The sequence below is a fragment of the Mixta mediterraneensis genome, from assembly GCF_014946725.1.
Classification (GTDB): domain Bacteria; phylum Pseudomonadota; class Gammaproteobacteria; order Enterobacterales; family Enterobacteriaceae; genus Pantoea; species Pantoea mediterraneensis.
The window spans coordinates 1-57,671 of sequence record NZ_JACFXY010000005.1; the positions used below are offsets into that span (position 1 = coordinate 1).

The following is a 57,671-nucleotide window of genomic DNA, read 5'->3' on the forward strand; positions in this document are numbered from 1 at the left end:
GCTGGAAAGGCTGGGGCATATCCCACCGGCAGAAGCCGAACGGGCATATTATGCTTCCATCGGGAATAAGGATCTGGCAGCCTGAGTTCCCAACTAAAATACTCTCCCGGAAAACCGGGGCGGTTCATACCCCCAAAGATACCCCCAAATGTTTTTGTGACACCTCACTTTGGCTGTTTTTCATCCATCGCAGACCCGTTCAACTAACTGCATAACGCGATAAGCTGAAATCCTTATTGTATGATAGATCTCTCCTACATTAAGGATTCCACCAGCCATGAGAATGACCAGCCGTAAAAAAGAGATACTGAGCTTCTTTGAGCCTGAACACCGCGAATGGGTGACGGGCGAGATTGGTGCGCCGCCGTTCGATGTATCCGGGGTCGCATATCTGCTCAGTGGCATGGACTCATTCAAATCACGACATCATTTGGAATCAGCCAGGCGAACGCTGGAGGCGATGGTTAATGATGGGCTGCTGGAAAAGATCACCAGCTATGAGCAGCGACAGGACAACACACAGTCAGGGGCAGGCAAAGGCGTCTGGTGTAATTGCTCCCGGCATGGCCTTCCCGGATCATGCCTAGTGATGCGTGACGATGGTGGCAAGGTGAACGCGATTGATGGGGAAGCGATTCGGATAGGTTAGAGGAATGCGCAGTAGCGAGAGCGCATTATTAGTTTTGCTAATGACGTTTTCTTATTGTAGGAGGGATGCGAAGTTTTTCTCTCTATATAATTAAGCAAAAACGTGTCGTTCAGTTGGTTCAGTTGGTTCAATTTGTAAAGACTCTTGTTTTAAAAGGATTAATTTCAAAAAAGTGAACCAACACAACCCCGATTTGAACCAACAACTGTGCGTTCTGAACCAACGCATTTTAATGTCTTACACTGTCTTACAGTGATAAAATAGCCGCCTGTTCCCCTCAATCTGGTGCGTTATGAGCAAATCTCTGTCCGTTACCTTCCGTGTACCTGCTGAATTAAGCGAGGCCTTCACTGGCGCTGTGAGTGCTGCTGGTGGAGATAAGACCGCCTGGCTGGTCGATGCCATCCGGCAGAAACTGAACCTTCCAGAAACTAATGCTGACGCTCGCTTAATGTCGCTGGTGGAGCGGATGGAAGTGGCCGCTGCTGCTCTTATTGTCGGTAAACAAGGCGTGCCTGGTTTACCATATGATGAACAGGCCGTGATCCGCATCGTTGCGGAGACTATCAAACAGGGTTTTGACAATGTGCGCATCATCTCTGACCGATTAAACGATGCAGGCTATCAGACAAAAGCCGGTAAGGCGTGGACTAAGGACATTTACAGCGCATGGAAGAAGCAGGGGAACCATGCTCAAAAGTTGCAAATATCAATCAGAGATTATTGCGCTCAATAAATCGAAGAACTTTGAAGGGGGTATGTAAAGATGCGTTGAATCCGCTCATTATCTTTTGCATCACCGCTTCGCTGACATCAACGTGAGTACGATACTCTCCGGAGCCTACTTTGTTGATTAATGTGGGGCAGCGCCATAAAACTGCATGGCTGTATACCATGTAACTGTGGTGCCTGATAAAGGGGTGTTCCCCTGCATTTAGTGAGCACGCACTATCGTATGTACCAGAGGTTGGTACACTTGAAATATTCACGATCAGGACCACATCGCAGCCATGTTCGGCTGAATAAATCGGGTTGGAGCAGACAATGTGCAGGTGATCTACTGGACCAGATGGTGCCAGCACTGTGCCTTTTCTGTAGGGTGCATATGCTAGTGTCATCTCAAATCAGATGTAAGTAATTCGAGTTGGTTTTTGGTCATGAGATCACGCGCTAATGCTTCTGACTCTTCAGCCGATCTACCTAGTGCCTTAAAAATGTCCTCAACTCGAATCGGTATGGATGACCCATGAGGATCTTGCCATTCTGGACAAATGCGATGTGTTTCATCGCAAAGGTCAAACCGATTCCAGTGACCGTACTGCTCGTATACATCATCCATAGTCCGAACATCGGCGCGGCTAAGTTCAGTTAGTTCGTAAATATCATCGAATTGCTGACGTAAAACCACAGTATGGTCAGCTCCATCTCGAATCCACTTTTCCCACTTATTGCCAGGCTCACTTCCATCTGCGATAAGAGAATAGACATTAGAAAGGACTGGGCCATAGTTCATTGATACGTAGCGGTCACCACTTATCGGCTCACCATACAACTCAAGTGATTTCCGATCTGACAGGTACAGCAACTTCATGAGCTTTAAAAAACTCATCTGCCCACCTCGTTTGTGAAGTAGGTATGCTGCCATCTGTGCGGATTTTTCTACGCTAAACATGTGAACCTCAATTCTATAAGCACAACCGTTTCGCAACGGTACAATGACATTGTGACATAAAACCAGGCAGATTGTCATTTGAACAAAGCGCCGTTATGAGTCTTTCAACGTATTCTGTAATCTGCTTACGGCTACTTAGAATGAAACATTATGAGCTTAGCGGTGCGGTGCTGGCTTCTGCCATTTGAACTCTGGTGCGGTCATGCGTTGCCGGTGCCGCTCTTTAGCCTGTAGAGCCTGAGCCACTCCGTTTCGTATAGTGTAGAGCGTATGCCTGTCCAGTGGCTCACCGTTCTGGCGGGCAATCTGTAGCAGCGTCATCTCAATCGTCTGTCGGTCAATCATTTCTCACCCGCCTGTTTACCAATCATTCTTTATGCTAAATGCTGCTGGTTGCGTCAAATCATTCCCGTTTACCACTGGTCATCTATCAGGATGGGCTGAACATCAAAGCTAGGTTAGGATGTTTCTTAATTAAATCACCTCTTGTTCTACTAAGGATACAGAATTGATAAGGATCGGAAGACTCCTTCCGGGTGGGGAAAGAGTTAGTGAAGGCCAACACAGACCACTTAAAGGTTTTGCTGAAATAAGCAATGGTAGGCTTTGTTGAATAAATCGAACTTTTGCTGAGTTGAAGGATCAGATCACGCATCCTCCCGACAACACAGACCGTTCCGTGGCAAAGCAAAAGTTCAAAATCACCAACTGGCCCACCTACAACAAAGCCCTCATCAACCGTGGCTCCCTCACTTTCTGGCTGGACGATGAAGCGACTCATGCCTGGTATGAGTCGGCAACGCCTTCATCACGGGGAAGACCTCAGCGCTATTCTGACCTTGCCATCACCACCGTCCTGATGATTAAACGCCTGTTCCGGCTGACCCTGCGGGCTGCGCAGGGTTTTATTGATTCCATTTTTGCCCTGATGAACGTTCCGTTGCGCTGCCCGGATTACAGCAGTGTCAGCAAGCGGGCAAAGTCGGTTAATGTCTGTTTCAAAACACCCACCCGGGGTGAAATCGCACACCTGGTGATTGATTCCACCGGGCTGAAGGTTTTTGGTGAAGGCGAATGGAAAGTCAAAAATCACGGCAAAGAGCGCCGTCGTACCTGGCGGAAGCTGCATCTGGCCGTTGACAGCAGAACACATGAAGTCATCGGCGCGGACCTGTCTCTGAACACCGTCCCGGACTCAGAAGCTTTCCCGGGTCTTATCCGGCAGACACACAGAAAAATCAGGGCAGCCGCAGCAGACGGCGCTTACGCCCCCCGACTCTGTCACGGTGAACTGCGGCGCAAGAAAATCAGTGCCCTCATCCCGCCCCGAAAAGGAGCGGGTTACTGGCCCGTAGAGTACGCAGACCGTAACCGTGCAGTAGCGAATCAGCGGCTGACCGGGAGTAATGCCCGGTGGAAATGGACAACAGATTACAACCGTCGCTCGATAGCGGAGACGGCCATGTACAGGGTAAAGCAACTGTTCGGAGGTTCACTGACGCTGCGTGATTACGATGGTCAGGTAGCAGAGGCTTTGGGCATGGTGCGTGCGCTGAATAAAATAACGAAGGCTGGTATGCCAGAAAGCGTGCGTATTGCCTGAAAACCCGGTCAGCTACAGAGTCACTCGTCCTGAAGCTGATTTATTCAACAAAGCCCACCATTTTTACTGAACACAGCGAAACGACTTATCATGCTGGCGAAACTTTTCATCTTCCGCCTGACGTGCCGCATCGCGATGAATTTGGCGCTCAGGGCGTAACTTATCTTTCAGGACGTAAACACAGCGCGTGTTACTGACAGAACAGGCGGCATTTTACGCTTTCGTGAGATGCCGCACGCCTTGCATAGTAAGGTGAACTACAGTTAAAAGCGGTCAACAGCGCTATTGGAGGTCACTATGTCTGAACGTCCTGATTATGAAGAACCGGTACCTGACGATGCCGAATACCCGGCTTACGATGACGATGATGAAGCGTTACCAGAAGGTTCGGATGAAGGAATTGATCCGCTGGAAGATGAAGATGGAAATGATTTCCCCGAGCCAGCAAAAGACATCTGAAAAGCTAAACTGCCTTCGTGAAGGCGGTTTTTACTTCACAGAAGCCCGCTTTGTTTGCTGCAACTAAAAATCTCGAAAAATATCCCTTATAATTTACCCTCAGTTAGCCATTCAGCACCGTTTTACCGAGGTTTTATGTCTCAACTCGATGATCTTTTTCAGCGTTTGTCGCGCTCTCCCTTCAGGCAACGCTTTGCATTAGGCAGAGCGGAATATGATTATTGTCTCAGCAAAGGGGAAACGCAGGTGCGGGATCACGCGGCTGACTTTATCAGGCAAAGGCTGGCAGCGGCAGTACCGGTCAATGACGGTAAACAAACGCCGATGCGCGGCCACCCGGTATTTATCGCCCAACATGCCACCGCGACCTGCTGCCGCGGTTGTCTGAGTAAATGGCACAACCTCCCTCAACGACAGGCACTGACGGCTGAGCAACAGGCGTATATTGCGGACGTGATTTTGCACTGGCTCCATCTTCAAATGCAAAAGCCCGCTCCCGCAGCTAAAACGCGCGTAAGAAGCCAACCCGACGATAACCGGCAACTGGACTTACTATAAAGTTGAATTGCCCTTTTTATGATTATTTTTTCGCCGTTAACACCACTTTTTGCATTCCTGGTTTATTCTTAAATCTTTCGGGCATGGCATAGTCCAGAATAAATACCTGACACGGCACTTTTGACAAAAGAGGGAATTATGAAGAAAACAATGATTGTACTGTCTGCACTTTTACTGGCGTCTCCTGTTTTCGCCGCAACGACCACTGACGACACGGTTGCTGAAGCGCATAAAGGCGCAGATACGGCAAAAGAAAAACTGCATCAGTCTCAGCATAAAGGTGAAGAGCTAAAACTCAAATCCAAACATGCAGCGGAAGGCAAAAGCAATGCCACCAGCAGCAAGATTGAGGAAGGCAGCCAGAAAACCTGGAATAAAACCAAAGAAGGTACTGAAAAAGGCTGGGATAAAACCAAGCAGGGTGCAGAAAATCTGAAGAATAAAGCGACTGACTAACTAATAAGTATGTTGTTGAAAAGGAAACCCACCATCAGGTGGGTTTTGTATTTTTGGCCTGTTTTGTACGAGGAAAAATTACTCTTCCGTGGCGGTATCGGAATGTTTTTTGCCTTCCTCAATAAACTCTTCATCAATCTCTACAATGTTCTCGCGGTTATCGCGCCCGGACAGTAAATTCCAGCAGGCGATAAATAGCGCGGCGATGACCGGACCAATCACAAAGCCGTTGATGCCATAAATTTCCATGCCGCCCAGCGTAGCAATCAGCACCATGTAATCTGGCATTTTGGTATCTTTGCCAACCAGTAACGGACGCAGGATATTGTCTACCAGCCCCACCACAATCACGAAAAAGCCAACCAGGAATAACCCTTTCCCTATTGCGTGCGTGGCAAAGAAGAAGATGGCGGCAGGCACCCAAATAATCGCGGAACCCACGGCCGGGATCAGAGATAAAAATGCCATCAGCGCACCCCATAGCAGGCTGCCGTCAATGTCGATAAACCAGAATGCCAGCCCACCCAAAATTCCCTGAACAATGCCAACTACCACAGTGCCTTTAACTGTCGCACGTGAAACGGCGGCGAACTTCATAAGCAGGTGATGTTTGACAAAGTTCGACAGGGGTAGCGCTTCCATAATCAGATGCACCAGATGAGAACCATCTTTCAACAGGAAGAACAGCAGGTACAGCATCACACCAAAACCAACGGTAAAACTGAAGGTACTTTTACCGATGATAAACACGCTGCCTGCGGCATACCGACCGCCTTTCAAGGCAAATTCGGACAGTTTTTGTTGGATCTGCGTGGCGCTGTCCAGGTTATGCTCAGCCAGGTAATGCTTCGCCCAATCCGGCAGATGCTGCATTAACTCAGCAAAAACTAGCGGGAACTGCGTCGAATTAGTCTGCAATTTGAGGTAAACCGTGTTGATCTCTACCGCCAGCGAAGAGGCAATAATCATTAACGGCGTGAAAACAATCAAACAGATACACAACAAGGTCAGCAGCGAAGCCAGCCCGTTGCGGTCGCCCAACTTGTTGCGCAGTATCGATTTTAGCGGATGGAAGATAACGGCTAACACAGCAGCCCACAAAATGGGCGAAAAGTAAGGACCTAACACGTCAAAAAAGGCGATCGTTACGATCGCTAAGATCAGCAGAAAAAAACCGATATTCAGTCCTTTAAAACGCATTGAGCAACCTCATGTAAAACATCTCCTGGTCAGTGTGGATAGTTTTCAGTCTCTGCATTAACAGCCAATAAAGCCATCAATACGTCACCGAAAAGTAAATAGGTAGTTTTTACCGCAGCCTGTATCAGCACGGCCTCGCCGACCCCTGCAAAATCAAGCGGAAAAAGTGAGCATCAACTCGCGTCTGGACAGGGCCTGCTTTGAGTGGCGGCGACACAAATGCAGCAAGCCATATTAGCCTAGCGGTTTCCCTCGCAAATGAGTAGGTAAACAATATCTACAGGCGGGGGTGGCCTGCTGATAAACGTTTCCAGCGTCATAAAAGATCAACCCATGAAGTCACCGCTACTGGCACTGCGCGCAGTCGCGCTTATGGCGGAAAGAACGGAACGAAGAGAGTCGATATCTGACTGGTTCAGGTATCGGTCAGTGTGATTTTTGTCTGAGAGGAAAAGGCCAGCCCAACTGAACTGGCCCGGTAGGCTACACAGACGTGTTTTGAGAAGGCAGCTGCGTCTTAACATTTTCCGCTGCTCGTTTTCCGGCAAGGAAAGCATGGTCGGAATTGTAATATTCCCATTCGCTGTAACGTCCCGACAGATGAATATCCTGTGTTAACAACCATTGGCGAATCAGCGCGACATTTGCCTGACGTGCATGATCGTACACAACATAGGCATACGGCATATCAACCTGAGTGGCTGAAAGAATCGTATCTTCAGAACGGATCATACCCACTTTAATGCAATCTTCACGGCAGCGCTCAATCAGCGCATCACCTTGCAGCGGTAGCGGTTTGTCTTCGCTGTAAGTCATTTCGCAGGTGAGTCCAAACCCTCCGGGTGGGTTGCAGTGTGGGCTGGCATTACCCTGGACAAAGATGCGGTGAAATAGCGTATCGCCGGGATAATAAATCCAGTGTTTTTCTGTCAGATTGGCCCGATCGATGCCCAGATTTACACAGCGTACCGAGACGTAGCGCAGTTTTTTTGCGGCAAGTTGTACATTCTCAGGCACCTCGTCGCCCATCAGTTTGATCAATTCCGGGAGCGGCATCGTGCTAATCAGTTGTTCATAACGATAGTGACGGCCATCAGCCAGCATGGCGATATGCGCCTGTGGCATGATTTTTATCAGCGTAGCATCCGTTTCCAGCGTGCATTTCAGGTGCGGTAAAAAACCTGACATCAAAGCCTGAAAACCGCCACGCAGCGGATAGCCAAAGCGAGCGTTCGGGCCAACGGGCTTCGCTAACGGCTGGAGGGCACCATCGATAATTTGCGCCAGATCGGGTAACGGCACGCGCCCACCAAGCCAGGAGGTTTCCATCTCGGATAGTGGCACTTTCCACAGCTTTTTGTTGTAGGGCAGGGCGAAGTGCTGAGCTATACCTTCTCCCCATGTACGCATGATAAATTGCTCAAAATTCTCTGATACGGCATCGCCTTCAGGCGCACAGGTTTCGCCATCCGGCACCGCACCATCGGCACAGCAATCGCGACGCTGGCGAGCCACTTCCAGCGGCACGGTGCGCGCTTGTGTTTCACCGTACCGTGCATTAATGGCACCCAGAATGCATTCCTTCACCACTTCGGCGGGCAAACCATACAGCGCCGACTGAAATGGATACCGCGTGTAAATGCCATCGTTATAAATCCAGGCTTCGCGCTCTTGCCAGTGCAGGTTATCCCCCAGCAGCATGTCATAAAGCTGCAATACATAGGGGTCCTGCGAAAACATAATGTGTCCGGCGTAATCAAAGGTAAAACCGTGATCTTCAACAGAGCGGCACCAGCCGCCGGGAGTCGCATTTTTTTCCAGTATGATTGCGCCTTCGCCGTAGTGGTAGCCTGCACTCAGGCCGGTCGGCCCCGCACCGATAATCAGACAGGAGACTTTTTCAGCCCCTTCGGTTGGCGGAGTTAGCCAGGTCACAGCGGTGGGGCTTTTTGCCGTTTCATCACTGTGCTGCGTGACTTCGCTGCCGTGGGATAAGGCCCGCTGCATTAGTGTATGGATTTGCCCAACGGTGCGATCCCAGGACGTAGCCGCTACTTTTGTCTGCATCTTTTCTGCCAGCGCCAGCCGCTCGACCGGAGTCAGTTTCAGCGCCGTTTCACAAGCCTGGATAAAGGCGTCATGGCTGTATGCCACTGAGACCAGATCGGTATAGTGCCGTTCAACATCGACAATTGCCGTGCTGACAATGGGCAGCTGCGCCGCCATATACTCCAGCACTTTGGTGGGCGAGATATAACGGGTGGAGGCATTAAGGGCGAAGGGCATCAGGCAAACATCCCAACCGGCGAGAAATTGCGGTAATGCCTGATAAGGTTGCTGTCCGAACCAGTGAATATTGCTGCGCTGCGGCAAACTGGCGGGATCGATTTTGACGACCGGACCCACCATAACGATTTGCCATTCAGGATGGCTGTCGGCCAGCGCAGCGATCAGCGGCAAATCGATACGTTCATCAATCACACCATAGTAGCCAAGCCGCAGTGGCGGAAGCGCATCCTGCAAAGGATGGCGATTGCTGCGATCCAGCGCCTGCTCAAAATGGATGGCGTCAACGCTGCTGGGAAAGCAATGGACTTGTGGATGTTTATCTTTTTTCGCTTCATACAGACTGGTTCCGCCGGTAAACACTAAATCGGCGCGCGTTAACAGGGCTGATTCACGCTGCTGCAATTGGCGTGGCGCCTGATGAAATGCAGACAATTCATCCATGCAGTCATAAATCACCAAGCGCGGCTGGAAGGGGGTCAGTAACGGCAATGCCATCGGTGTATAAAACCATACCAGCGGATGTTCATCTTCTTCTACCAGGCTTGCCAGCAATAATTGTAAAGCGGCAATCTGGCTGTCGTGAAAACCGGGTGCATTTATGTCGGTATGCGGCTGGATGACGGTGATGTTTGTCGCAGGTGAGTTTTGTATCAAACCTGGCGGCCCCGCCTGATAAACCGGTTCCTCAATAAATAACACACGATAATGTTTTGCCAGACGCGTCAGTAAATGCTGTGGACGTTGGAACACAAACCCCCAGCGTAAATGGCTAAAGACGATTAAGGTAGGTTGTTTCATATTGTTCTCCTGAACATGCCGGGTAGCGAGGATAATGTTCTGAAAGTCATGCAGGCACTGCTGCGCCTGGCGTAAGGCACGGGCATACGGCTGTTGTAACTGGCGGGCGCAGGGATCCGGCCCTGTCCGATCGAGATCCCAAAGTCCGCTGCAGGTCCAGAAGTCAGGGGCCTCCCACAAGGGGCGATCAATCACGGGATAAAGGCAAATGCCCAGCACGTCAACGCCCGCCAGTTGTGCCTGGGCAACCTGAGCGCTAACCTGTGAGATCCACGCACCGCGCCCGCTGCCTACGTGGCTGGTTTCTGCCAGCAGAAGCGGCCGCTGGTAGCGCTGATATACGTCCAGCAGCATTTCATGCATCGGTTTTCGCCGCGCATCACCCAGATGCCAAAACAACCGTTGATTACTGATATTTTCCCATTGGTTGTCATGGTAATAATTCACCCCGATCAGATCGAGGTAACGCGGATCGCCGCCCAGCCCCGGATCGCGCCGACCCGTCAGCATGTCCCAGGCCTGATATTGCGACTCGCACGCCAGCGTCGCCGCCTGCTGGCCAGATTCGCTGTCATCATGGGGTACGATATGAATCAGCGGATCGCAATGGAGAAAACGGGCGCGTGGATCGGCTTGCCAGATCGCATCGCAAGCGGCCAGCGTGGCGCGCACCAGTTGGCGTTTGATCGCATCGTCGCGATCCTGTTCCGGCGCATCAGGGCAGGCAAACAGACCGACAGCGATCCCCCAACTCAGAAAAGAAATTTCGTTCATGGGCGAATAGACTGGCGCATCGTCATACCAGGGCGCGAGAAAGCGCGCCAGCTCGCCACAGAAGGCAGCGAAACGAGGGACGAAGTCAGTGGAGAACAGGCTGACATCCTCAGGCCAGCCGTAATGGCAGAGGGTCCAGCTCAGCTGAATACCCTGCTGACGCGCCGCCTGCATACGCTGCGTCACAGAAGAAAAATCATAATTGTCACCACGCTCACACAGGCGCCAGCCAGCACTTTCGCGTGCCGTGCGCATAGAAAACGCTTTGAGCGCGGCATAATCTTCTGAACAGCGTAGCTGGTGGGCATTGATATTATTCATTGCCAGCGCTTCGCCGTGCGGATTAATGTGATCGGCACCTTCATAGCCGGCCTGCCAAAAGCTGCGAAATGGCGTCATTGCGCCTCCTGTACGAAAACAGAGCAAAAACGTCCTTCTAACGTATCGTCCACAGACGAGTCAGATTAAAAGGCGATACGGTGCAGACTGGCTGGTCTGGCCATTCTGGGCAGTCAGCAATCCATGCAAAAGCAACGAGTTCACACTCAGGGAAGAATGAACCCAAGTAGCAGGTGATAGCGTGGCGAGGGGGTGGCGCTATCGAGATAGTATTTATTCCAGGTTTCTCTTACATCACAGCGGCGATATGGAAACCTTACGGAAAGTATAGGTAAGGCAATATTTTATGCAAATGGTTGAAGTAAAAAGAAAAAGCAAAGCGGCAGAGTGTTTGTAGCAATAACGGGAAAACCCATTGTAAACCTTCAGCTTTATGGCAGAAAGCGAAACGCCGGTTCGCGGTGGAGAGGATCTTTCGTCAGTTTTATTGTTATCAGCTGACGAATGAGAGCGATATTCGCTTTAACTTATTGCTTCGATTATACTTTTTCCACTCCCGGCGGCTTTACCACGCTCTGATCAGAATTCCTCCGGCGCTAAAGGGAATGTGACGGCTAAGCCGGTATATTTCATATGACCCAGGACGTTTTTAATGTTTTCATTCGACTGGCATCGATTTTTACTTAATGACCAACCGGCTACTTTCCTGTTTGAAGTGGTCGTCCGCGTTTTGCTGGCTTATCTGGTGGTGTTTACCTTTCTGAAAGTTTCAGGACGAAGGGGGATCCGCCAGCTTTCTCTGTTTGAGCTGGTGGTAATTTTAACCCTGGGATCGGCATCCGGTGATGTCACTTTTTATGATGATGTACCGGTGTTGCCTGTGATCCTGGTGTTTGTGGTACTGCTGTGCTTATACCGCTTCACGACTTATCTCACCGCTCACAGCGCACGTTTTTCAAAATGGATCCAGGGAGAGGTTATCACGCTGATTAAAGATGGGCTGTATGTGCTGGAAAGCCTGGACAGCCTCAATATATCTGAAGATGAGTTCTTTATGGAGCTTCGGCAGGATGGCGTCGAACATCTCGGACAAGTACGTCTGGCACTGATTGAGCTGGATGGTCAGTTGAGTATTTACTTTTTTGACGAAGATGAAAGACGTGCGGGCTTAAGCGTGTTACCCCCTGAACATCGACAGGATTTCACCCTTATGCCGACAACCGGCTTGTACGCCTGCACCCATTGCGGTCAGACAGCTGAGATAGCAGCACAGCAGGGTAAAAACTGCCCTCGCTGCAACGAAACGCTGTGGTCAGTTGCGCTTAAATCACGCTATTTGCGTTAATTTTTAAGCGCATCGCGGGCAGCTTTTGCCGCTGTGTTTTCAGGCAAGCGCACTCCATCGCGTTACTGACCAGAGCGGTCGAAAGCGCCTGCGGTAGCAATAGCGTGCCGGGCAGAACGTTGAGCGCTACCCGTTATTTTATACGTTCAAAGCCGGAGCTGATCAGCGGGCGGCCTATGTTTGCCTCCCCTTACGGCTTACAGCGTGGCTTGTGTCGCCCCCATGCCCGGCACCAGAATAACCTTGCGGCAATCCTCCTTACGCTTCTCAAAGATTTCATAACCGCGTGCAGCATCTTCCAGCGGCATATGATGAGTAACGATCTCTTCCGGGGTCAAATGACCTTGCTCAATCAGATTCAACAGATCCGGCAGATAAGCGTGAACATGGGTCTGGCCCATTTTGAAGGTCAGTCCCTTATCGAATGCATCGCCAAACATGAAGCCATGAATAAAGCCAGCATAAACTCCCGGTACGCTGACAATACCGCCACGGCGTACGGCTGCGATACACTGACGTAGCGCTTTGCCACTGCTGCCCTCCAGCTTTAACGTGCTAAGTACGGTTTCGGTCAGGCTACCTTTGGCTTCAAAGCCAACCGCGTCAATCACGGCATCAACGCCACGATGTCCGGCGCTGTTTTCAATAATCCATGCTGCAGGATCGTCATTTTTATCGAAGTTAATGGGGATGACGCCGTAGCGCTCGCGCGCGAATTCCAGCCGATAATCATTGTGATCGATCATAAAAATCTGTTCGGCCCCCGCCAGACGCGCGCAGGCAGCGCTCAGCAGGCCGACCGGCCCGGCACCAAATATGGCTACACTTGACCCCTGTTTTATTTCAGCATTCTTCACCGCCTGCCATGCTGTGGGCAGAATATCAGAGAGAAACAGTACTTTTTCATCCGCTAACGTCATGGGCACTTTGAATGGGCCGGTGTTGGCTTTCGGCACCCGCACATATTCAGCCTGGCCGCCTGGCACACCGCCGTACAGCTTGCTGTAACCAAACAATGCGGCGGGGGGCGTAATATTTTTCCGGTTTAGTGCCGCACCTTTGCCGCTATTGGTATTTTCGCAGGCTGCATACTGATGCAGATGACAAAAGAAACAGTCGCCACAGGCGATGACGAATGGAATGACGACACGATCGCCTTTTGCAACAGCAGTGACCGCGCTGCCGGTTTCCACCACTTCGCCCATAAATTCATGACCAAAAATATCGCCGTGGCCGGTGCCAGGAATTTTGCCATGATAAAGATGCAGATCAGAACCGCAAATAGCGGTGGCGGTAACGCGCAGAATAATATCGTCAGCGGCTTCAAGGCCGGGATCGGGGACGTTATCGACGCTGACTTTATATGGACCGTGATAGGTTAATGCTTTCATCTGTTCGACTCCTTTGCTCAGTAAATTGCCGTCAGCTAAGGCGAATAAAATCGGTACGGTAATGGCGGCAATGTTCATCATGGGAAATGGGAGCCATTTGCCCAGATTAGTCATTCTGAACAGAAGTGTAGCCAGAGCCGTTAGATTAAGCCGAACGGCCCGGTGAGATAATCTGCTGTTTTAGCTGGTCTGGTCGGGTTTGTCGTCAGTGAGCGGGTGGTATGGCTAAAAGCGGTGATGCGCTGGCTATCGGCCAGGCATACCGGCGATAGCACAGCGAAAAGGTGAGCTGCGTCGGGTCCTGTTCAGGGTAATAGCATCCATGTGCCGGTTTGTCACCGCAAAGCCTGTCGAACTAATGCATGACTTCTCCAGGCTGGACTTCTACCTCAACAATTGCCAATTGAGACGAGTTATTTTCATTGTTTTAACATCTGAACAGGCAGGGCACATTTGATGTGCGGATATAAGACAGCTACCGCTACCTGACAGTGGGCTTATTCGCAAGGTTGATGTGATTTTATTAAAAGAGAATTTTTAGGACAGGACGCTATTTTTAGCATTAATTTATAATAAACAGGGGTTGATTAGCGGGCTGAAGTATTAACCTGTTTTGATAGCCGCTCTGAATGCTATTTTTTATTTCAGTTTTTTCCTGTTAAGTAAAAACAACTTTTATGCGTAAGGATATATTGAAAAATATTTTATTCAACATGATATTTTTTCAACCAACCGGTTTAAAAGAGATGCTATTCTTATCGCGCAGCACTCGTGATGTGGTGTTGTGTGCTTCAGTTTTCCCTTAATGGAGATTAAGGGTTTTACCCCGTTTTGTTGATAAAGATATTTATTCCCCGATCGTCTTCGATCGGGTTTTTATTTTTCCTTTACTGGCTTCCTGGCGCATTTTTATATATTTCCCCGTCGCTTTTATTACGTTCCTTTAGTCTTTAAACTATTCTCTCAATTAAATTACATTTTTCTCGTTGTAATTAAACGCTGCTTGCTGAGCGGATTATTATTCATACCAATCTATGTCAGAAATGATGACAATCGTTAAGAAATAGATAAGGCAGTGTAATTGAGTGTAAGTTACCGATCTTTAAGACTTTTGGTGATGCTGATTCACCTCCATATGGTTAATGTAATCTCAACGGCGCTTCATTAGCCGTTATCATTGGAGGCAGTACCATGAAAAAAACAACATTAAGTCTTATCGCTTCACTTTTAGCATGCAGCACTTTGTTTTCCGGTACGATCTGGGCTGACGGGCCAGGCGGCCATCATGAGGATCGCGGGCGCGGTCCGGGTCCAGCAAACCAGAGGCACGATAACCGCCATGATCAGGGCGGCCGCTCTCCTGAACATCGCAACAATCGCGATCATTTTGCATGGAACGGTCATGACTTCCGTCGCGGTCATGTGGTGCCGCACGAATATCGGGATAATATCTATCGCGTGAATGACTGGCACGAACGTGGCCTGCGCGAACCGCCTCGTGGTGAATACTGGGCTTATATCGACGGTAATTATGTGTTAATTGCGGCCGCGACCGGCATCATTACTTCGCTGATCCTGAGTAACGCATTTCATTAATTTCATCACGGATGGCTCAGGTCATCCGTGTTTCTCTCCGCTTTTCTTCTTCACCAGGCTATTCTGACAGTCAAATTTGTGTATCCCTTCCTGTTTAAGGAGTCATGATGACGACGGTTAAAATGGTTGCGGTTGATATGGACGGCACCTTTCTTGATGATAAAAAACAGTACAACCAGGCTCGCTTTCTCGCTCTTTATCAACAATTAACTGCCCGTGGTATCAAATTTGTCGTTGCCAGCGGTAATCAGTATTACCAGCTCACCTCTTTCTTTCCTGAAATTACGCATGAAATTGCTTATGTCGCTGAAAATGGTGCATGGATACTCGACCGCGATGAAAAGCTGTTTTGTGGATCATTTTCTCGTAGCGATATTGATGCCGTGATCGACACGTTGCAGAATGGCCATTATCCCGGCTTGCGCTATCTACTGTGTGGGCGCAACAGTGCCTATTATTTCGACGAAACCGATGAAAAATGGCTGGCGAAGATGCGCCATTATTGCCATCGCCTGAAAAAAATTGGCAGCATTGATGAAGCAAAAGATGACCGGTTATTTAAATTTGCGCTCAATCTTTCCGATGATTACGTCGAACCGTTGATGGCTGATATTGCGCGTTTGCATCAGGGCGCAGCGGCAGCAACCTCCTGCGGGCATGGTTCGGTGGATTTAATCGTTCCGGGTAATCATAAAGCGCATGGTTTAGGCCTGCTGGCGCAGCGCTGGGGCATTTCTCATGATGAAGTCCTGGCGTTTGGCGACGGAGGCAACGACCTCGAAATGCTGAAGCAGTCCGGTTTTAGTTTTGCCATGGGCAATGCGCCGCAGCGGGTAAAAGATGCCGCACGTTTTCTCGCCCCCAATAACAATGACCAGGGCGTATTGCAGGTTATTGAAGAGATGCTGGCGGGTGAGGGGCCTTTTGCGGAAAGTGCGCGCTGATTCTGGCTATAGGCTGGACATTAATGAACGCAATTATTCAGGCCGCAGGGCAGTGCTTCACTTCTTCATTGCCGCGGTAAATAAGGATAAAACTTCTGCATTTTGACTTTAATACTGACAGGCAGTGAGGCCGGGCAGCGTGCTGCCCGGTACTCCTTTAATTAATCGGCCATGCCTGCACGATCATTTCACGCATTTGCTCCTGGCTGTAGTTCACCCATGAATTTTTGCTGTTGGCACGAGCCAGAATCCAGTCAACCTCGGTTAATGTCAACGAAGGTCCTTCCTGCCAGAATGGGCTAATTGACTGATGTTGCAGCCAGTTTTTTAAATGCCGCGCCGGAGAAGCCGCCGTTTCACTAAACAGCTGCTGGTGTAATTCGGACATCAATTTTTGTTGTTCAGGCTGCTGGCTCTCTGCTAATTGCTCAAGGAAGGGAAATAGTAATCGTCCACACACTTCGCCATGATGGAAAGGTTTAATCGCGCCCAGCTCACCAGCGATGCCGTGAATCACCCCCAGCCCGGCACTGCTCAGGCTAACGCCTCCCAGCCATGACGCCATCATCATCGCTTCACGCGCATCGTCGCCCTCAGCATCTTTCCGATTCAACGCCGGCCACGCCTGAACAAATTGCTTCAGGCCGGTCAGGGCCAGCTGGCGGGTAAATAAATTTCCCTTAGTTGATAAATAGGCTTCGAAAAGGTGGGTAAAGGCATCGATAGCGCAGCTTGCCAGCACGTTATCGGGCGCGCCCTTGAGCAGATCGGGATCGAGAATGGCCACCCGCGGCACGAATACCGGATGGCGCAGCGAGGCTTTGACCTGAATGTCATGTTGATCGGTAACTACTGCGTTCTGGGTGACTTCGCTACCGGTTCCGGCCGTGGTCGGCACGGCAATCAAGGGCAGCGTCACAGCCTGAACGGCGCTGTCACCCACTTTTTCCAGATAGCGTGCTGTTGGTAGCGGATGCTGGATCATCGCGCTAAATGCTTTTGCCGCGTCCAGCACGCTGCCGCCGCCTATCGCCACGACTCGATCAACGTGACCACGCCAGCGGGCGACCCAGCCGTCAATATCAGCAGGCGAGGCTTCATTACGCACTATTTCATAGCCAATAATGTGATCGTTTAAAGAGGTTTTTAAGCGTGCGTAAGCCGGGCCTTGCAGAAAAGATTGTCCGCAAAATAACAGGGTTGGTTGCTGCTGTGACGCTAATAACGGCACCAGCTTATCAAGGCTTCCGCGTCCAAACAGGGTTCGTTGATTACAGTGCAGCTCACTCAGATTCTCACTCACCAGCGCATCCTTTTAAGTTTTCGCTAAAATTTGAGTGTAACTAAAAGCGCGCCGCTGGCCTCTGCAAACTTTCTGATAACGCGTTGGCAAAAAGTTGATCACCTTCGCAAAACAGAAATTCATCATTGAGAGGATGATGCTTTCACCGGAATGTTACCCTTAACATGTTATCGGTAACAGCAACTATCAGCCTGTTAACCTTTTTACCAATGCAAAGTTTTGTAGCCCTCTGGGGATCCGATAACAAACCGGCACGGCGTTTTATCGTCAGTGCGCAAGGTGGAGAAAAATTATGCCATTACTTTATGTGGCGATCGGCGTTGCGTTACTGCTGCTGCTCATGATCCGTTTCAAACTCAATGGTTTTATTGCGCTCATTCTGGTGGCTCTGGCGGTTGGGGTAATGCAGGGCATGCCGGTCAATAAAGTCATTACTTCGATTAAAAGCGGGGTGGGCGGTACGCTTGGCAGCCTGGCGCTGATTATGGGCTTTGGTGCCATGCTCGGAAAACTGTTGGCTGATTGCGGCGGCGCTCAGCGCATTGCCACCACGCTAATTAAAAAATTTGGTACGCAGTATATTCAGTGGGCTCTGGTGCTGACTGGTTTTACCGTAGGTTTCGCACTGTTTTATGAAGTTGGATTTGTTCTGATGTTGCCGCTGGTGTTCAGCGTAGCGGCATCGGCGCGCGTACCTCTGCTGTACGTGGGCGTGCCAATGGCCGCCGCGCTTTCTGTTACGCATGGTTTTCTGCCGCCGCATCCCGGTCCAACAGCAATCGCCACGCTGTTTAATGCCGATATGGGAAAAACATTGCTGTTCGGTATTTTACTGGGTATTCCAACGGTTATTCTGGCCGGACCGGTTTATGCGCGCTTTCTGAAAAAAATCGATAAACCGATCCCGGAAGGATTATATAACCCGAAAACGTTTACCGAAGCTGAAATGCCGGGCTTTGGCGTTAGCGTCTGGACGTCGCTAGTGCCGGTAGTGTTGATGGCGCTTCGTGCCATAGCGGAAATGCTGCTGCCAAAAGGACACGCGCTGCTTCCCTATGCTGAATTTTTTGGCGATCCGATCATGGCGACACTGATTGCGGTGTTGATTGCCATTTTTACCTTTGGTCTGAACCGTGGCCGCAGTATGGCAGAGGTAATGGATACATTGACGGATTCGATCAAAATTATCGCGATGATGCTGCTGATTATTGGCGGCGGTGGCGCATTTAAGCAGGTGTTAGTTGACAGCGGTGTGGATAAATACATTGCCAGCCTGATGCAGGAAACCCATGTTTCACCAATTTTAATGGCCTGGTCGATTGCTGCGGTACTGCGTATTGCATTGGGTTCCGCAACCGTGGCGGCGATCACCGCAGGCGGTATTGTGGCACCCCTCATTGCGACCAGTGGTGCCAGTCCGGAACTGATGGTGATCGCGGTAGGGTCGGGAAGCGTGATTTTCTCACACGTTAACGATCCGGGATTCTGGCTGTTTAAGGAGTATTTCAACCTGACAATTGGCGAAACGATCCGGTCATGGTCAGCGCTGGAAACCATTATTTCCGTATGTGGTTTAGTCGGCTGTCTGCTGCTTTCCTACGCGATTTAAAGAGTGTCCGCCGGGAGACGCTTTTCTGGCGGCTCAACAAATTTTTTTCACAGGATCGCCAGCGCATCACCTTTAGGCCAGAGGCAAGACAGTCATGCTCTGAATCCAGCCGATAGCCCGGTGCGAGGCAATAGGTTCAGGCTGTACGCTTTTCAGGCTATGGATAAAAATTTCAGCAAAGGTAGGGGCCGCAACGTGCGGCCCAGACGCGCAGGGATTAGTGAGGTTGTTCGAAACCGGCTTTTACCATTTGTTCGCGCAGGGCACGAGTAATTTCACGGTTACCGCCAGTGACAGGATAAATCACATTGTTAACCACATCATCAAGGTAGTGTTCCTCAAACTCTTGCATGGTGAGCTGCGTGCCACCTTCATCATTGATGGCGAAAGAGCCTTGAATGTGATCGCCGCTATTTTTTGCCTTCAGGCTGTAGCGGCCCATGCTGGTATTAATCGAGCTCATAAGATCTCCTTATTACTGATTTCAAATTCATCACAATTTGGCCTGCCCTTGCCGCTTAAATTTTAGTCGGTGTCTGGAATAAAAACGAAACGGTGCAAGGTAAAAATCATCTTCTTGCGACCGTTCTCGCAGAAAATAGTGAGGCGAAATTGAGAGGCGTTTTACAGCCGACAGGAGCAGATGAAACCGGCAAAGGTAAAATTCTCACCTATACTATTTACAACAAAGGCTTTTTTATGGGTAAGGGAGAAGGAAATGAAAATAATTTTGTGGATCATCGCCATCATTTTTATTGTTGGGCTGCTAACCCTGACCGGAGTATTTAAACTCATCTTCTAATAACACGGGCACCTGAGAAGGTGCCCGCATTCTTTTAAGCATTTAAAACACGCCATCCCCGTGACGCGACATTTAACCAGCACGCCTGTTGCAAAGCCTGCCTGATGCAGAAACGTTTTTAGGCTGGTTGATCAAACAGCGTCGTTCTGCCGCATCATTCCCGCTTCGTTTTCACACCCGATACCTGCTGCGGTAGTGAAGAAAAACAGGCTGATAGCTTCTTCTGGCCGGGTATTATTGCTGGCGGGGCAGGACTAACGGCTGAATTCAATGATGAAAGCGTCCTGAGGCCGCAGTGGTTGTTTGTCTGCTCAGCCAGGGTTTTAATCGGAAACAGGTTTTTCTGGGGGTTTTGTGAACATGCTAGCGGGAATTATCTAGCTTTTTGCGGCTGTTACCCTTTATTTCAATAAGTTATCAAATGACGAAACTTCAAACTATTGATATTACAAATAGTTACAGCAATGAAAAGCCTGTATTTATGGGACGGCGTTGGCGATCTTAAGCCAGAAAAAAAGGCATAAAGTGTGATAAGAATAAAGAATGTCGATATTTATCACTTTTCCATAAATTCATGCTGGACAAATCACGCTGCAATTGCTGTACTAGACACCGACACAGTTTAGTGTCCATTTTTCATGTAAAGGTAATATAGATGTCTAAGATCAAAGGTAACGTTAAGTGGTTTAATGAATCTAAAGGATTCGGTTTCATTACTCCTGAAGATGGCAGCAAAGATGTATTCGTACACTTCTCTGCGATCCAGAGCAACGGCTTCAAAACTCTGGCTGAAGGTCAGCGCGTTGAGTTTGAAATCACCGACGGCGCAAAAGGCCCATCTGCTGCTAACGTTATCAGCCTGTAAGTTAACAGTAAGAATTCAAAAAACCCGCCAGCTGGCGGGTTTTTTTATTCCTCCCTCTCCGCCTCTACATTCGCCTGCCACAGAATTTCCCTGTTAGCGTCATACCTTCACCTCAGCCGCCGGGCTTCTTTACTGTCATCGTCGTTTCTTTTTAAACCGGCACTAGTGACATGAAAAGCGACGGACTAATGGCGCAGGATGACCCCGTTAATCTGCGGAGCCAGTCACATATCATTCCTGTAACATAATAATAACAGGCATTACCTGCAGCTTTTTTATTGCCAACGCTATATAACAGAATGACAGTAATGACGACGTACAGGGGACAGAATGCATATACGGCAGGCACAGGCAAAAGACAGTTTTGCGTTAAGCGCGTTGCTGGCAGAGTTGGGTTATGGTGGTACTGAACATTTTATTGAACAGCGGCTGGCCCAACTCAGCAGCGACCCTGGCGACATACTGTTGGTCGCGGAACATGATATGCAGGTGCTCGGTTTTTTATCGATGCACTTTATTCCGCAACTGGCGCTGGCGGGTGATTTTGCCCGTATCAGTTATTTCTGCATTGCGGAAGGTGAACGCAGCAAAGGCGTTGGACAACAGCTTATTCAGCATGCAGAAGCGATAGCATCACAGCGTGGTTGCGATCGTATGGAAGTTCACTGTCATGCTTCACGTTTGAAAGCCAATCAGTTTTATGCGCGTGAAGGTTATGTGGAATCGCCGAGTTACCACATTAAAGATCTGCACCCAAACTAATTTCACGACCAGAAGCAATCACCAGCGCGTTAGCGATCATATCCAGTTGCTGCTCGTTCATGCTGGCAATGCTGACGCGAATAAATTGCGTCGGACCTAAGCGGCAGCGCTCGCCGGGCAGTACAGCAATACCGCGCGCGGCTAATGTGATCATTGCAAATTGCTCTGAGACAACCGGTATATAGATGCTTAATCCATCGCGTGCTTCAAGTTCTAACCCGCGGCTTGCTAAAGCTCGCAATAATTTTTCACGGCGCTGACGGTAAGTTTCACGGGCGACGGCAATGTCTTGCTGAACGCTCGCGCTTTCCAGCATCCACGCCACGGCGTCCTGCAAAATACGACTGGTCCAGCTAACGCCAAAATTTCGCCAGGCCTGAATGCGTTTAACCATTTCTGAGGTGGCAGAAAGCACCGCCAGACGTAAATCTGGCCCATAGGCTTTGGAAAATGAGCGTACGTGGATGGTACGTTCCGGATAAATCGCCCCCAGGCTCCAGCCAGCCTCCACAGAAAGATCGCCAATACCATCATCTTCAACAATCAGGGTAGAACTGTTCGCTAAAACCTGAGCTAATGCCCGACGTCGCTCGCGACTGATATTGTGTCCTGTTGCCGAATGGGTGCGTGGCTGGTAAATCACCATCACCGGCGCTTTCTCCAGTAATGTTGCCAGCGCATCGGGTTGAGGGCCTTCGTGGTCGCAGGAAAGGGGAAGTATTTCTGCGCCGACATTATCAAGCATATCCAGCAAGCGAGTCGCGGTGGGATCTTCAATGATGACCCGATCGCCCGGTGAAATCAGTGTTTGCACGACTAAATTCATGGCGTCAAAGCCGCCATCAGTCGCTAAAAAGGCTTCTGCCGAATAGGGCCAGCGAGGTTTTACTGCGTTTAGCAGTTGCAGCGAAATCGCTTCGCGATAATAGCTATTAAGCTGCGGAGATTGTATCGCTGCCTGCAGCGCCAGCTGTAAATCGGGCAACAACGCGGGATCGGGAGAAGCCATTGCAAGGTCAGCCCGGATGTTATCGCCGTAGTTACCAATCTTTTCAAAGCGAATCGGACGGGGCATTACGGTATTTCCGCTAACCCAAACCCCGCTACGGCCCTTACCCGCCAGCACTTTCTGCTTCTTTAATTGCCCCCAGGCAGCTGAAACGGTTGCCGGGCTGACACCCAGCACTTCTGCCAGTTCGCGTACGGCGGGCATCTGCATCCCAACGGCGATATGGCCCTCACGAATTAACGTCGAGGCGGCCTGCGCAATGCCTTTCACCGAAGCATCGTTTATTTGGCTGCTTAGCCAGAGTAAATCTACCGTTTTCGTCATAAGTAAAATGTTTGTTCAGTAACAAAGAAATGATTGTTCAGATTAGTATTCCGGATCTAGTATCAAATTCAAGCACTATTTGATGATTAAATAATCGCAGCTTAGCTACACTGGCGGGAGACGAGAAAATGGCAAAGCTTACCATCAGACTGGCGGTACGTGACTGGGACTATTTTACGCCGCTAGCGCTCGGTGACATCAAGCCTGAAAGGTTTGAACTGAAAATCGACCGCGTCGGTACGTTAGTTAATGACATTGCTACCAGCAATGAATATGACGCAGGTGAAGTCTCTTTCAGCCGTTACGCACAGAGCCGGGCGAAGGGGGATGAGTCGCTGCTTGGTTTGCCACATTTTCTGATGCGTGGCTTTCGCCAGCGCTGCATTTTCACTACCCTCGACAGCCCTTTGTCCTCGCCTGCACAGCTAAAAGGAAAAAAGATTGGCGTGACCGGCTGGCAGGATTCGGGCAACACCTGGACACGAACCGTGTTACGCGAAGCCGGTGTAGAAATTGATGATGCTTACTGGTTTGCAGGCCGTCTGACAGCCGATCATCCGATAGTTGATCGGCTGGCGGGTTTTGGTCGCCCTGGCCGTATTGAACCAGCGCCGGATGAGCGTCCGCTCATTGACTTACTGAAAGCGGGCGAACTGGATGCTGTTTTTACGCCGTTTATGCCAGAAGGTTTTTTCCTGCCGGAATCCGGCTTACGCCAGCTGCAAACGGATTTCTATCAGGCTGAGCTGGATTACTTTAAACGCGTGGGATATGTGCCGGGCATTCATATTTTGGCGATGAAACCCGCGCTGGCTGAAAAACATCCCGGACTGCCACACGCGTTAAGCAAAATCATCGATCGGTCTTATCAGCTCTGGATGCAAAAACGTGAGAAATATGCCGATACCACCCCATGGTTACTGGACGATTTGCGACGCACCGCGCAGGAATTACCGGCCAACTGGAATGAAAACGGTTTTAACGTTAACAAGAAGATGATTGCAGACTTTGCTAATGAGCTGTTTCAACAAGGTTTAACCAAAACATTACTGACGCCGGAAGCAATTTTTCCGCTGGCAGGACAGGGGGAATGATGATGAAAGTTGCGATGGGACAATTTGCGGTCAGCCGTGAATGGCAGGAAAACGCCACTATTTGTCTGGATTTAATGGCGCGGGCCCAGGCAGGCGGCGCGCACCTGCTGGTGTTGCCAGAAGGTGTACTGGCGCGTGATATTGCCGATCCTGATCTGGTTCTGAAAGCGGCGCAGCCGCTGGATGGTCCGTTTTTAACGCAGCTGCTGGCGGCCAGCAAAGGTAACGATCTCACCACGATGATGAGCGTCCATGTGCCGACTGAAGCGCAGAAGGCGCTGAACGTTCTGATCGCCATCCGTAACGGTGAAATTATTGCCGCTTACGAAAAACTGCATCTTTATGATGCTTTTGCCATGCAAGAGTCCCAGCGGGTGAATCCCGGTCATGTTGTTCCCCCCCTGGTCGATGTGGCAGGAATGAAAGTGGGTTTGATGACATGTTACGACGTGCGTTTTCCGGAACTGGCGCGTCGACTGGTGCTGGATGGCGCCGATGTGCTGGTTTTGCCTGCTGCCTGGGTTAAAGGACCATTAAAAGAGAGCCACTGGGAGCTGTTAACCACCGCACGTGCGCTGGAAAACACCTGCTACATGGTGGCTGTCGGTGAATGTGGCCCGCGCAATATTGGCAACAGTCTGGTGATTGATCCGCTCGGCGTAGCGATAGCAAAAGCGCCGGAATCGGGTGCATTAGTGTTTGCCGATCTCGATCCACAACGGATTGCTTATGCTCGTCGCGTTTTACCGGTTCTTGAAAACCGCCGTTTTGCTCGACCTGAATTGAAATCACACTGACAGCATTGGGGAAAATACATAATGAAGATAGCGACTGCAATTACGCTGGCTTTGGGGCTGACTGCAACTTTAGCCCACGCTGCTGATGTCATCCCGACGCAGAAGGTTGATCAGGCGCTGCACGATCGCCTGCCTGACGATATTAAGAAAGCAGGAAAAATGATTTCGGTGAACAACGGATCGTTTCCGCCTTATGAAATCGTTAATGGTCCGCATTCAATGGATGGGGCATCCGCTGACCTAACCCTCGCCCTGAGCCAGCTGCTGGGCGTGAAAATCGAGCATGCGACGGTGAGCGGTTTGTCGGGCGTATTGGCGGGCATCAATTCGGGTCGCTATCAGTTAGCCATTGGCCCGGTGGGCGATTATCCCGATCGCCAGAAGAAGGTCGACTTTGTCGATTTCGTCCAGGAATTTGTGGTTTTTGGCGTGCAAAAAGGCAATCCGGCTAAAATTAATGGACTGAAAGATACCTGCGGCAAGCGTATTGCGGTGATGGCAGCAGGCTCCGCCGAGCAGGTTATTCGTAAGCAGTCCGCCGCCTGTACCGCCGCCGGTAAACCCGCAGTAACGGTGCAGTCGTTTACCGATCAGCCTTCTTCTATTCTGGCGGTGCGTTCTAAACGTTCAGACGCTTTCTTCTCCTCACAGGCGCCGCTTACCTATTTTGTTGAACAAGCGCATGGTCAGCTTGAACTCGCTGGCAAAGGCCAAAAAAACGGTTTCGGCGATATTTTTCAGGGTACGGTCGTGCCGAAAAATTCACAGCTGGGCAAAGTGGTACTGGATGGCTACAAGGAGCTGTATCAAAACGGCACATATGCAGCGATCATGAAAAAGTGGAAACTGGACGGCAATATGATTGACGCGCCAGGCTTCAATCTGGCGAAAGGGGCGGCTCAATGAGTTTACACACCAACGATTCGCGAGCCACGGACAAGGCCGACGTGCAACAGCGCGACGTGGCTTTCGCCCACAGCGCGCCCTCTTATGGACGCTGGGTTTCATGGATTGTGGTGCAGGTTATTGCCGCTAACCTGTTGTGGTTGGTGGCAACCAATCCTAATTTTGGATGGAAAGTGGTGCTGCAGTGGTTCACTGAAGCCTCGGTATTGAAAGGGTTGCGGGTAACGCTGGGGCTGACCGTGGTGTCAATGATCCTCGGCACGCTATTGGGCTTGCTGCTGGCGGTCTGGCGTTTATCTGAGAACAGGTTACTGAGTGGTATTTCAGCTTTATATATTTGGTTTTTCCGGGGCACACCGCTGCTGGTACAGCTGATTTTCTGGTACAACCTGTCGACGCTTTTTCCAACCCTGTCGATTACCGTGCCGTGGACCGACATCACGTTTGCCAGCTGGAATACTAACGATCTTATTACCCCACTGACCGCAGCGATTGCTGGTTTGGCGCTGAACGAAGCGGCATATATGGCGGAAGTTATTCGTGCCGGTTTGCTATCGGTAGACAATGGCCAGATAGAAACGACTCAGGCCTTTGGTATGAGCAGAACGCGTGCGTTACGCCGCATTATTATTCCGCAGGCAATGCGTGCAATCATTCCGCCAACGGGTAACCAGTTAATTAGTATGATCAAAGCCACCTCGCTGGTGAGCGTGATTGCGATGGGCGATCTGCTTTATTCCGTGCAGGCAGTCTATAACCGTACCTTTGAAATCATCCCAATGTTAATGGTGGCGGTTATCTGGTATCTGCTTATTACTTCGATACTGAATGTCGGCCAGTCAGCAATCGAACGTTATTATGCGCGTGGTACAAAGCGTGTGGTGGTGGCTGCCAAACGTACTGCCACGCCAATGTCAAATGCGTCGCTGGTGCAAAAGGAGGATGTATGAGTTCTGATGCTGTTCAGCCTTTGGTACGCGCGCGTAACGTGCAGAAAAGCTATGGCGATAATGAAGTGCTCAAAGGCATTGATCTTGACGTTTATCCGGGCGAAGTGGTGGTTATCCTCGGGCCATCAGGCTCGGGGAAGTCAACTTTTTTGCGCTGTATCAACCACCTTGAAGATATGAATGCCGGCTCAATAATGGTGGATGATCAGCAGATTGGTTATGAGCTTAAGCGCAACGTACTGCATCGCTTGTCGCCTCGTAAAATCGCTCATCAGCGACAGAAAATTGGCATGGTGTTTCAGCAATTCAACCTTTATCCGCATATGACGGTACTGCAAAACATTATTGAAGCGCCGATTGGCGTGCATAAGTTCTCGCGTCAGGCCGCGCTGGCGCATGCTAAAGCCTTGCTGGCCACCGTTGGGTTAAGCGATAAAGCCGATGCCTGGCCGCGCCATCTTTCGGGTGGGCAGCAGCAGCGCGTCGCGATTGCCCGTGCCTTAGCCATCAAGCCTACGTTAATGTTATTTGACGAGCCGACATCAGCTCTGGACCCGGAATTAATCGGTGAAGTACTGGCCACCATGCGTACGCTAGCCGATCAGGGCTTAACCATGATTGTCGTGACGCATGAAATTAGTTTTGCCCGCGAAGCGGCAGATCGCGTGGTGTTTATGGATGGTGGTGTGGTAGTGGAGCAGGGGACACCTGAAGAGGTCATTGTAAATCCACAACACCCGCGAACACAGGCGTTTCTGAGTCGTTTTATCTGAATTGTAGAGAGCAGCGCGTGGCTCAGCGATCTTACCCTGTTACAGATTGTAGTTGAGGCCAGTACAAAACTGCGCGTAAATAATACTCACCGTTTTTTGTTAAGGTTGAAAAATTAATTATGGAAGGTATCAGTATTGCCAAATTGCTGATTATCGGTGCGCTCATCGTACTGCTCTTTGGCACCAATAAGTTACGTTCACTGGGTGGCGATCTGGGCTCCGCAATCAAAGGCTTCAAAAAAGCCATGAAAGATGATGAATCCAGCGCAACCAGGAATACGGCTGAAGAGAGTCCAGCAGAACGCGTATCACATAAAGAATAATTTATTGTCAGCTGACAATAAATGTTACTTTTTGTTTCTGTAAGAATGATAAAAAACCAGGCTGCAAGCAGTCTGGTTTTTGTTTATATGCCGACTGCCAGCCTGGCGTTTTTCCACCCATAATGTCGTTACTGGCAGCCCCTCTATATATCTCTGACAGATTTCTCCAGCTCTGTTTTTATGCTGTTAACCTGCGGGTGATGCGCTCCACCAAGGAGGTGGATGGGCTGTTAAAGGTGATGTTGCCGATTAACCGGGGTGAATTAAGGTCGCGTTGGACGACACGACCTGGACAGCGTTATTTGACTTCCAGACCTTTGGCCTGCATATCTGCGTGATAAGACGAGCGAACAAAAGGACCGCATGCGGCATGGGTAAAGCCCATGGCCAATGCTTCTTCTTTCATCTCATCAAATTCAGCCGGACTGACGTAGCGCTGAACCGGCAAGTGATGGCGGCTCGGCTGTAAATACTGACCCAGGGTCAGCATAGTGACACCATGACGGCGTAAATCACGCATCACTTCAATAATTTCGGCATTCGTTTCACCTAAGCCGACCATCAAACCCGATTTAGTCGGCACGCCTGGATGCGCTTCTTTAAAACGTTCCAGCAGTTTTAATGACCAGTCGTAATTTGCACCAGGACGAACCTGACGGTAAACGCGCGGTACGTTTTCCAGATTATGGTTGAACACGTCCGGTGGTGTAGCGGTGAGGATCTCCAGGGCCCGATCCATACGGCCACGGAAGTCGGGCACCAGCGTTTCAATTTTAATGGTTGGATTCTTTTCACGAATTGCTGCAATGCAATCAGCAAAATGCTGAGCGCCGCCATCACGCAGATCGTCGCGGTCAACCGACGTAATCACGACATAGCGCAGCGCCATATCAGCAATAGTTTGCGCCAGTTTGCCTGGTTCATTTGCATCTGGTGCATTTGGGCGGCCATGAGCAACATCGCAGAATGGACAGCGGCGAGTACAGATTGCACCCAGGATCATAAAGGTTGCAGTACCGTGGTTAAAACATTCGGCAAGATTAGGACAGGACGCCTCTTCACAGACCGAGTGCAACCCGTTTTTACGCATTGCCGCTTTGATGCCCTGGATACGACTGGAATCCGCAGGCAACTTGATTTTCATCCATTCCGGCTTACGCAACATCTCTTGCCGTTCGGTGGTCACGGTTTTCACCGGGATCAACGCCATCTTATCTGCGTCACGATATTTGACGCCGCGTTCCATCTGAATTGGTTTACTCATAAAATCTGCAGGTTCCGGTCGGATTGCGATTTGAAAGCGCTTTCATAAAACGTAAAAGGGAAGCTTTCAACTTTATTTGAAAAAAGTGCAAAAATTATATCATTTCATTGGCAATGAAGCAGCCATCCTGAAGGCAGAAACGTTACATATTTGTAAAGTCGCATTCACAGTTAACTCAGCGCAGGGTCTTTTTGCGCCAGCCACTCCACATTTTGATAGTTCAGCTGACGTGCAAATGCCGCGACCAGCAAAGGCTGGACATCATTAACGCTGATCGCATGCTGGAAATGTTGTAGCTGCGTCATGCGCATGCCAGCATAACCACAGGGATTGATACGCAGGAAAGGGGATAAGTCCATTGCGACATTAAGCGCCAGACCGTGAAACGAACAGCCTTTACGAATTCGCAGCCCAAGTGAGCAAATTTTATCGTCACCCACATAGACACCCGGCGCGTCTGCGCGCGCGCGCGCTTCAACGCCAAAGTGAGCCAGCGTTGTCATTACCGTTTCTTCTAAAGCTGTGACCAACTGCCGCACGCCAAGCTTACGTCGCTTCACATCAATAAGCACATACATCACTTGCTGGCCGGGGCCGTGATAAGTGACCTGACCGCCGCGATCGCTTTGCACCACTGGAATATCGCCAGGCAACAAAACGTGTTCAGCTTTGCCTGCCTGACCCTGGGTAAATACCGGATAATGCTCCACCAGCCAAATCTCGTCGCGACTGTTGCCGTCACGGTGATCGGTATAATGGTGCATAGCTTCTGATGTGAATTGCCAGTTGCGTAAACCTAACTGGCGAACAAGAAGAGTTTCAACTGACACAACAGGGGTCCGTTAAAGGGTGAGAAGCAGATTATAACGTCGGCAAAGCGTAAGACCAACTCCCTTTACCGACGCTGGTAGTTACAGCACCATACGCACGATCTCGATTTTGCCCAGCTCTTCGTACAGGGTTTCAACCTGCTCGATATGGGTAGCGGTAATCGTAATATTAACGGAGTGATAATTGCCCTTGCTGCTCGGCTTCACTTCTGGCGAGTAGTCGCCGGGCGCATGACGTTGCACCACTTCAACCACTTGATCAACCAGCTCCGGTTGTGCCAGACCCATTACTTTGTAGGTAAACGGGGTAGGAAATTCGAGCAGTTCATTCAGTTTGGTTTTCATATTAACTCCGGTGCATAAAAAACGGGCTCCCGCCTGAGCGGGAGCATCATAATAACGTGTTATGGGGGCGCTGTGGCGATTTTTCAATCGCCCGCAGGGATTAGCCGAACCAGTGATGGAACATCAGCTTGATGTAGTCAACGATGCGGCTAAAGAAGCCCCCTTCAGAAACTTCGTTCAGTACCACCAGCGGTCGTTGATCGATGGTTTTGCCGTCCAGCTGGAAATTAATGCTGCCGACAACCTGATTTTTCTTCAGCGGGGCATGCAATTCCGTATTGTTCAAAACATAGCTGGCTTTTAAATCTTTCATCCGTCCGCGCGGTATCGTCAGATAAGCATCTTTATCGACGCCTAGCTGTACGCGATCGCTGTTACCAAACCAGACCGGCTCAGAGGCAAATTCTTTACCGGCTTTCAGCGGTGCCACAGTTTCAAAGAAGCGGAAACCCCAGGTCAGCAATTTTTTGCTTTCGGTTTCGCGGCCTTTATAGGTATGCCCCCCCATCACGGCTGATATCAAACGCATCTGACCTTCGGTGGCAGACGCCACCAGATTATAGCCCGCGGCGTTAGTATGACCGGTTTTGATACCGTCAACGTTCAGGTTGGTATCCCAAAGCAGCCCATTACGGTTCATCTGACGAATATTATTAAAGGTGAACTCTTTTTCTTTATAAACCGCGTATTCATCCGGCACGTCGCGGATCAGCGCCTGGCCAATCAGCGCCATATCACGCGCAGAGCTGTATTGACCTTCGGCATCCAGGCCGTGAACCGTCTGGAAATGAGTGTTTTTCAGGCCAATGGCTTTCACATAGTTATTCATCAGATTGACGAATGCATCCTGGCTGCCAGCAACGTAATCGGCCATCGCTACACAGGCGTCGTTACCTGATTGCAGTACGATACCGCGCGTCAGCTGTGAAACCGGTACGCGATCGCCGGGCTTCAGGAACATCAGGGAAGAGCCTTTAAATACGGGGTTGCCGGTTGCCCAGGCATCCTGTCCCACCGTAACAATATCGTCCTGATGGATTTTTCCGGCTTTGACCGCTTGTCCAATCACATAGCTGGTCATCATTTTGGTCAGGCTGGCGGGATCGCGACGAGCATCCGCATTCTTCTCCGCCAGCACCTTACCTGAATGGTAATCGATAAGCACATAAGCTTCGGCATCAATGTCCGGCACGCCCGGAATCATGGTTTTAAGATTAACATCATCAGCAATAGCAGCATGGCTGAGAGAAAAAGCGATCAGTGAGCCCACTGTCAGGCGTTTCAGCAAACGAGATGTTTTCAGCGTGTTCATGTGTAGGACTACAACATCCATGGGTTTAAGGTTTAAAAAGGTAACTCATCATAACAAATGCCTGATTTACAGGCATCTGGCTTAATGAATGGGTTGTTAGCAGACGTAACGTCCAATGTGACTTACATCACATTTCATGCCGTGCGCTGGTAATAAAAGACGCAATCTGGCCTTCATTATTCAGGCGCTGTTGCAGTGCAACAGCTTCAGCGCGAGTTTTATAACCGCCAAGCTGGACGCGATAAACGTTACCCGCGGCTTCAACGGCACCCGGCACGCCAAAGCGCTGGCTTAAACTTTTTTGCATTTGTTGCGCTCGTCCCGGATCGTTCAGTGCGCCGACCTGCACGACATAACCTGCCACTGAATGTGTGCTGTTACTGGACGAAGCAGGTGCGCTGACAGCAGGAGAGGCGGCAACCATCGCTGGAGCAGGTTGTGGTTCGCTGCTTTCCAGTACGCCGTTCGCTAATGGCTGCGGCGCACCAAGAAATCCGCTGCTTTTTATCGGTGCGCCCATCGTGTCGCTGCTTTGCAGCGTGTTGTTGCTGATGGCATCCACATTCTGCGATGCGGGAGCGGTTTGCGCTGCGCTACTGCCGTTCATCACTGCCCCTCCGCTTAGGTCTGGGCGTGGTGGCAGCGAGTAGCTTTGCTTCGCGACAACGGTTCCAATGGTGCCGGGACCAGAAAGCGTGCCATCTGGGGCAACATTAATAAAATCGACACGTACCCGGCTATTGTTAGAAATATTAAGGCGATCGCCCGTAGCACGCGACAGGTCAATAATTCGACCCGGCGTATAAGGGCCACGATCGTTAACCCGAACGACAATCTGGCGACCGTTTGCCAGATTTGTGACGCGTACATAGCATGGCAGCGGCAGTGTGGGGTGCGCGGCGGTTAATGCATCGGGATCATAACTTTCACCGGTTGCGGTACGATTGCCAGCTTCGTCGCCATACCAGGCGGCCAGACCGACTTCACTGTAATTCGACGGATCTTTATTAATGTGATACGTCTTGCCATTCACGCTGTAATCCTGACTGGTTCCCGGATTAACAGGTTCGTAACGCGGCTCAACGCCAGGGATTTCCACTACCGGGCCAGTATAAGCCGGTTGCGGCGGCGCGGTATTTTGCGGTTCCGGGGTGGAACAGGCAGCCAGAATGAGTGATGCCAGTGCAACGCCAAGCCAGTCCTTACGCATGAGCAGCCTCTTAAACACTTTTAGATAACATTTTTCGGTGAGTGTGGATCGACATCACAATGCCGAATCCCGCCATAAGCACAATCAGCGCTGAACCGCCATAACTGACCAGCGGCAACGGAACGCCAACCACCGGTAAGATCCCACTAACCATGCCAATATTAACGAAAACATAAACGAAAAAAATCAGCATTAAACCGCCCGCCATTACGCGACCAAACGTGGTTTGCGCGCGCGCTGCCACAATCAAACCGCGCATGATTAACAGCAAATAAAGTACCAGTAATACCAGCACGCCGACCAGGCCAAGCTCCTCTGCCAGTACCGCAAAGATAAAGTCGGTATGCCGCTCAGGTAAGAACTCCAGTTGTGACTGCGTACCTTGCAGCCAGCCTTTACCGCGCAGGCCACCGGAACCAATGGCAATCTTGGACTGGATGATGTGGTAGCCCGCACCGAGCGGATCGCTTTCAGGATCAAGCAGCATCATGACACGGTCACGCTGATAATCGTGCATCAGAAAAAACCACAACACCGGAATAAACGCCGCCACCAAGAGCACCGCCACGCCGATCAGTTTCCAGCTCATCCCCGACAAAAACAGGACAAACAAGCCAGAGGCGGCAATCAGGATTGAGGTCCCGAGGTCAGGCTGGGCCGCCACTAACAGCGTGGGCACAAAAATCAGGATCAGAGCAATGCCGGTATTTTTCAGCGTTGGCGGACAAACATCACGATTGATAAAGCGCGCCACCATCAGCGGCACGGCAATCTTTGCGATCTCCGAAGGCTGGAAGCGTACAATGCCTAAATCCAGCCAGCGTTGCGCGCCTTTACTGATTTGGCCAAAGGCATCGACCGCAATCAATAAGATGACGCAGATAATATAAAGATAGGGCGCCCAGCCTTCATAAACGCGTGGCGGCACCTGTGCCATGACGATCATGATCACCAGACCCATCAAAATCTGGCCGATTTTACGCTCCATCATGCCAGGGTCCTGGCCGCTGGCGCTCCATATCACAATGGCACTGTAGGCCAGCAGACCTAAAATGATGAGCATAAACAGCGGATCAATATGGATTCGGGTCCAGATCGATCTTTTCTGTGGGCTATCGTTCATGGACATGAATTATTCACCTTCATAGCCGGGCGGCGTTGATGCCGCATCCGGCAGGACAGTATTGTTATCGCCTAACATAATATGATCCAGAATCTGGCGCATCACGGTACCGACGGCCGGGCCGGCGCCACCGTTTTCCAGAATCATTGTGACGGCAACACGCGGTTTGTCGTAAGGAGCAAACGCAGTCATCAGTTTATGGTCACGCAGGCGCTCGGCAATTTTATGCGCATTATAGGTTTCGTTCTCTTTCAAGCCGAACACCTGGGCAGTACCGGATTTAGCCGCGATTTTATAGGGTGCATCGGCGAAGCTTTTGTGTGCAGTGCCGTTCGGGCGATTTGCCACGCCGTACATGCCATCTTTGGCAATTTCCCAGTAACCAGAATGAATATCGCCAACCGGGGCCGACGGCGGCTGGCGATAGGGAATAAGCGTGCGTCCTTCGCGCGTTGCGCGCAGCAGATGCGGCACCTTGATTACGCCATCGTTAATCAGAATCATCATCGCTTTGTTCATCTGCAGCGGCGTCGCTGTCCAGTAACCCTGACCGATACCGACCGGAATGGTATCACCCTGATACCACGGTTTTTTAAAGCGCTTAAGTTTCCATTCGCGTGTCGGCATATTACCGGCGCTTTCCTGTGGCAGATCGATGCCGGTGCGATGACCGTAACCAAACTTGTTCATCCATTCGGAAAGGCGGTCAATGCCCATGTCATAGGCGACCTGATAGAAAAAGGTATCAGCAGATTCCTCCAGCGATTTGGTGACATTGAGACGGCCATGCCCCCATTTTTTCCAGTCACGATAGCGTTTTTCGGAGCCGGGAAGCTGCCACCAGCCGGGATCAAACAGACTGGTATTGCGATTAATCACGCCAGCACTTAAGGCTGAAACGGCGACATAGGGCTTAACCGTTGATGCCGGAGGATAAGAAGCCTGAATTGCACGGTTATAAAGCGGACGGTTTTCATTGCTTAATAAGCCACGATAATCTTTGCTGGAAATCCCCTCGACAAACAAATTAGGGTCATAACTTGGCGTGGACACCATGGCCAGAATTTCACCGGTACGGGGATCGCTAACGACTACCGCCGCGCGGCTGCCAGTCAGCAGCGTTTCGATATATTGTTGCAGCTTGAGATCGATAGTGAGATAGATGTCGCGGCCGGCCTGCGGAGACTGTTCATGCAGCTGACGAATGACCCGGCCGCGGTTATTTACCTCGACCTCTTCATAACCGGTTTTACCGTGCAGCAGGTCTTCGTAGAAATTCTCGATGCCAAGTTTGCCAATATCGTGTGTCGCCGCATAGTTTGGCCATTTTTCTTCTTTATCAAGGCGCGCCACGTCGCGATCGTTAATTTTCGACACGTAACCCACCACGTGAGTCAGGGTCTGGCCGAACGGGTAATAGCGCCGCTGATAACCTTTTACTTCAACGCCAGGAAAACGGTATTGATTCACGGCGAAACGTGCAACCTGAATGTCATTCAGGCCGGTTTTCACCGGAATGGACGTGAAGCGACGCGAACGCTTGCGCTCTTTTTCAAAGGCATCGAGATCTTCATCACTGAGATCGAGTATCGGACGTAAATTCTGTAACGTCTGTTTGAGGTCATCGACTTTTTCTGGCACCAGCTCGGCCTGATAAATGGTGCGATTGAGCGCCAGCGGCGTGCCGTTACGGTCATAGATAATGCCGCGGCTCGGCGCAACGGGCACCAGCTTGATACGGTTCTGGTTAGATCGCGTGCTGTAATCATCGAAACGTAAAATTTGCAGATGGTAAAGGTTGACCACCAGCACGGAGGAGAGCACTAAAATACCGACGAAAGCGATTAACGCCCGGCGGACAAAGAGTTTTTGTTCGGCGCTGTAATCGCGAAAGGCGTTGCTTTGTAATTTCATCCGCTACTTGTAATGTCTGATGTGGGCTTATCGGTCATTCACGATGATAAGGATGATTTGCCGTAATGCTCCATGCACGATAAAGACTCTCCGCAACCAGCACGCGCACCAGCGGATGGGGGAGCGTTAATGCTGAAAGCGACCAACGCTGTTCTGCCGCAGCTTTACAGGCCGGAGCCAGGCCTTCAGGGCCGCCAATCAGCAGGCTGACATCACGCCCGTCCTGCTTCCAGCGCTCCAGCTGCTGTGCCAGTTGCGGCGTTTCCCAGGAATGGCCGGGAATATCCAGCGTAACAATACGGTTGCCTTTGCCAACAGCCGCTAACATTGCTTCGCCTTCCTTTTCGAGGATGCGTTTGATGTCGGCATTTTTCCCACGTTTACCCGCCTGAACTTCAGTCAGTTCCAGCGGCATATCTTTGGGAAAACGACGCAGGTATTCCAGAAAACCGGACTGCACCCAGTCGGGCATTTTGGTGCCAACGGCAACGAGCTGCAGTTTCACTCGTTAGCTCCAGAGTTTTTCCAGTTCATATAACTGACGACTCTCTTCCTGCATCACATGCACGATAACTTCACCGAGATCAACGATAACCCAGTCGGCCGCATTTTTGCCTTCTACTGCCAGCGGCATCAGGCCCGCAGACTTAGATTCCTGCGCAACGTGATCGGCAATCGACGATACGTGGCGCGTCGATGTACCGGTGCAGATAATCATACAATCGGTGATGCTGGACTTGCCCTGCACGTCAAGTGCGACAATATCCTGGCCTTTAAGATCATCAATCTTATCAATAACGAACTCTTGGAGTGCTTTACCTTGCAAAAGGTTCCCCTTAAAACTGGTGATGGTGGGCTGACTAAAAGCCCGAATAGTGCACTGATTAACTGGTTCACTGACGAAATTGTGCGCAGAAAAAGTGCAGCCAAAAATCAAGCGGCGCAGTATAGCATGACGAGATCAGTCGCGATATAAGCCAGCGTGGTCGATATAGGCGATAACGGCAGCAGGTAATAAATCATCGCAGGGCTGATTCTGATGGCGCCGTTGGCGAATCTCAGTAGCAGAAATATCATACAAAGGCGTTTCTGCCAGCCAGATGCAGCCCGCGCTCCGCTGATGCAATTGCCGCACGTCATGGGTGAGGTGCTGCTCCAGCCAGCGCTGCATTTCTGGAGAATCCATGTTCGCTGCGTAGCCGGGACGTTTGCATACCAGCAGATGACATAACGATAACAACGCCTGCCAGCGGTGCCATTTCGCTACGGTCAGCAAAGAGTCCTGGCCGATAATAAATCCCAGCGGCTGCTGGTTGCCACGTTCGGCACGCAGGGCTTCCAGCGTCGTCACGGTCCACGATGGCGTGTCGCGTTGCAGTTCACGGGTATCAATCTCAAACAGCGGCTGCTGTTTGATCGCGCAGCGCAGCATATCCACGCGTTGCGCGGCACTGGCTTCTGGCTGAGGCCGGTGCGGCGGAACATTATTAGGTAATAAAGTAACGCGCTTTAATTCCACCTGCTGTGCCAGCGCTTCGACCGGACGGAGATGACCATAATGGATCGGATCGAAAGTGCCGCCAAACAGCGCGTGTAACTCAGACATACGCAAAACTCGCTGGAAAAGCACGGTGACAAATCAGCAACGACAGGGTCTCCAGCTGTGGCCAAACCGGTTGGCCGTAATCCTGTTTTAAGGTTAGCTCAATCTGCGTCAGCAGATGAATGGCGCGCTGTAAACGGGCCGCATCCAGCCGTTGTAATGCCTCGGTAAAAAGAGCCCGGCGGTTTTGCCAGATGCGTTGTTGATCCATCAGGCTACGCAGCGACTGTTGCGCCTGGTGGCGTTGCAGGTGCAGCAGAGTCAGTAAGTCGCGTTGCAGCGTGCGTAATAAAATCACGACTTCGCTGCCCTCTTTTTCCAGCTGATGCAGGATATGCAGCGCACGGCGACTTTTGCCCGCAAGCAAGGCATCCACCCAATGAAAAGGCGTAAAGTGAGCGGCATCGCTCACCGCTTCTTCCACACGTGGCAAGGTTAATTTACCGTCCGGCCACTGAAGTGATAAACGCTCCAGCGCTTGTACCAGTGCCAGTAAATTCCCTTCATAACAATAACAGAGTAGTTGGACGGCAGCGTCATCAATGCTGAGCTGCATGGCTTTCGCGCGACTGGCTACCCAACGCGGCAGCTGTGCCTGCTCGGGCGTCTGGCAAGGAACCAACACGCCATGCGCTGACAACGCCTTAAACCAGGCGCTGTTTTCCTGAGCTTTAGTCAGTTTTGCCAGACGACAAATAAGTAAAATATCGGCATGCAGCAGACCGGAAAGCTTAAGCAACTGCTCAGCCATTGCTGCGTTTGGGCCGTTTTCGGAAAACTGCAACGTGAGGGTTTGCCGTTGTGCAAACAGACTGAGCGCCTGGCAACTAGCGAACAGGCTTTCCCAGTCGGTTTGTGCATCCAGGGTGAAACTGAAGTGTTCTTCAAAGCCTTGCGCATTTGCCGTCGCGCGGATGGCATCGGCGCTCTCTTGCAACAGCAAGGGTTCATTACCCGCTAATAAATAGCAGGCGCGCAGCCCCTCACGAAGCTGCGCGTTGAGTTGTTCAGGATAAATCCTGATCATTGCAAACTGGTAGCAGAAGAAGAGGGCGCTTCCGCTGAGCCTTCACCCGGTACCGGAATAGACGATGCAGGTAATGTCTCTTTGTTGTTCAGCTGCGCAGCATGCACGGTCAGCAGTTTACGCACCAGCTGCTCGGCAGCTCGTTGGCGCATCTCCTGAATGATCATGTCCTGCTCGGCATCTTTTGCCAGCGCCGCATTTGGGTTATCGAAGAAGGAACGATAAACCGTGGTGCTGATTGGATAGATACCTTTACCAGGCAACAGAACCTGCGCGGTTACCGTCATCACCAGCTGATATTCTGCGGTAGTCCCGCTGATAAATACTGATGCGGTGTCACGACCTTGTCTTTCACCACCAAGGCGCAGTGTTGGAATATCGGTGCGGTTTTGCCTGGTATCTTCAACGAGGTTGACGTTGTTGAGACGCAGCTGCTGACGCACCGTACGTGCCAGCGGGCCATAGGGATCGCCAGAATTAACAATCAGCGTTTTCAGCTCCGCTGGCACCTGGGTGGTGCCGCGTGGGTGAAAACCACAGCCAGCGATGATCAACACCGCGAGCGTGACAAACAGCCTGATAATTGGATGTCGCACAGTTCCTCCTGAACTTAACCTACGACCAGGTTAAGCAGTTTGCCCGGTACATAAATCACTTTACGAATGGTAACGCCATCCAGATATTTCGCCACCAGATGTTCTTGCGCAGCGCGTGCCTGGACTTGCTCTTGGGTTGCGTCGGCTGGAACGGTGATTTTACCGCGCACTTTGCCGTTAACCTGAACTACCACTAACAACGAATCCTCAACCATTGCCGCTTCATCGGCTTCTGGCCAAACCGCATCGTCAATGTTGCCGTTACCCCCCAATGACTGCCACAGGATATAGCAGGCATGTGGAGTGAACGGATAGAGCAGACGCGTTACCGCCAACAGCGCTTCCTGCATCAGAGCGCGATCCTGTTCGCCTTCCTGCGGCGCGCGCGTCAGCTTATTCATCAACTCCATGATCGCAGCGATAGCCGTATTGAAGGTCTGACGACGCCCAACATCATCGGTCACTTTAGCAATGGTTTTGTGTAAATCGCGACGCAATGCTTTCTGATCATCGTCAAGTTGCGCGACGTCCAGCGCTACGGTAGCGCCTTTTTGCGTATGGTCAAACACCAGTTTCCATACGCGCTTCAGGAAGCGGTTAGCCCCTTCAACGCCCGATTCCTGCCATTCCAGCGTCATTTCGGCCGGCGAAGCAAACATCATAAACAGACGCACGGTATCCGCACCGTAACGTTCCACCATCAGCTGCGGATCAATGCCGTTGTTTTTCGACTTCGACATTTTGCTCATGCCTGCGTAGATCACCTCGTGGCCCTGATTGTCGACAGCTTTGGTAATGCGGCCTTTCTCGTCGCGCTCAACCGTCACATCAACGGGAGAAACCCAGTGGCGCTCGCCGTTTGCACCGACATAATAAAACGCATCGGCTAATACCATGCCCTGGCACAGCAAACGTTTGGCGGGTTCACTGGAGTTTACCAGTCCCGCATCACGCAACAGCTTATGATAGAAGCGGAAATACAGCAGGTGCATGATGGCGTGTTCGATACCCCCTACATACTGATCGACAGGCAACCAATAGTTCGCTGCCGCCGGGTCCAGCATCCCTTCGTTATAGTTAGCGCAGGTATAACGTGCGTAGTACCACGACGACTCCATGAAAGTATCGAACGTGTCGGTTTCACGCCGCGCGGGTTGACCATTAACCGTGGTTTTTGCCCAATCAGGATCGGCTTTAATCGGGCTGGTGATGCCATCCATCACGACGTCTTCCGGCAGGATAACCGGTAACTGATCTTCTGGTGTCGGCATCACGGTACCGTCTTCCAGCGTCACCATGGGGATAGGCGCGCCCCAGTAGCGTTGACGAGACACGCCCCAGTCGCGCAGACGGTAATTGATTTTACGCACGCCAACGCCTTTCGCCGCTAAAGCCTCCGCGATAGCGTTAAAGCCGGTTGCGTGGTCCATGCCACTGAATTCACCTGAATTAAACAGCGTGCCTTTATCGGTCATCGCCGCAACGCTGACATCGGGCTCGCTGCCATCAAGGTTCAGGATAACCGGCTTAACAGGTAAATGGTATTTAGTAGCAAATTCCCAGTCGCGCTGATCGTGGCCTGGCACTGCCATAACCGCGCCGGTGCCGTATTCCATCAGAACAAAGTTAGCGACCCATACCGGAATTAACTCGCCGGTCAGCGGATGAATAGCAGACAGGCCGGTAGCCATGCCTTTTTTCTCCATCGTCGCCATATCGGCTTCCGCCACTTTGGTGTTGCGGCATTCGGCGATAAAGTCAGCGAGGGCAGGATTATTTACTGCTGCCTGGGTGGCTAAAGGGTGGCCGGCAGCCACAGCGACATACGTGGTACCGAGAAAGGTATCAGGGCGCGTGGTGTAAACAGTGACTTTTTCTTCGCTATGGGCGACGTCAAAAGTGATTTCTACCCCTTCTGAGCGGCCAATCCAGTTACGCTGCATGGTTTTGACCTGCTCTGGCCACTCTTCCAGCGTATCTAAATCGTTGAGTAATTCCTCAGCGTAATCGGTGATTTTCACAAACCACTGAGGAATTTCTTTACGCTCAACCCTGGTATCACAGCGCCAGCAGCAGCCATCAATGACCTGCTCGTTCGCCAGTACGGTTTGGTCGTGCGGACACCAGTTCACTGCAGACGTTTTTTTATAAACCAGCCCTTTCTCGTATAGCCTGGTGAAAAACCACTGCTCCCAGCGATAGTATTCCGGCTGACAAGTTGCTAATTCGCGGCTCCAGTCATAGCCAAAACCCAGCAGTTTTAGCTGGTTTTTCATATAGGCGATATTGTCGTAAGTCCATGGCGCGGGTGCAGTATTATTTTTTACCGCAGCGCCTTCAGCAGGCAAACCAAATGCATCCCAGCCAATCGGCTGTAAAACATTTTTGCCGAGCATACGCTGATAACGCGCGATTACGTCGCCGATGGTGTAGTTACGAACGTGTCCCATATGTAGGCGGCCAGAAGGATAGGGCAACATGGAGAGGCAATAGTATTTTTCTTTACCTTCCTGCTCTGTCACTTTGAACGTTTCGTTTTCATCCCAGTGTTGCTGCACGCGGGATTCAATCTCTTCCGGGCGGTATTGCTCTTGCATGGCTGCCTGTGGTCCTTAATGAATATCACTTTGCTGACTTTAAGATCCGCATAGCATACCCATAAGGCTGCGTATCAACAATACCTCCCCGCCTTAGCTGGCGCGATTTCTCCATAAAGCGCCTGAGTCTTCACTCTTTTGCAATTCGTCTTTCAGACGACACGGCAAATATGACAAAACGACTAAACTTAATGCAGGCATTGAGCACAGAAAGGAGAATTAAATGAACAAAGTGGCTCAGGAATATCGGGAGTCGTTGGCGGTTTTGACCGATCGACTTCGCCACGGCGATCGTGACATTGATGGCTTAGTTGCCGCACGGCGCCGCCAGTTGCTTGCCAGCAGCAATCTTAGCGCAGGCGAAGTTGATCAGGCGCTGCTCTCAGTCCGGCGCGATTTAGAGGAGTTTGCGCGCAGTTATGCGGAAATTGAACAACCACTAAACGACTCCGTTTTCATGAGGATTATCCGTGAAAGCGTCTGGAAAGAGCTGGCCGATATTACCGACAAAAGCCAGCTGGAATGGCGGGAAGTTTTTCAGGATCTGCACCACCATGGCGTATATCAAAGCGGGGAAGTGGTAGGGTTAGGTAATCTGGTGTGTGAAAAGTGCCATTTTACCCGCGCTATTTACACGCCGGAAACCCTGTCACGCTGCCCGGAGTGCGGGCACGATCAGTTTCAGCGACAGCCTTTTGAACCCTGAATGTAACCAGCGGGCCAGTGGCCCGCCTTTTTTAGTGCAGGATTTTAGCGAGGAAGTCTTTAGCGCGATCGGATTGCGGATTATTAAAGAAATCATCCTTATTGGAGTCTTCAATGATCTTACCTTCATCCATAAAGATAACGCGATTCGCTACTTTGCGGGCAAAGCCCATTTCATGAGTGACTACCATCATGGTCATGCCTTCCTGCGCCAGTTCGACCATAACGTCCAGCACTTCGTTGATCATTTCCGGATCAAGCGCTGAGGTGGGCTCATCAAACAGCATGGCGATCGGGTCCATACAGAGCGCACGGGCAATCGCCACGCGCTGTTGCTGTCCGCCCGACAGCTGGCCTGGAAACTTCTGAGCATGCGCGGACAGACCAACACGCGTTAACAGCTTTAATCCCTTATCACGCGCTGCAGCTTTGTCGCGCTTCAGCACTTTCACCTGCGCCAGCACCAAATTGTCAATAATACTGAGATGAGGAAAAAGTTCGAAATGCTGGAACACCATGCCCACCTGACTGCGTAGCGTCGCCAGGTTGGTTTTCTTGTTATTCACTTCAGTACCGCTGACGGTAATGCTGCCTTGCTGGATTGGCTCCAGGCCATTAACGGTTTTGATCAAAGTTGATTTACCCGAGCCGGATGGCCCGCATACCACCACGACTTCACCGGTTTTAACTTCGGTTGTGCAGTCGGTCAGTACCTGAAAATGACCATACCACTTAGAAACGTTTTTCAGGTTAATCATTTAAACCGTCCTTTTTCTTTTTAGATAACTGACTAACAGCGAAGCGCTCAGACTGATAACAAAGTAAACCAGACCAGCAAACAGAATCATTTCCACCTGGGTGCCGTCGCGTTCACCAATGGTGGATGCGGTACGGAAGAAGTCAGCCAGACTTAAGACATATACCAGTGAGGTATCCTGGAACAGCACAATGCCTTGTGTTAGTAATAACGGCACCATAGCGCGAAACGCCTGCGGCAGAATTACCAGACGCATTGCCTGCCATTGCGTCATACCCAGTGCCAGCGCGGCATTTGCCTGCCCGCGTGCGATGCTGATAATCCCGGCGCGGATGATTTCTGAATAGTAAGCCGCTTCAAACAGTGCGAACGCCACCATGGCTGAAATCAGGCGAATATCCGTTTTTGGCGAAATCCCCAGCACCTGCTGTAAAAAGCTCGGGACCACCAGATAAAACCACAGCAGCACCATCACCAACGGCACTGAGCGGAACAGGTTGACGTAGAGTTTGGCGAACCAGCTAATGGGTTTAAAAGATGACAGACGCATTACCGCCAGTAACGTGCCCCAGATAATGCCGAAGATTATCGCCGTGATGGTGATTTTGAAGGTAATGACCAAACCACTCATCAGGTAAGGCAGGCTGGGAGGAATAGAACTCCAGTCAAAATCGTACATTATTTTCCTCCCACGTTGCCCGGTAGACGGACTTTGCGTTCCAGCAGACTCATCAACAGCATAATGACCACATTAATTGCGACGTAAGCCAGCGTGATGGCCGTGAAGGATTCATAAGCATGTGCAGAATAATCGAGCAGCTTGCCCGCCTGGGCGGCCATATCCACCAGACCGATAGTCGAGGCAATGGCTGAATTCTTCACCAGGTTAAGCATTTCTGAAGTCATCGGTGGCACAACCACGCGATAGGCATTCGGCAGCAAGACATAACGATAAGTTTGCGGCAGCGTTAAACCCATCGCCAGGCCGGCATTTTTTTGTCTGGTTGGCATCGACTGAATCGCAGCACGTACCTGCTCGCAAATTCGGGCAGCGGTAAACAGGCCAAGGCAGATAACAGAAGAGATAAAGAACTGAATGTTCGGGGCCAGTTCAGCTTTAAACCACATTCCGAGATTTTCACCAACCAGTTCTGGTGCCACCAGATACCAGAAGAAGAACTGGACAATGAGCGGAATATTACGAAACAGCTCCACGTAACAGGTGCCAATCGTCGATAACAGACGATTAGGGACGGTACGCAGAATGCCAAAGAATGATCCTACACAGAAGGCAATAATCCAGGCGCAACAGGAGACGGCAATCGTCACCTGAAAACCGGACCACAGCCAGCCAAGATAGGTGGTGTTACCGAACGGGGCTTGTTCAAGAAAGATGCCCCAGTTCCAATCGATACCCATAAACAGCTCCGGTAAAAAAGGGTAGCTAAGCTACCCTGAAGATTGATGAACGGCTTTTGTTGCCTGTTTCAGGGGAACGACCTGTTACAGGTTGTCTGTCCACGCCGCAGTTTCAGCAATCGAGAGGGCAGCGCGGCTGCCCTTATTATCATTGTTAATTCAATGCTTTGTCGTTTGGCTCTTTAAACAGCGCTTTCATGTCATCAGACAAGTCGAAGTTCATATTTAAATTCTTCGGTGGAATCGGCTGCTTAAACCAGGTATCGAACCATTTTTCTGCCTGACCAGAAGATTGCGCTTTAACAATGGTGTCGTCCACTAACACTTTGAATTGCGGGTCTTCTTTACGCAGCATACAGCCGTAAGCCTCTTTCGACTGTGGCGTGCCTAAAATTTCCCAGTTGTCGGGCTTCTTCGCTTTTGCACGTTCACCTGCAAGCAGTGCATCATCCATCATAAAGGCCACAGCGCGACCGGTTTCCAGCGTACGGAAAGAATCGCCATGATCTTTAGCGCTGATAATGCGCATTTCCATTTTCTTCTCGTCATTCAGCTTATGCAGCAGAATTTCTGACGTGGTGCCCGATGTCACAACGACGGTTTTGCCTTTCAGATCGTCGAAGTCTTTAATCGGGCCATCTTTTTTCACCAGCAGACGTGTGCCGATGACAAAGATAGTGTCTGAAAACGCAACTTGTTTCTGACGTTCAAGATTATTGGTGGTTGACCCGCATTCAAAATCGTAAGTACCGTTCTGCAACAGTGGAATACGGTTTTGCGAGGTGATAGGGATCATTTTTACCTGTAAGTCAGGCTTGTTCAGCTTCGCTTTAATGGCATTCACGATGGCGTTGGAATAATCCTGTGAATAGCCGACGACTTTTTGCTGATTGTCATAGTAAGAAAAGGGAACTGATGATTCACGGTGCCCGACGACGATGACACCATTGTCATTAATCTTTTTCAGGGTGCCGCTGAGATCTTCCGCCTGGGCCGCTCCTGCTGCTGCGCTCAACAGCAGAAGAGATAATGCCACTTTGCGTATCTGCATGTTCCAACTCCTTCGTATGGAATTTGCACAGGGTATAACCTGTGCTGATTATGATGTTGTGTGTATTTCCTGCTGCTTTTCTTATCATCCCAGAGCGCAAACGCGCTCAGAATAGCCACTAACATAGCGAATCGTTAACGGAAGGAAACAAAAAAGTTTCTTTTTTGCGAGGTGATCCGCACCAAAAAAAGGCAAAAAACGCGTTATGCACGAAGAGTGTGCAATAAAGCGATCCGGCCTGGTGCAAACTACCCGGCAATGCGTTATCAAAACCTACGGCTGCGAAAATCCCTGAAATAAATAGCAAACTTCGTGCCAAAATTTTTTCACAAAAATAACAGAAGTTAGGGTAAAGGAAGGAAACGGGGTGAGATGAGAGTAAAACGGCGAAGGAAATCTTCGCCGTTTTGGTGACGTGCAAACTTAACGGCGACGGCAGCGGAAAGCGAGAATCGCTGCCAGTACCGTTAATATCCAGACTGGCCAGACACCTGCGCGTGCATACGGTGTTTCACCGGTAGTTGGGGTGACGGTATCGGTTAACACGTTGCGGGTAAACTGCGGCAGGCTTTTCTCAACATCACCGTTAGCGTTTACCACGGCGGTGACACCATTATTAGTGCTACGCAACAGCGGACGGCCCAGTTCCAGTGCACGCATGCGCGCCATCTGGAAATGCTGCCACGGTCCAATTGAGTGGCCAAACCAGGCGTCATTGGAGACAGTCAGCAGAAAATTGGTGTCTGGGCGGAAATTCGCACGCACCTGCTCGCCCAGCACAATCTCATAGCAGATGGCGCTGGTCAGGTTATACCCCGCCACGTTGAGCTGTGGTTGAATATAGGCACCGCGACTGAAAGAGGACATCGGCAAATCAAAAAACGGGGCCAGCGGACGCAGTAAATCAGCCAACGGAACAAACTCGCCAAAAGGAACCAAATGGTTTTTCTGATAGCGGTTTGCGCTGAAATAGTTATAAGGCTGCTGACCGCCCAGGACGATCACCGTGTTGTAGTCATGATAATGGTTCTGTTCCAGACGCGAATCGACGATACCCGTGATCAACGCGCTACCGCGCTGCTGTAACTCGTTGTCCAGTGAGTGCAGGAAGGGCTGCTGATTACTTTCCAGGTCGGTGATAGCAGACTCGGGCCAGATAATAATCGGCGCTTTGCCCATGAGCGGCTGGCTCAGGCTGGTATAAATGCGCAACGTATTCAGAAGTTGTTGCGGATCCCACTTCATCGATTGCGGAATATTGCCCTGTACCAGGGCAACATCAACGCTGCGCTGTGGCAGCGGTTGATACCACTGGATATAACGCAGCGGCCACGGCAACGCCAGCAGCACAATGGCAGCAATCAGGCTTTTACCGTTGCGCTGTTGTACGGCATGGGCCAGCAAGCCAGCAATCATCATCAGTAAAAAGGTCAGCGTTTCCACCCCCGCCAGGGGTGCCAGGCCCTTTAGTGGACCATTGATCTGGCTGTAACCAAATTGCAGCCAGGGGAAGCCGGTTAGCACCCAACCACGTAGAAATTCGGTGATTTGCCACAGTGCCGGCGCGGCCAGCGCCAGTCGCCATAACGTGGCTCGCCGCCAGAATCGGTTAAGCAAACCGGTAAACAGCGCGGGATAAATCGCCAGATAGGCAGCAAGCAAAATCACCAGAAATACGTTAACCGGCCCAGGCATGCCACCAAAAGTAGCGATGCTGACATAAACCCAGTTAATGCCGCTACCAAACAGGCCAGAGCCCCAGATAAAGCCAATGGCTGTAGCCTGCGGGCTGGTTCGGTTGAGGGTCAGAATTTGCAGGCCAAAGAGCGAAAGCAGCGCTGCAGGCCAGAAATCATAAGGAGAAAACGCAAGGGTGCCAGCTGCACCCGTTATTAAAGCCAGCAGCAGGCGGACCCGCTGCCGCGAGTAAAGAGAGGCTAAAGCCATAAATTTATTCGTCATCCAGTTGAGGTTGCGGCGAATTTTCCGGAATTTTTACGTGAACCTGGATGATACGGCGGCTGTCAGCCATCGCGACTTTGAATTGGTAACCATCAATGTCAATGCTTTCCCCGCGTGCAGGCAGGTGGCCGAATGCCTGCATAACCAGACCGCCGATAGTATCGACTTCATCATCGCTAAATTGCGTGCCGAAAATCTCATTGAAATTTTCAATCGGCGTTAAGGCACGCACGGTGAAGGTCTGGCGGTTTAGCTGGCGAATATCACGATCTTCTTCATCATCATATTCATCTTCAATCTCGCCAACGATCAGCTCAAGGATGTCCTCAATGGTCACCAGACCTGAAACTCCGCCAAATTCATCAATGACAATCGCCATGTGATACCGCTGCGAGCGAAACTCTTTCAGCATGCGGTCAACGCGCTTACTCTCAGGTACGACAACAGCAGGGCGCAGCACTTTTTCTATGCTGAATGGCTCTGACTCGCTGCTCATAAATGGCAATAGATCTTTTGCCATCAGAATACCCTCAACATGATCCTTATCTTCGCTGATCACCGGAAAACGTGAATGCGCGGATTCGATGATGACATCAAGACATTCTTCAAGGTTTTGGTTGCGTTTAAGGGTAATCATTTGCGAGCGCGGGATCATGATGTCTCGCACGCGCTGTTCCGCAATATCCAGTACCCCTTCGAGCATGTCGCGGGTATCCTGATCGATCAGATCTTTTTGACTGGAATCGCGGATCAGCTCCAGTAGTTCGTCACGGCTTTTGGGTTCGCCGTGGAACAGTTGGTTGATCAACAGGGAAAAAAATCCCTTTTTACTACTGGGTGCATCGCTGTTTTGAGAATGGTCGTCGCTCATGGCGGTTTATGTAGATCTCTCGGGTGAGGGAATGGATCTGTCGGCGTTGCTGCCGACAGCGGTTTGACCTGAACTCAAGATTCAGGCGTCTTGTTTCTCCGAAATGTACGGATCGGGATAGCCAAGAGCAAGCATTATCTCGGTCTCGATTCCTTCCATTTCTTCAGCCTCTTCGTCTTCGATATGGTCGTAGCCCAGCAAATGTAACGTGCCATGCACTACCATATGCGCCCAATGCGCTTCAACAGTTTTACCTTGTTCAGCAGCCTCAAGCTCCACAACCTGACGACAAATAATCAGGTCGCCGAGTAGCGGCAACTCAATACCGGGCGGTGCTTCAAACGGAAACGACAGCACATTTGTCGGCTTATCTTTACCGCGATAAGTCAGATTAAGCTCATGGCTTTCCGCTTTATCCACCAGACGAATAGTGACTTCGCTTTCTGGCTGGAAGGGCATAACGGCCGCTTCAAGCCAACGCTGAAAAAGCCCCTCGTCTGGTAAACCGTCGGTTTGCTCGCAGGCACGTTGAAGATCAAGGATGACCGAACTCATTTGCTCTCCTGCGTGACAGTTTGCACGGCAAACGCTTCGCGTTTACGCTCTTCGGCCTGTTGAGCGCGGTGTTTTTGATCGGCCTCTTCCCAGGCTTCATAAGCAGTCACGATGCGTGCGACAACAGGATGGCGAACCACATCTTCGCTGTGGAAGAAGTTAAAACTGATTTCCTCCACTTCAGACAGCACTTCTATGGCATGACGCAGGCCAGATTTGGTGTGGCGTGGTAAGTCAATCTGCGTCACATCGCCAGTAATCACCGCTTTGGAGTTGAAACCAATACGCGTCAGGAACATTTTCATCTGCTCGATAGTGGTGTTCTGACTTTCATCCAGAATAATGAACGCGTCATTCAGGGTACGACCGCGCATATAAGCCAGCGGTGCCACTTCAATGACGTTGCGCTCCATTAACTTCTCAACGCGTTCAAAACCCAGCATTTCAAACAGGGCGTCGTACAGAGGACGTAAATACGGGTCCACTTTTTGGCTGAGATCGCCTGGCAGGAAGCCCAGTTTTTCACCGGCTTCGACTGCCGGGCGAGTCAGCAGGATACGGCGAATTTCCTGACGTTCCAGCGCATCAACGGCTGCCGCCACTGCCAGATAGGTTTTCCCGGTACCTGCTGGGCCGACGCCGAAAGTGATGTCATGATCAAGAATATTAGCGATATATTGCGCCTGGTTTGGTGTGCGCGGCTTGATCACGCCACGTTTCGTTTTGATATTTACCACTTTGCCATAGTCCGGCACGCTTTCAGCAGTTTGTTCCAGTACGCGGCTTTCTTTAATAGCCAGATGAATTTGTTCTGGCTCAATATCAGGAATATCGCCACGAACGGGAGCCGTATCGACATACAGTGTTTTAAGGATGTCTACCGCAGCGTTGACACACAGGGCGCGTCCTACCAGTTTAAAAAGATTGTCGCGACGATTGATTTCAATGCCCAGACGACGTTCCAGCTGTTTTACATTGTCATCAAATGGACCACACAGGCTCATCAGACGGCGGTTATCGGCCGGTTCAAGGGCGATTTCACGAGTTTCGATATTCAAACGAATCCTTTGGGTCACTCAGGGCCAGTTGAAAAGGTGTCTGACGCACCGTTTGGCTTAACCGGATGCACCATCACGAAATTATTTATGTCGTAAAGCCTGGGCGCAAGCTTCAGAAATGATATTTGGGCGGCACTTTCAGAAACCAAGTGCAATAAACGGAAATTGACGGCAGCACTGCGCGTGCTGCCGCAAAGTAAGGCAGGTATCAAGGCTGGAACGTACCCACGCCAATTTCATTCTCTTTACGTGTTCGCGCAATAACGGACGCCGGGCTTTCTGTTATGCGCAGGCCCATCTCATCTTCGCCGCGAACCAGTTTGCCGCGCAGTGAATTGGCATAAACGTCAACGATTTCGACATCAACGAATTTGCCAATCATCTCAGGCGAGCCTTCAAAATTGACCACGCGGTTATTTTCGGTACGTCCTGATACTTCCATGATATTTTTGCGTGAGATACCTTCAACCAGAATACGCTGAACGCTGCCCAGCATGCGGCGGCTCCACGCCTGAGCCTGCTGATTGATGCGGTCTTGCAAAATATACAGGCGCTGCTTCTTCTCATCTTCACTGACATCATCTGGCAGGTCGGCGGCTGGCGTGCCGGGACGCGCTGAATAGATGAAGCTGAAGCTCATGTCGAAATTCACGTCGGCAATTAGCTTCATAGTTTGCTCGAAATCCTGTTGGGTTTCGCCTGGGAAGCCAATGATAAAGTCAGAACTGATCTGAATATCAGGACGCGCAGCACGCAGCTTACGAATAATTGCTTTGTATTCAAGCGCGGTATGCGCACGCTTCATCAGTGTCAGAATACGGTCAGCACCACTCTGGACGGGAAGGTGGAGAAAACTCACCAGCTCTGGCGTGTCGCGGTAGACTTCAATGATGTCGTCAGTAAATTCAATTGGATGACTGGTGGTGAAGCGAATACGGTCAATGCCGTCGATTGCCGCCACCAGACGCAGCAACTCAGCAAAGGTGCAAATTTCGCCGTCAAAAGTCGGACCGCGATAGGCGTTAACATTCTGGCCCAGCAGGTTAACTTCGCGTACGCCTTGCGCTGCCAGCTGGGCAATTTCCAGCAGAATATCATCGCTTGGGCGACTCACTTCTTCACCGCGCGTGTAGGGCACCACGCAGAAAGTACAGTATTTATTGCAGCCTTCCATAATAGAAACAAAGGCGGTTGGGCCTTCAGCGCGTGGCTCTGGCAGACGATCGAATTTTTCGATCTCTGGGAAACTAATATCAACGATCGGGCTTTTGCTGCCTCGTACACTGTTGATCATTTCCGGCAGGCGGTGCAGCGTTTGCGGGCCAAAGACAATATCAACGTAGTGCGCTCGCTGACGGATATGATCGCCTTCCTGTGACGCCACGCAGCCGCCGACGCCGATAATCAAATCAGGGTTACGCTCTTTTAAGGTTCTCCAGCGTCCTAACTGATGGAAAACTTTTTCCTGTGCTTTCTCGCGAATAGAGCAGGTGTTGAGCAGCAGAACATCCGCGTCTTCAGCCTCTTCGGTCAGCGTGTAGCCGTGCGTGCTGTTCAGCAGGTCAGCCATCTTTGATGAATCATACTCATTCATCTGACAGCCCCAGGTTTTGATATGCAGTTTTTTCGTCATCGAACTAGCCATTGATTCAGTGCAGTGAAGTGCAGGGCGCGTATTGTAATGCTTTGCTGCTGTTGTGACCAGTCTAAGGGCTTTTCTGATCGTGCCGGATTTTTTTCCGGTACACTTTGCCCTCATTGTCCCGCTCGCTGTACAGGCAGCGGAGAAAAGAAGAAGGATATGAGCAATGCAGGATAACCAGTTTGATGTCGTCGTAGTGGGTGGCGGTATGGTCGGCGCGGCGTTAGCGTGCGGGCTGGCGCAACAGGCGTTTCGCGTGGCGGTAATAGAGCGGGCCACACCGGCGGTGTTTGTGACCGAAAGCGAGCCTGACATACGCATTTCTGCCATTGGCTCATCATCAGTGGCATTACTGAAACAACTCGGGGTCTGGCCGCGTGTCGAAACAATGCGCTGTGCGCCTTACCGCAAGCTGGAAACCTGGGAATGGCAAACCGCACAGGTAAGTTTTGATGCTGCCTCGCTGGGATTACCCGAATTAGGCTATATGGTTGAAAATGCAGTTCTGCAACGTGCGTTGTGGGAGCGGATGGAGCAGACTGGCGTCAGTTTGTTTTGTCCGGCGACGTTAGAAAACCTACAGCAGGAAAACGGCGGCTGGCGGTTGGATCTTAATGATAACCAGACTGTTCATGCTCGGCTGGTGGTGGGGGCGGACGGCGCAAATTCACAGGTACGGCAAATGTCGGGCATCGGAATTCATGGCTGGAGCTATGCGCAGTCATGTTTGTTGATCAGCGTGACTTGTGAGCACCCGGCAGGTGATACCACCTGGCAGCACTTCACCCCGCAAGGCCCGCGTGCGTTTCTGCCGCTTTACGATAATCATGCTTCACTGGTCTGGTATGACTCGGCAGCCCGCATTCGTCAATTGCAGGCGATGGCGCTACCGCAGTTAGAAAAGGAGATCGCCACCCATTTCCCGGCGCGTTTAGGGCGCTTCAACGCTCATGCAGCGGGCGGTTTCCCGCTGGTTCGGCGTCACGCTACCCGCTATGTCCTGCCTGGATTAGCACTGGTGGGCGATGCCGCACATACCATTAATCCACTGGCAGGGCAGGGCGTGAATCTGGGGTATCGGGATATTGATGCGTTAACTGATGTGTTGAGCGACGCTCGCAGCAACGCCGAAGACTGGGCTTCTGAACGCGTATTACGGCGTTATCAGGCCAAACGGCGCAATGATAATTTGCTGATGCAAAGCGGAATGGATCTTTTTTATTTTACGTTCAGCAATCGCCTGCCGCCGCTGAAGTTTGTACGCAATTTAGGGCTGATCGTTGCGGAACATTCTGGGGTGCTGAAACGTCAGGCTTTACGTTATGCCCTGGGGCTTTAATCTCAGCTTTGGCAAGAAAAGATGCTGCAGTGATAGCATTAGGCCAGCACTGCACTGGCGCGACAGGGATTCCTCTCCCGGTGCTCTGGCCGGGCCATAATGGATTGAGCTGCTTCGCTCTTCAGACGCACCAATCCTGAATAGGGCTGTTGCAAAATACGGCTGAGCTTGCATTAAGGTGATAAATCCGAGGCTGAGAAGCAGAGCCTCTGGCAATCCAGAACGGCAAAAACAACAAAGCCCGCAGAAGCGGGCTTTGTTATGCAATTTGGCTGGGGTGCAGGGATTCGAACCCCGGAATGCTGGTATCAGAAACCAGTGCCTTACCGCTTGGCGACACCCCAAGAAAATGGTGGCTACGACGGGAATCGAACCTGTGACCCCAGCATTATGAGTGCTGTGCTCTAACCAGCTGAGCTACGTAGCCAAATTGTACTGCTGTTCGATGATGGCTGGGATACCTGGATTCGAACCAGGGAATGCCGGTATCAAAAACCGGTGCCTTACCGCTTGGCGATATCCCATTCGTCGACTCGCATCCGCGAGAAAACATCGAAAATTGGCTGGGGTACCTGGATTCGAACCAGGGAATGCCGGTATCAAAAACCGGTGCCTTACCGCTTGGCGATACCCCATCCACGCTGCCGAATCATGAAATGGTGCGGGAGGCGAGACTTGAACTCGCACACCTTGCGGCGCCAGAACCTAAATCTGGTGCGTCTACCAATTTCGCCACTCCCGCAAAAAAGATGGTGGCTACGACGGGAATCGAACCTGTGACCCCAGCATTATGAGTGCTGTGCTCTAACCAGCTGAGCTACGTAGCCATCTTTTTTCGCGCTACCTTCATCGGCGTTGCGGGGCGCATTATGCGGAGTTGACTACACAGCGTCAACAAGTTTTTTGCCGTTTTTCGCCTTAAGGCACCTGTTTGTCTGGCTTATAACCAGGCTGCTGATTTATTCAGCAATTATTCCGCGCTTACAAAGTTCCAGACAAAAAAATGGGCCATTAAAGGCCCATTTGCCAGTATATGGCGGTGCTTATTGATAAGCAGACTGATGGACACCAACTGCACGACCTGACGGATCGTCCATAGTTTTAAAGGCTTCATCCCATTCAATGGCTTTCGCAGACGAGCAGGCGACAGAAGGGCCTCCCGGAACACACTCAGCGGCGCTTGGCAGCGGGAACAGCTCTTCGAAAATCTCACGGTAGAGATACGCTTCTTTTGAGTTCGGCGTGTTGAACGGGAAACGGAAATGCGCCGTTGCCAGTTGCTGATCGCTGATTTGTTGAGCAGCTACCTCTTTCAGACTGTCGATCCAGCTGTAACCTACGCCATCAGAGAACTGTTCTTTCTGACGCCACGCCACGCTTTCAGGCAGATAAGAAGAGAAGCATTCGCGCAGGATATGTTTCTCCATTTTGCCGTTGCTGCCACACATTTTGTCTTTTGGGTTGATGCGCATTGCAACGTCGAGGAATTTCTTATCCAGGAACGGAACACGTGCCTCCACACCCCAGGCAGACATTGCTTTGTTAGCACGCGCGCAGTCAAACATATGCAGCGCCAACAGCTTGCGTACGTTCTCTTCATGGAATTCTTTCGCGTTCGGCGCTTTATGAAAGTAGAGATACCCTCCAAACACTTCGTCCGCACCTTCACCCGACAGCACCATTTTGATGCCCATCGCTTTAATCTTACGTGACATTAAATACATCGGCGTAGAGGCGCGGATAGTGGTGACATCGTAAGTTTCGATGTGATAAATCACATCACGAATCGCATCCAGACCTTCCTGCACGGTGAAATGAATTTCGTGATGCACAGTACCAAGATGATCGGCAACGGCTTTTGCTGCTTTCAGGTCAGGTGAACCTTCCAGGCCCACCGCGAAAGAGTGCAGCTGTGGCCACCAGGCGTCGCTTTTGTCCTGATCTTCAATACGTTTCGCCGCATAACGCTTAGTGACCGCAGAAATGATAGAAGAATCAAGCCCACCAGACAGCAGTACGCCGTAAGGGACATCAGACATCAGATGGCTTTTCACGGACTCTTCCAGCGCATGTTTCAGGCCAGCAGCATCAGTTTCGTTGTGCTCAACGTTTTTATATTCCATCCAGTCGCGCTGCCAGTAACGACGAATTTCACCCTCGGTGCTGGAAAGGTAGCTTCCCGGCGGGAATTCTTTAATTGAGCGACAAACCGGCACCAGGGCTTTCATTTCTGACGCAACATACAGGTTGCCATGCTCATCATTACCCATGTAAAGCGGGATGATACCAATATGATCGCGACCAATCAGATAGGTGTTTTTCACACTGTCATACAGGATGAAAGCGAACATGCCTTCCAGATCGTCCAGAAAATCGACGCCTTTTTCCTGATAAAGCGCCAGGATAACTTCACAGTCAGAACCGGTCTGGAACGAGTAGCGATCGCTCAACTCGGCGCGCAAAGCCTGATGGTTATAGATTTCGCCGTTAACAGCCAGCACGTGGGTGTGATCAGCGTTATACAGCGGTTGCGCACCGTTGTTAACGTCAACAATTGAGAGACGTTCATGTGCAAGAATCGCATGATCATCAGCATAAACGCCTGACCAGTCTGGTCCGCGATGACGCATCAAACGTGAACATTCCAGCGCTTTCTTGCGTAGCTCAGCAGGATCGGTCTTTAGATCCAACACACCAAAAATAGAACACATAACTGACTCCTGAACTTACCTGACGGCGATATTATCTTTCGTATTTGCCGCAGCCGGTCGCTGCGTGATGTATAAGAAAATGCGCTATTTCATGCATTCAATGCAAGCAGAATCACCATTTACTGACAAAAAGTTGTCCGCAATCGGCGAGATTTGAATATTCAACAATAAAATGGCGATTTATTTAATGGATCAACAATAAAACAAAATAAGTGATGGTTATTTAACCAGTGCAGCAGGCGATCGGCGGGAAAAGCGGTGACGCACCATACGTTATATACGGCGCGTCATACGAGGAAAGCATTTAAACAGGTCAATATCCGCGACAGAAGGGTAAATCCAGTCTGGACGAAAAGGCATGGCGTCAATGTCGCTTAAGGTTGAGACACCCGACAGCACTAACACCGTTTCGAGGCCAGCCTGGAAGCCAGCCAAAATGTCAGTACGCAGGTTATCTCCTACAATCACCGTCTCTTCAGAATGGGCCTGCATTTTATTGAGTGCAGCGCGCATGATGTATGGGCTTGGTTTACCAACATAAAAAGGACGGCGACCGGAAATCGTCTCGATTCCGGCGCAGAGGGCGCCACAGGCAGGGACAAAACCGCGAGCATGCGTATCTGGGTTAGTGGCGATAAAGCGCGCGCCACTGGCAACAAAGAAGGCGGCTTTATGCATCATATCCCAGTTAAAGGAGCGCGTTTCGCCAACGATAACAAAGTCTGAATTAACATCAGTGATGGTGAATCCCGCTTTGTACAACTCATGTATGAGTGCGCCTTCGCCAATCACATACGCTTTCTTACCTTCCTGACGACGCAAAAAATCTGCGGTTGCCATCGCGGAAGTGTAAAAAACCGAATCCGGCACCTCAACACCTGCTGAAGCAAATCGGTTCGCCAGATCCTGAGCCGTTTGAGACGGGTAATTAGTAAGCACCACCAGCGGCATCTCTTTTTGCAAGATGCGTTGCAGAAATTCCTGCGCGCCGGGTATAGCGGTATTGTCGTGCATCAGCACGCCATCAATATCACAGATTACGCTTTTAATGGTCATAGTTCGTTCCGAAGCTGTCTGCCAGAACAGCAGGTTCAACCTGATCTTCCAGAAGATGCTGTAACAGGATGCCGTTAAGCATGGCACGTTTTGCCAGCGCAAAAGCACCGATTGCTGAACGATGATCCAGTTGAGATCGCACCACCGGCAAATTTTTGCGAAACGCATTTAGCGCCTGAGTGTTGATACAACCTTCAATTGCAGGCAGCAGCACTTTTTCTGCGTCGGTGATTTCTCCGGCCAGCACCACTTTTTGCGGATTAAACAGGTTGATGGCGATCGCAATGGCTTTGCCTAAATAACGGCCTACATATTCGATCACTTCACAAGCCAATGCATCACCCTGATTTGCCGCTTTGCAAATCTGCGGCATATGGCAATCGTCTGGCGTTAATACGCTGGGATAACCCTGCTGCAACAGATGACGCACCCGATTTTCAATTGCACCATTTGCTGCGATGGTTTCAAGGCAGCCGAAATTGCCGCAATGACAACGTTCGCCCAGGGGATCAACCTGAATATGGCCAATCTCGCCGACATTGCCATTGCTGCCAAGAAAGATATGCCCGTTGGCGATGATGCCTGCGCCAGTACCACGATGCAAACGCACCAGAATAGAGTCGGCACAATCGCGACTTGCACCAAAATAGTGCTCGGCGAGCGCCAGACTACGAATATCGTGACCGACAAAACTGGTTACGTTAAAGCGTTTCTTCAGGTTAGCAACCAGTGGCCAGTGACTGACAGAAATATGCGGCATATAACGAATCACGCCGTTAAAAGGATCAACCAGTCCGGGAATAATCACGGATATGGCAATCAGCTCGCGGATTTTACGCTGATGAAGCGCCATAAAGTCAGTAATCGTATTGAAGAGCGCATGCTCCAGCGTTTCCTGGGTGCGTTCAGGCAATACATAGTCTTCCTGCGCCAGCGATTTACCACTCAGATCAAACAGCGTGAGCGTGGCATCGTTACGCCCCAGGCGAATGCCGATAGTATGAAAATGGCGGGTTTCAGTAATGATGGGAATCGCGCGGCGTCCGCCGGGGGGCGCTTGTTGGTCCACCTCTTTAATCAGGCCGCGCTCAATGAGCTGACGGGGAATTTTTGTGACGCTGGCGGGGGCAAGCT

54 protein-coding genes and 6 tRNA genes (1 of these 60 running past the window's edge) are annotated in these 57,671 nt (G+C 50.8%); 21 read left to right on the forward strand and 39 right to left on the reverse strand.

Annotation, left to right across the window (positions count from 1 at the left end):
- Window positions 1-277 precede the first annotated feature (277 nt).
- The gene (locus tag H2P46_RS10415; protein ID WP_193405019.1) at window positions 278-649 is read left to right on the forward strand and encodes a hypothetical protein; all 372 of its coding nucleotides are present in this window, start codon (window positions 278-280) and stop codon (window positions 647-649) included.
- A gap of 292 nt (window positions 650-941) precedes the next feature.
- A complete protein-coding gene (locus H2P46_RS10420; protein WP_193405020.1) occupies window positions 942-1,385 on the forward strand; it encodes a hypothetical protein in 444 nt (147 codons plus the stop codon).
- A gap of 378 nt (window positions 1,386-1,763) precedes the next feature.
- Here the strand turns inward: H2P46_RS10420 and H2P46_RS10425 are convergent, their stop codons facing one another.
- Window positions 1,764-2,321 (reverse strand): Panacea domain-containing protein, encoded by a 558-nt coding sequence (locus H2P46_RS10425; protein WP_238938982.1) that lies wholly within the window; start codon window positions 2,319-2,321, stop codon window positions 1,764-1,766.
- Window positions 2,322-2,477: 156 nt separating this feature from the next.
- Window positions 2,478-2,666: a hypothetical protein gene (locus tag H2P46_RS10430; protein ID WP_193405021.1), complete on the reverse strand. Its 189-nt coding sequence runs from the start codon at window positions 2,664-2,666 to the stop codon at window positions 2,478-2,480.
- Window positions 2,667-2,955: 289 nt separating this feature from the next.
- Between H2P46_RS10430 and H2P46_RS10435 the strand changes: the two genes are divergently transcribed.
- From H2P46_RS10435 to H2P46_RS10450, 4 genes are all read left to right on the forward strand, one after another.
- Window positions 2,956-3,924 carry an IS5 family transposase gene (locus tag H2P46_RS10435; protein ID WP_193405022.1) on the forward strand — a complete coding sequence of 323 codons (969 nt, stop codon included), beginning with the start codon at window positions 2,956-2,958 and terminating at the stop codon, window positions 3,922-3,924.
- A gap of 297 nt (window positions 3,925-4,221) precedes the next feature.
- Window positions 4,222-4,383, forward strand: coding sequence for a hypothetical protein (locus H2P46_RS10440; protein WP_193405023.1), 162 nt, complete (start codon window positions 4,222-4,224; stop codon window positions 4,381-4,383).
- A gap of 135 nt (window positions 4,384-4,518) precedes the next feature.
- Window positions 4,519-4,941 (forward strand): DUF4186 domain-containing protein, encoded by a 423-nt coding sequence (locus H2P46_RS10445; RefSeq protein WP_193405024.1) that lies wholly within the window; start codon window positions 4,519-4,521, stop codon window positions 4,939-4,941.
- A 138-nt stretch (window positions 4,942-5,079) separates the two neighbouring features.
- The gene (locus H2P46_RS10450) at window positions 5,080-5,397 is read left to right on the forward strand and encodes a hypothetical protein (protein ID WP_193405025.1); all 318 of its coding nucleotides are present in this window, start codon (window positions 5,080-5,082) and stop codon (window positions 5,395-5,397) included.
- A gap of 78 nt (window positions 5,398-5,475) precedes the next feature.
- Here H2P46_RS10450 and H2P46_RS10455 read toward each other — a convergent pair whose 3' ends face one another.
- Together H2P46_RS10455 and H2P46_RS10460 are read right to left on the reverse strand one after the other, a co-directional pair.
- The gene (locus H2P46_RS10455; protein ID WP_193405026.1) at window positions 5,476-6,597 is read right to left on the reverse strand and encodes an AI-2E family transporter; all 1,122 of its coding nucleotides are present in this window, start codon (window positions 6,595-6,597) and stop codon (window positions 5,476-5,478) included.
- A gap of 483 nt (window positions 6,598-7,080) precedes the next feature.
- A complete protein-coding gene (locus H2P46_RS10460) occupies window positions 7,081-10,857 on the reverse strand; it encodes an NAD(P)-binding protein (protein ID WP_193405027.1) in 3,777 nt (1,258 codons plus the stop codon).
- A 592-nt stretch (window positions 10,858-11,449) separates the two neighbouring features.
- Here H2P46_RS10460 and H2P46_RS10465 point away from each other — a divergent pair.
- Window positions 11,450-12,142, forward strand: a complete 693-nt coding sequence (locus tag H2P46_RS10465; RefSeq protein ID WP_193405028.1) for a DUF421 domain-containing protein — start codon at window positions 11,450-11,452, stop codon at window positions 12,140-12,142.
- A 197-nt stretch (window positions 12,143-12,339) separates the two neighbouring features.
- On the opposite strand, the gene H2P46_RS10470 is transcribed toward H2P46_RS10465, so the two are convergent.
- The gene (locus H2P46_RS10470; RefSeq protein ID WP_193405249.1) at window positions 12,340-13,533 is read right to left on the reverse strand and encodes a zinc-dependent alcohol dehydrogenase; all 1,194 of its coding nucleotides are present in this window, start codon (window positions 13,531-13,533) and stop codon (window positions 12,340-12,342) included.
- Between the two features lie 1,191 nt (window positions 13,534-14,724).
- Between H2P46_RS10470 and H2P46_RS10475 the strand changes: the two genes are divergently transcribed.
- A complete protein-coding gene (locus H2P46_RS10475; RefSeq protein ID WP_193405029.1) occupies window positions 14,725-15,129 on the forward strand; it encodes an RcnB family protein in 405 nt (134 codons plus the stop codon).
- 107 nt (window positions 15,130-15,236) lie between these two features.
- On the forward strand, window positions 15,237-16,073 hold the full coding sequence (locus tag H2P46_RS10480; protein WP_193405250.1) for a Cof-type HAD-IIB family hydrolase: 837 nt from the start codon (window positions 15,237-15,239) through the stop codon (window positions 16,071-16,073).
- 157 nt (window positions 16,074-16,230) lie between these two features.
- Here the strand turns inward: H2P46_RS10480 and H2P46_RS10485 are convergent, their stop codons facing one another.
- Window positions 16,231-17,379 (reverse strand): iron-containing alcohol dehydrogenase, encoded by a 1,149-nt coding sequence (locus tag H2P46_RS10485; protein ID WP_202987425.1) that lies wholly within the window; start codon window positions 17,377-17,379, stop codon window positions 16,231-16,233.
- A 289-nt stretch (window positions 17,380-17,668) separates the two neighbouring features.
- Between H2P46_RS10485 and gntT the strand changes: the two genes are divergently transcribed.
- A complete protein-coding gene (gene gntT / locus H2P46_RS10490) occupies window positions 17,669-18,985 on the forward strand; it encodes a gluconate transporter (protein WP_193405031.1) in 1,317 nt (438 codons plus the stop codon).
- A 217-nt stretch (window positions 18,986-19,202) separates the two neighbouring features.
- Here gntT and H2P46_RS10495 read toward each other — a convergent pair whose 3' ends face one another.
- The gene (locus H2P46_RS10495; RefSeq protein WP_193405032.1) at window positions 19,203-19,448 is read right to left on the reverse strand and encodes a hypothetical protein; all 246 of its coding nucleotides are present in this window, start codon (window positions 19,446-19,448) and stop codon (window positions 19,203-19,205) included.
- 255 nt (window positions 19,449-19,703) lie between these two features.
- On the opposite strand from H2P46_RS10495, the gene H2P46_RS23515 reads away from it, so the two are divergent.
- The 3 genes from H2P46_RS23515 to H2P46_RS10510 all read left to right on the forward strand — a co-directional run bounded on the left by H2P46_RS23515 (window position 19,704) and on the right by H2P46_RS10510 (window position 21,414).
- Window positions 19,704-19,787, forward strand: a complete 84-nt coding sequence (locus tag H2P46_RS23515; RefSeq protein WP_019105993.1) for a small membrane protein YohP — start codon at window positions 19,704-19,706, stop codon at window positions 19,785-19,787.
- A 655-nt stretch (window positions 19,788-20,442) separates the two neighbouring features.
- Entirely contained in the window at window positions 20,443-20,652 is a 210-nt protein-coding gene (cspE, locus tag H2P46_RS10505; RefSeq protein WP_006118399.1) for a transcription antiterminator/RNA stability regulator CspE, read from the forward strand.
- 330 nt (window positions 20,653-20,982) lie between these two features.
- Window positions 20,983-21,414 carry a GNAT family N-acetyltransferase gene (locus H2P46_RS10510; protein WP_193405034.1) on the forward strand — a complete coding sequence of 144 codons (432 nt, stop codon included), beginning with the start codon at window positions 20,983-20,985 and terminating at the stop codon, window positions 21,412-21,414.
- Here H2P46_RS10510 and H2P46_RS10515 read toward each other — a convergent pair.
- Window positions 21,392-22,747, reverse strand: a complete 1,356-nt coding sequence (locus tag H2P46_RS10515) for an aminotransferase-like domain-containing protein (RefSeq protein ID WP_193405035.1) — start codon at window positions 22,745-22,747, stop codon at window positions 21,392-21,394. The two genes, H2P46_RS10510 and H2P46_RS10515, sit on opposite strands and share 23 nt — an antisense overlap.
- Before the next feature lie 128 nt (window positions 22,748-22,875).
- Here H2P46_RS10515 and H2P46_RS10520 point away from each other — a divergent pair, with 128 nt between their 5' ends.
- The 6 genes from H2P46_RS10520 (at window position 22,876) to tatE (ending at window position 27,590) form a co-directional block, all read left to right on the forward strand.
- Window positions 22,876-23,841, forward strand: coding sequence for a substrate-binding domain-containing protein (locus tag H2P46_RS10520; RefSeq protein WP_193405036.1), 966 nt, complete (start codon window positions 22,876-22,878; stop codon window positions 23,839-23,841).
- 2 nt (window positions 23,842-23,843) lie between these two features.
- Window positions 23,844-24,638 (forward strand): deaminated glutathione amidase, encoded by a 795-nt coding sequence (locus tag H2P46_RS10525; protein WP_193405251.1) that lies wholly within the window; start codon window positions 23,844-23,846, stop codon window positions 24,636-24,638.
- A gap of 18 nt (window positions 24,639-24,656) precedes the next feature.
- A complete protein-coding gene (locus H2P46_RS10530; protein ID WP_193405252.1) occupies window positions 24,657-25,544 on the forward strand; it encodes a transporter substrate-binding domain-containing protein in 888 nt (295 codons plus the stop codon).
- Window positions 25,541-26,494 (forward strand): amino acid ABC transporter permease, encoded by a 954-nt coding sequence (locus H2P46_RS10535; RefSeq protein WP_193405037.1) that lies wholly within the window; start codon window positions 25,541-25,543, stop codon window positions 26,492-26,494. Before H2P46_RS10530 ends, H2P46_RS10535 begins: the two co-directional genes overlap by 4 nt.
- A complete protein-coding gene (locus H2P46_RS10540; RefSeq protein ID WP_238938983.1) occupies window positions 26,491-27,267 on the forward strand; it encodes an amino acid ABC transporter ATP-binding protein in 777 nt (258 codons plus the stop codon). The genes H2P46_RS10535 and H2P46_RS10540 overlap by 4 nt, the downstream gene beginning before the upstream one ends.
- Before the next feature lie 119 nt (window positions 27,268-27,386).
- Window positions 27,387-27,590, forward strand: coding sequence for a twin-arginine translocase subunit TatE (gene tatE, locus H2P46_RS10545; protein WP_193405038.1), 204 nt, complete (start codon window positions 27,387-27,389; stop codon window positions 27,588-27,590).
- A gap of 298 nt (window positions 27,591-27,888) precedes the next feature.
- Here the strand turns inward: tatE and lipA are convergent, their stop codons facing one another.
- The 13 genes from lipA to leuS form a co-directional block, all read right to left on the reverse strand.
- Window positions 27,889-28,854 carry a lipoyl synthase gene (lipA, locus tag H2P46_RS10550; RefSeq protein ID WP_193405039.1) on the reverse strand — a complete coding sequence of 322 codons (966 nt, stop codon included), beginning with the start codon at window positions 28,852-28,854 and terminating at the stop codon, window positions 27,889-27,891.
- Between the two features lie 170 nt (window positions 28,855-29,024).
- A complete protein-coding gene (lipB, locus tag H2P46_RS10555; RefSeq protein ID WP_193405040.1) occupies window positions 29,025-29,684 on the reverse strand; it encodes a lipoyl(octanoyl) transferase LipB in 660 nt (219 codons plus the stop codon).
- Between the two features lie 81 nt (window positions 29,685-29,765).
- Window positions 29,766-30,029 carry a DUF493 family protein YbeD gene (gene ybeD / locus H2P46_RS10560; protein WP_193405041.1) on the reverse strand — a complete coding sequence of 88 codons (264 nt, stop codon included), beginning with the start codon at window positions 30,027-30,029 and terminating at the stop codon, window positions 29,766-29,768.
- A 100-nt stretch (window positions 30,030-30,129) separates the two neighbouring features.
- Window positions 30,130-31,341 (reverse strand): D-alanyl-D-alanine carboxypeptidase DacA, encoded by a 1,212-nt coding sequence (gene dacA, locus H2P46_RS10565; protein ID WP_193405254.1) that lies wholly within the window; start codon window positions 31,339-31,341, stop codon window positions 30,130-30,132.
- Between the two features lie 127 nt (window positions 31,342-31,468).
- A complete protein-coding gene (gene rlpA, locus H2P46_RS10570; RefSeq protein WP_193405042.1) occupies window positions 31,469-32,551 on the reverse strand; it encodes an endolytic peptidoglycan transglycosylase RlpA in 1,083 nt (360 codons plus the stop codon).
- 10 nt (window positions 32,552-32,561) lie between these two features.
- Window positions 32,562-33,674, reverse strand: a complete 1,113-nt coding sequence (mrdB, locus tag H2P46_RS10575; protein WP_193405255.1) for a peptidoglycan glycosyltransferase MrdB — start codon at window positions 33,672-33,674, stop codon at window positions 32,562-32,564.
- Window positions 33,675-33,683: 9 nt separating this feature from the next.
- On the reverse strand, window positions 33,684-35,588 hold the full coding sequence (gene mrdA / locus H2P46_RS10580) for a peptidoglycan DD-transpeptidase MrdA (RefSeq protein WP_193405043.1): 1,905 nt from the start codon (window positions 35,586-35,588) through the stop codon (window positions 33,684-33,686).
- 34 nt (window positions 35,589-35,622) lie between these two features.
- Window positions 35,623-36,093 carry a 23S rRNA (pseudouridine(1915)-N(3))-methyltransferase RlmH gene (rlmH, locus tag H2P46_RS10585; protein WP_193405044.1) on the reverse strand — a complete coding sequence of 157 codons (471 nt, stop codon included), beginning with the start codon at window positions 36,091-36,093 and terminating at the stop codon, window positions 35,623-35,625.
- Window positions 36,094-36,096: 3 nt separating this feature from the next.
- Window positions 36,097-36,414, reverse strand: coding sequence for a ribosome silencing factor (gene rsfS / locus H2P46_RS10590; RefSeq protein WP_193405045.1), 318 nt, complete (start codon window positions 36,412-36,414; stop codon window positions 36,097-36,099).
- A 135-nt stretch (window positions 36,415-36,549) separates the two neighbouring features.
- The gene (nadD, locus tag H2P46_RS10595; protein ID WP_193405046.1) at window positions 36,550-37,194 is read right to left on the reverse strand and encodes a nicotinate-nucleotide adenylyltransferase; all 645 of its coding nucleotides are present in this window, start codon (window positions 37,192-37,194) and stop codon (window positions 36,550-36,552) included.
- Window positions 37,187-38,218 carry a DNA polymerase III subunit delta gene (holA, locus tag H2P46_RS10600; protein WP_193405047.1) on the reverse strand — a complete coding sequence of 344 codons (1,032 nt, stop codon included), beginning with the start codon at window positions 38,216-38,218 and terminating at the stop codon, window positions 37,187-37,189. Before holA ends, nadD begins: the two co-directional genes overlap by 8 nt.
- Complete coding sequence (gene lptE / locus H2P46_RS10605; RefSeq protein WP_193405048.1) at window positions 38,215-38,814, reverse strand: LPS assembly lipoprotein LptE; 600 nt, start codon at window positions 38,812-38,814, stop codon at window positions 38,215-38,217. The genes holA and lptE overlap by 4 nt, the downstream gene beginning before the upstream one ends.
- A 14-nt stretch (window positions 38,815-38,828) precedes the next feature.
- Window positions 38,829-41,411, reverse strand: coding sequence for a leucine--tRNA ligase (gene leuS, locus H2P46_RS10610; protein ID WP_193405049.1), 2,583 nt, complete (start codon window positions 41,409-41,411; stop codon window positions 38,829-38,831).
- Window positions 41,412-41,634: 223 nt separating this feature from the next.
- Here leuS and H2P46_RS10615 point away from each other — a divergent pair, with 223 nt between their 5' ends.
- The gene (locus tag H2P46_RS10615; RefSeq protein WP_193405050.1) at window positions 41,635-42,117 is read left to right on the forward strand and encodes a zinc ribbon-containing protein; all 483 of its coding nucleotides are present in this window, start codon (window positions 41,635-41,637) and stop codon (window positions 42,115-42,117) included.
- 31 nt (window positions 42,118-42,148) lie between these two features.
- On the opposite strand, the gene H2P46_RS10620 is transcribed toward H2P46_RS10615, so the two are convergent.
- The 9 genes from H2P46_RS10620 to miaB form a co-directional block, all read right to left on the reverse strand.
- A complete protein-coding gene (locus H2P46_RS10620) occupies window positions 42,149-42,874 on the reverse strand; it encodes an amino acid ABC transporter ATP-binding protein (RefSeq protein ID WP_193405051.1) in 726 nt (241 codons plus the stop codon).
- A complete protein-coding gene (gene gltK / locus H2P46_RS10625; RefSeq protein WP_193405052.1) occupies window positions 42,875-43,552 on the reverse strand; it encodes a glutamate/aspartate ABC transporter permease GltK in 678 nt (225 codons plus the stop codon).
- Window positions 43,552-44,292, reverse strand: coding sequence for an amino acid ABC transporter permease (locus H2P46_RS10630; RefSeq protein WP_193405053.1), 741 nt, complete (start codon window positions 44,290-44,292; stop codon window positions 43,552-43,554). Before H2P46_RS10630 ends, gltK begins: the two co-directional genes overlap by 1 nt.
- Before the next feature lie 154 nt (window positions 44,293-44,446).
- Entirely contained in the window at window positions 44,447-45,343 is an 897-nt protein-coding gene (locus H2P46_RS10635; RefSeq protein WP_193405054.1) for an amino acid ABC transporter substrate-binding protein, read from the reverse strand.
- Window positions 45,344-45,766: 423 nt separating this feature from the next.
- Entirely contained in the window at window positions 45,767-47,290 is a 1,524-nt protein-coding gene (gene lnt / locus H2P46_RS10640) for an apolipoprotein N-acyltransferase (RefSeq protein WP_193405256.1), read from the reverse strand.
- 4 nt (window positions 47,291-47,294) lie between these two features.
- Window positions 47,295-48,176 carry a CNNM family magnesium/cobalt transport protein CorC gene (gene corC / locus H2P46_RS10645; RefSeq protein ID WP_193405055.1) on the reverse strand — a complete coding sequence of 294 codons (882 nt, stop codon included), beginning with the start codon at window positions 48,174-48,176 and terminating at the stop codon, window positions 47,295-47,297.
- An 81-nt stretch (window positions 48,177-48,257) separates the two neighbouring features.
- On the reverse strand, window positions 48,258-48,731 hold the full coding sequence (gene ybeY / locus H2P46_RS10650) for an rRNA maturation RNase YbeY (RefSeq protein ID WP_193405056.1): 474 nt from the start codon (window positions 48,729-48,731) through the stop codon (window positions 48,258-48,260).
- Window positions 48,728-49,789 carry a PhoH family protein gene (locus H2P46_RS10655; RefSeq protein ID WP_193405057.1) on the reverse strand — a complete coding sequence of 354 codons (1,062 nt, stop codon included), beginning with the start codon at window positions 49,787-49,789 and terminating at the stop codon, window positions 48,728-48,730. Before H2P46_RS10655 ends, ybeY begins: the two co-directional genes overlap by 4 nt.
- A 208-nt stretch (window positions 49,790-49,997) precedes the next feature.
- Window positions 49,998-51,422 carry a tRNA (N6-isopentenyl adenosine(37)-C2)-methylthiotransferase MiaB gene (gene miaB, locus H2P46_RS10660; protein WP_193405058.1) on the reverse strand — a complete coding sequence of 475 codons (1,425 nt, stop codon included), beginning with the start codon at window positions 51,420-51,422 and terminating at the stop codon, window positions 49,998-50,000.
- Window positions 51,423-51,597: 175 nt separating this feature from the next.
- Here miaB and ubiF point away from each other — a divergent pair, with 175 nt between their 5' ends.
- Window positions 51,598-52,770 (forward strand): 3-demethoxyubiquinol 3-hydroxylase, encoded by a 1,173-nt coding sequence (gene ubiF / locus H2P46_RS10665; protein ID WP_193405059.1) that lies wholly within the window; start codon window positions 51,598-51,600, stop codon window positions 52,768-52,770.
- A gap of 269 nt (window positions 52,771-53,039) precedes the next feature.
- On the opposite strand, the gene H2P46_RS10670 is transcribed toward ubiF, so the two are convergent.
- The 9 genes from H2P46_RS10670 to nagC all read right to left on the reverse strand — a co-directional run.
- Window positions 53,040-53,114 (reverse strand) — tRNA-Gln (locus tag H2P46_RS10670).
- Window positions 53,115-53,120: 6 nt separating this feature from the next.
- Window positions 53,121-53,197: transfer RNA gene (locus tag H2P46_RS10675), tRNA-Met, on the reverse strand.
- Between the two features lie 22 nt (window positions 53,198-53,219).
- Window positions 53,220-53,294 (reverse strand) — tRNA-Gln (locus H2P46_RS10680).
- A 36-nt stretch (window positions 53,295-53,330) separates the two neighbouring features.
- Window positions 53,331-53,405 (reverse strand) — tRNA-Gln (locus H2P46_RS10685).
- A 22-nt stretch (window positions 53,406-53,427) separates the two neighbouring features.
- Window positions 53,428-53,512, reverse strand: a tRNA-Leu gene (locus tag H2P46_RS10690).
- Between the two features lie 8 nt (window positions 53,513-53,520).
- A tRNA-Met gene (locus tag H2P46_RS10695) sits at window positions 53,521-53,597 on the reverse strand.
- Window positions 53,598-53,813: 216 nt separating this feature from the next.
- Window positions 53,814-55,481, reverse strand: coding sequence for an asparagine synthase B (gene asnB / locus H2P46_RS10700; protein ID WP_193405060.1), 1,668 nt, complete (start codon window positions 55,479-55,481; stop codon window positions 53,814-53,816).
- Window positions 55,482-55,754: 273 nt separating this feature from the next.
- Window positions 55,755-56,537, reverse strand: coding sequence for an HAD-IIA family hydrolase (locus H2P46_RS10705; protein ID WP_193405061.1), 783 nt, complete (start codon window positions 56,535-56,537; stop codon window positions 55,755-55,757).
- Window positions 56,527-57,671, reverse strand: partial view of a DNA-binding transcriptional regulator NagC gene (gene nagC, locus H2P46_RS10710; protein ID WP_193405062.1) — the 3' portion only. It continues 127 nt past the right edge of the window; the window shows 1,145 of its 1,272 coding nt (coding positions 128-1,272); its start codon lies off the right edge, out of view — the gene reads right to left on this strand; its stop codon occupies window positions 56,527-56,529. Before nagC ends, H2P46_RS10705 begins: the two co-directional genes overlap by 11 nt.

Coding starts and splice junctions, on each gene's coding strand:
- H2P46_RS10495 (WP_193405032.1), bottom strand. CDS start 19,448: ATGAGCTCGATTAATACCAGCATGGGCCGCTACAGCCTGAAGGCAAAA.
- H2P46_RS10455 (WP_193405026.1), bottom strand. CDS start 6,597: ATGCGTTTTAAAGGACTGAATATCGGTTTTTTTCTGCTGATCTTAGCG.
- H2P46_RS10475 (WP_193405029.1), top strand. CDS start 14,725: ATGAAAAAAACAACATTAAGTCTTATCGCTTCACTTTTAGCATGCAGC.
- dacA (WP_193405254.1), bottom strand. CDS start 31,341: ATGAACACGCTGAAAACATCTCGTTTGCTGAAACGCCTGACAGTGGGC.
- cspE (WP_006118399.1), top strand. CDS start 20,443: ATGTCTAAGATCAAAGGTAACGTTAAGTGGTTTAATGAATCTAAAGGA.
- corC (WP_193405055.1), bottom strand. CDS start 48,176: ATGAGCGACGACCATTCTCAAAACAGCGATGCACCCAGTAGTAAAAAG.
- ybeY (WP_193405056.1), bottom strand. CDS start 48,731: ATGAGTTCGGTCATCCTTGATCTTCAACGTGCCTGCGAGCAAACCGAC.
- rlpA (WP_193405042.1), bottom strand. CDS start 32,551: ATGCGTAAGGACTGGCTTGGCGTTGCACTGGCATCACTCATTCTGGCT.
- H2P46_RS10480 (WP_193405250.1), top strand. CDS start 15,237: ATGACGACGGTTAAAATGGTTGCGGTTGATATGGACGGCACCTTTCTT.
- H2P46_RS10510 (WP_193405034.1), top strand. CDS start 20,983: ATGCATATACGGCAGGCACAGGCAAAAGACAGTTTTGCGTTAAGCGCG.
- H2P46_RS10420 (WP_193405020.1), top strand. CDS start 942: ATGAGCAAATCTCTGTCCGTTACCTTCCGTGTACCTGCTGAATTAAGC.
- H2P46_RS10445 (WP_193405024.1), top strand. CDS start 4,519: ATGTCTCAACTCGATGATCTTTTTCAGCGTTTGTCGCGCTCTCCCTTC.
- H2P46_RS10520 (WP_193405036.1), top strand. CDS start 22,876: ATGGCAAAGCTTACCATCAGACTGGCGGTACGTGACTGGGACTATTTT.
- H2P46_RS10425 (WP_238938982.1), bottom strand. CDS start 2,321: ATGTTTAGCGTAGAAAAATCCGCACAGATGGCAGCATACCTACTTCAC.
- H2P46_RS10470 (WP_193405249.1), bottom strand. CDS start 13,533: ATGAAAGCATTAACCTATCACGGTCCATATAAAGTCAGCGTCGATAAC.
- H2P46_RS10515 (WP_193405035.1), bottom strand. CDS start 22,747: ATGACGAAAACGGTAGATTTACTCTGGCTAAGCAGCCAAATAAACGAT.
- H2P46_RS10620 (WP_193405051.1), bottom strand. CDS start 42,874: ATGATTAACCTGAAAAACGTTTCTAAGTGGTATGGTCATTTTCAGGTA.
- H2P46_RS10630 (WP_193405053.1), bottom strand. CDS start 44,292: ATGGGTATCGATTGGAACTGGGGCATCTTTCTTGAACAAGCCCCGTTC.
- asnB (WP_193405060.1), bottom strand. CDS start 55,481: ATGTGTTCTATTTTTGGTGTGTTGGATCTAAAGACCGATCCTGCTGAG.
- lnt (WP_193405256.1), bottom strand. CDS start 47,290: ATGGCTTTAGCCTCTCTTTACTCGCGGCAGCGGGTCCGCCTGCTGCTG.
- H2P46_RS10465 (WP_193405028.1), top strand. CDS start 11,450: ATGTTTTCATTCGACTGGCATCGATTTTTACTTAATGACCAACCGGCT.
- mrdB (WP_193405255.1), bottom strand. CDS start 33,674: ATGAACGATAGCCCACAGAAAAGATCGATCTGGACCCGAATCCATATT.
- H2P46_RS10535 (WP_193405037.1), top strand. CDS start 25,541: ATGAGTTTACACACCAACGATTCGCGAGCCACGGACAAGGCCGACGTG.
- H2P46_RS10450 (WP_193405025.1), top strand. CDS start 5,080: ATGAAGAAAACAATGATTGTACTGTCTGCACTTTTACTGGCGTCTCCT.
- H2P46_RS10525 (WP_193405251.1), top strand. CDS start 23,844: ATGAAAGTTGCGATGGGACAATTTGCGGTCAGCCGTGAATGGCAGGAA.
- tatE (WP_193405038.1), top strand. CDS start 27,387: ATGGAAGGTATCAGTATTGCCAAATTGCTGATTATCGGTGCGCTCATC.
- lipA (WP_193405039.1), bottom strand. CDS start 28,854: ATGAGTAAACCAATTCAGATGGAACGCGGCGTCAAATATCGTGACGCA.
- H2P46_RS10615 (WP_193405050.1), top strand. CDS start 41,635: ATGAACAAAGTGGCTCAGGAATATCGGGAGTCGTTGGCGGTTTTGACC.
- H2P46_RS10635 (WP_193405054.1), bottom strand. CDS start 45,343: ATGCAGATACGCAAAGTGGCATTATCTCTTCTGCTGTTGAGCGCAGCA.
- H2P46_RS10430 (WP_193405021.1), bottom strand. CDS start 2,666: ATGATTGACCGACAGACGATTGAGATGACGCTGCTACAGATTGCCCGC.
- nadD (WP_193405046.1), bottom strand. CDS start 37,194: ATGTCTGAGTTACACGCGCTGTTTGGCGGCACTTTCGATCCGATCCAT.
- H2P46_RS10705 (WP_193405061.1), bottom strand. CDS start 56,537: ATGACCATTAAAAGCGTAATCTGTGATATTGATGGCGTGCTGATGCAC.
- mrdA (WP_193405043.1), bottom strand. CDS start 35,588: ATGAAATTACAAAGCAACGCCTTTCGCGATTACAGCGCCGAACAAAAA.
- leuS (WP_193405049.1), bottom strand. CDS start 41,411: ATGCAAGAGCAATACCGCCCGGAAGAGATTGAATCCCGCGTGCAGCAA.
- ubiF (WP_193405059.1), top strand. CDS start 51,598: ATGCAGGATAACCAGTTTGATGTCGTCGTAGTGGGTGGCGGTATGGTC.
- H2P46_RS10415 (WP_193405019.1), top strand. CDS start 278: ATGAGAATGACCAGCCGTAAAAAAGAGATACTGAGCTTCTTTGAGCCT.
- H2P46_RS23515 (WP_019105993.1), top strand. CDS start 19,704: ATGAAAATAATTTTGTGGATCATCGCCATCATTTTTATTGTTGGGCTG.
- miaB (WP_193405058.1), bottom strand. CDS start 51,422: ATGACGAAAAAACTGCATATCAAAACCTGGGGCTGTCAGATGAATGAG.
- H2P46_RS10540 (WP_238938983.1), top strand. CDS start 26,491: ATGAGTTCTGATGCTGTTCAGCCTTTGGTACGCGCGCGTAACGTGCAG.
- gntT (WP_193405031.1), top strand. CDS start 17,669: ATGCCATTACTTTATGTGGCGATCGGCGTTGCGTTACTGCTGCTGCTC.
- H2P46_RS10460 (WP_193405027.1), bottom strand. CDS start 10,857: ATGACGCCATTTCGCAGCTTTTGGCAGGCCGGCTATGAAGGTGCCGAT.
- ybeD (WP_193405041.1), bottom strand. CDS start 30,029: ATGAAAACCAAACTGAATGAACTGCTCGAATTTCCTACCCCGTTTACC.
- H2P46_RS10440 (WP_193405023.1), top strand. CDS start 4,222: ATGTCTGAACGTCCTGATTATGAAGAACCGGTACCTGACGATGCCGAA.
- holA (WP_193405047.1), bottom strand. CDS start 38,218: ATGATCAGGATTTATCCTGAACAACTCAACGCGCAGCTTCGTGAGGGG.
- gltK (WP_193405052.1), bottom strand. CDS start 43,552: ATGTACGATTTTGACTGGAGTTCTATTCCTCCCAGCCTGCCTTACCTG.